General features: G+C 64.6%; 62 protein-coding genes (2 of these 62 only partly in view). 33 read left to right on the top strand and 29 right to left on the bottom strand.

Annotated features, from left to right (window positions below; all coding sequences use genetic code 11):
- The 5 genes in view from KK137_RS13515 to KK137_RS13495 are tightly spaced (at most 52 nt apart) and all read left to right on the top strand, a layout consistent with a single transcriptional unit that may run on beyond the window.
- Positions 1 to 980, top strand: partial view of an amidohydrolase family protein gene (locus KK137_RS13515; RefSeq protein WP_214537063.1) — the 3' portion only. Its footprint begins 76 nt before the window's first position; the window shows 980 of its 1,056 coding nt (coding positions 77-1,056); the start codon falls outside the window, past its left edge; its stop codon occupies positions 978 to 980.
- Positions 977 to 1,780 (top strand): acetoacetate decarboxylase family protein, encoded by an 804-nt coding sequence (locus KK137_RS13510; RefSeq protein ID WP_214537062.1) that lies wholly within the window; start codon positions 977 to 979, stop codon positions 1,778 to 1,780. The genes KK137_RS13515 and KK137_RS13510 overlap by 4 nt, the downstream gene beginning before the upstream one ends.
- Positions 1,777 to 2,280: a cupin domain-containing protein gene (locus KK137_RS16840; RefSeq protein ID WP_214537061.1), complete on the top strand. Its 504-nt coding sequence runs from the start codon at positions 1,777 to 1,779 to the stop codon at positions 2,278 to 2,280. The genes KK137_RS13510 and KK137_RS16840 overlap by 4 nt, the downstream gene beginning before the upstream one ends.
- On the top strand, positions 2,277 to 3,581 hold the full coding sequence (locus KK137_RS13500) for an MFS transporter (protein WP_214537060.1): 1,305 nt from the start codon (positions 2,277 to 2,279) through the stop codon (positions 3,579 to 3,581). Before KK137_RS16840 ends, KK137_RS13500 begins: the two co-directional genes overlap by 4 nt.
- Before the next feature lie 52 nt (positions 3,582 to 3,633).
- Positions 3,634 to 3,948: a hypothetical protein gene (locus KK137_RS13495; protein ID WP_214537059.1), complete on the top strand. Its 315-nt coding sequence runs from the start codon at positions 3,634 to 3,636 to the stop codon at positions 3,946 to 3,948.
- Between the two features lie 145 nt (positions 3,949 to 4,093).
- On the opposite strand, the gene KK137_RS13490 is transcribed toward KK137_RS13495, so the two are convergent.
- Positions 4,094 to 4,276, bottom strand: coding sequence for a Flp family type IVb pilin (locus KK137_RS13490; RefSeq protein WP_214537058.1), 183 nt, complete (start codon positions 4,274 to 4,276; stop codon positions 4,094 to 4,096).
- 432 nt (positions 4,277 to 4,708) lie between these two features.
- Between KK137_RS13490 and KK137_RS13485 the strand changes: the two genes are divergently transcribed.
- From KK137_RS13485 to KK137_RS13475, 3 genes are all read left to right on the top strand, one after another.
- Positions 4,709 to 6,856, top strand: a complete 2,148-nt coding sequence (locus KK137_RS13485; protein WP_214537057.1) for an RNA degradosome polyphosphate kinase — start codon at positions 4,709 to 4,711, stop codon at positions 6,854 to 6,856.
- The gene (locus KK137_RS13480; RefSeq protein ID WP_214537056.1) at positions 6,853 to 8,358 is read left to right on the top strand and encodes a Ppx/GppA family phosphatase; all 1,506 of its coding nucleotides are present in this window, start codon (positions 6,853 to 6,855) and stop codon (positions 8,356 to 8,358) included. Before KK137_RS13485 ends, KK137_RS13480 begins: the two co-directional genes overlap by 4 nt.
- Before the next feature lie 89 nt (positions 8,359 to 8,447).
- Complete coding sequence (locus KK137_RS13475; RefSeq protein WP_214537055.1) at positions 8,448 to 8,768, top strand: hypothetical protein; 321 nt, start codon at positions 8,448 to 8,450, stop codon at positions 8,766 to 8,768.
- A gap of 36 nt (positions 8,769 to 8,804) precedes the next feature.
- Here KK137_RS13475 and KK137_RS13470 read toward each other — a convergent pair whose 3' ends face one another.
- Entirely contained in the window at positions 8,805 to 9,188 is a 384-nt protein-coding gene (locus KK137_RS13470) for a DUF6152 family protein (RefSeq protein ID WP_214537054.1), read from the bottom strand.
- Positions 9,189 to 9,338: 150 nt separating this feature from the next.
- Here KK137_RS13470 and KK137_RS13465 point away from each other — a divergent pair, with 150 nt between their 5' ends.
- Together KK137_RS13465 and KK137_RS13460 are read left to right on the top strand one after the other, a co-directional pair.
- Positions 9,339 to 10,145, top strand: a complete 807-nt coding sequence (locus KK137_RS13465) for a hypothetical protein (protein ID WP_214537053.1) — start codon at positions 9,339 to 9,341, stop codon at positions 10,143 to 10,145.
- Positions 10,146 to 10,234: 89 nt separating this feature from the next.
- Positions 10,235 to 10,621, top strand: coding sequence for a hypothetical protein (locus KK137_RS13460; RefSeq protein WP_214537052.1), 387 nt, complete (start codon positions 10,235 to 10,237; stop codon positions 10,619 to 10,621).
- Here KK137_RS13460 and KK137_RS13455 read toward each other — a convergent pair.
- A complete protein-coding gene (locus KK137_RS13455) occupies positions 10,618 to 11,457 on the bottom strand; it encodes a diacylglycerol/lipid kinase family protein (protein ID WP_214537051.1) in 840 nt (279 codons plus the stop codon). The genes KK137_RS13460 and KK137_RS13455 overlap by 4 nt on opposite strands.
- Before the next feature lie 161 nt (positions 11,458 to 11,618).
- Here KK137_RS13455 and KK137_RS13450 point away from each other — a divergent pair, with 161 nt between their 5' ends.
- The 10 genes from KK137_RS13450 to KK137_RS13405 all read left to right on the top strand — a co-directional run bounded on the left by KK137_RS13450 (position 11,619) and on the right by KK137_RS13405 (position 21,099).
- Positions 11,619 to 12,122 carry an MmcB family DNA repair protein gene (locus KK137_RS13450; protein ID WP_214537050.1) on the top strand — a complete coding sequence of 168 codons (504 nt, stop codon included), beginning with the start codon at positions 11,619 to 11,621 and terminating at the stop codon, positions 12,120 to 12,122.
- A gap of 44 nt (positions 12,123 to 12,166) precedes the next feature.
- A complete protein-coding gene (locus KK137_RS13445; protein ID WP_214537049.1) occupies positions 12,167 to 12,883 on the top strand; it encodes a sterol desaturase family protein in 717 nt (238 codons plus the stop codon).
- A gap of 87 nt (positions 12,884 to 12,970) precedes the next feature.
- Positions 12,971 to 14,638, top strand: coding sequence for a PAS domain-containing protein (locus KK137_RS13440; RefSeq protein WP_214537048.1), 1,668 nt, complete (start codon positions 12,971 to 12,973; stop codon positions 14,636 to 14,638).
- Positions 14,639 to 14,717: 79 nt separating this feature from the next.
- A complete protein-coding gene (locus KK137_RS13435) occupies positions 14,718 to 16,085 on the top strand; it encodes a M48 family metalloprotease (RefSeq protein WP_214537047.1) in 1,368 nt (455 codons plus the stop codon).
- 45 nt (positions 16,086 to 16,130) lie between these two features.
- Entirely contained in the window at positions 16,131 to 16,823 is a 693-nt protein-coding gene (locus tag KK137_RS13430) for a DsbA family protein (RefSeq protein WP_214537046.1), read from the top strand.
- Between the two features lie 89 nt (positions 16,824 to 16,912).
- Positions 16,913 to 18,115, top strand: a complete 1,203-nt coding sequence (locus KK137_RS13425) for a sensor histidine kinase (protein ID WP_214537045.1) — start codon at positions 16,913 to 16,915, stop codon at positions 18,113 to 18,115.
- On the top strand, positions 18,112 to 18,906 hold the full coding sequence (locus KK137_RS13420) for a LytR/AlgR family response regulator transcription factor (protein ID WP_214537044.1): 795 nt from the start codon (positions 18,112 to 18,114) through the stop codon (positions 18,904 to 18,906). The genes KK137_RS13425 and KK137_RS13420 overlap by 4 nt, the downstream gene beginning before the upstream one ends.
- A 136-nt stretch (positions 18,907 to 19,042) precedes the next feature.
- Positions 19,043 to 19,906: a carboxylating nicotinate-nucleotide diphosphorylase gene (nadC, locus tag KK137_RS13415; protein ID WP_214537043.1), complete on the top strand. Its 864-nt coding sequence runs from the start codon at positions 19,043 to 19,045 to the stop codon at positions 19,904 to 19,906.
- Positions 19,907 to 19,963: 57 nt separating this feature from the next.
- Positions 19,964 to 20,392, top strand: coding sequence for a hypothetical protein (locus tag KK137_RS13410; RefSeq protein WP_214537042.1), 429 nt, complete (start codon positions 19,964 to 19,966; stop codon positions 20,390 to 20,392).
- Complete coding sequence (locus KK137_RS13405) at positions 20,389 to 21,099, top strand: ribonuclease T2 family protein (RefSeq protein ID WP_338028084.1); 711 nt, start codon at positions 20,389 to 20,391, stop codon at positions 21,097 to 21,099. The genes KK137_RS13410 and KK137_RS13405 overlap by 4 nt, the downstream gene beginning before the upstream one ends.
- On the opposite strand, the gene KK137_RS13400 is transcribed toward KK137_RS13405, so the two are convergent.
- Complete coding sequence (locus KK137_RS13400) at positions 21,096 to 21,551, bottom strand: nucleoside deaminase (protein ID WP_214537041.1); 456 nt, start codon at positions 21,549 to 21,551, stop codon at positions 21,096 to 21,098. The genes KK137_RS13405 and KK137_RS13400 overlap by 4 nt on opposite strands.
- Positions 21,552 to 21,655: 104 nt before the next feature.
- Between KK137_RS13400 and rpmB the strand changes: the two genes are divergently transcribed.
- The gene (gene rpmB / locus KK137_RS13395) at positions 21,656 to 21,943 is read left to right on the top strand and encodes a 50S ribosomal protein L28 (protein ID WP_214537040.1); all 288 of its coding nucleotides are present in this window, start codon (positions 21,656 to 21,658) and stop codon (positions 21,941 to 21,943) included.
- A 33-nt stretch (positions 21,944 to 21,976) separates the two neighbouring features.
- On the opposite strand, the gene KK137_RS13390 is transcribed toward rpmB, so the two are convergent.
- Genes KK137_RS13390 through xseA form a run of 4 tightly spaced genes read right to left on the bottom strand, consistent with a single transcriptional unit; the run spans position 21,977 to position 25,580 of the window.
- Complete coding sequence (locus tag KK137_RS13390; protein ID WP_214537039.1) at positions 21,977 to 22,990, bottom strand: esterase-like activity of phytase family protein; 1,014 nt, start codon at positions 22,988 to 22,990, stop codon at positions 21,977 to 21,979.
- A 23-nt stretch (positions 22,991 to 23,013) separates the two neighbouring features.
- Entirely contained in the window at positions 23,014 to 23,895 is an 882-nt protein-coding gene (locus tag KK137_RS13385; protein ID WP_214537038.1) for a M23 family metallopeptidase, read from the bottom strand.
- The gene (locus tag KK137_RS13380) at positions 23,892 to 24,095 is read right to left on the bottom strand and encodes a DUF2093 domain-containing protein (protein WP_055924347.1); all 204 of its coding nucleotides are present in this window, start codon (positions 24,093 to 24,095) and stop codon (positions 23,892 to 23,894) included. Before KK137_RS13380 ends, KK137_RS13385 begins: the two co-directional genes overlap by 4 nt.
- Before the next feature lie 27 nt (positions 24,096 to 24,122).
- Positions 24,123 to 25,580 (bottom strand): exodeoxyribonuclease VII large subunit, encoded by a 1,458-nt coding sequence (xseA, locus tag KK137_RS13375; RefSeq protein ID WP_214537037.1) that lies wholly within the window; start codon positions 25,578 to 25,580, stop codon positions 24,123 to 24,125.
- Here xseA and purD point away from each other — a divergent pair.
- Positions 25,579 to 26,877 carry a phosphoribosylamine--glycine ligase gene (gene purD, locus KK137_RS13370; protein WP_214537036.1) on the top strand — a complete coding sequence of 433 codons (1,299 nt, stop codon included), beginning with the start codon at positions 25,579 to 25,581 and terminating at the stop codon, positions 26,875 to 26,877. The genes xseA and purD overlap by 2 nt on opposite strands.
- A 33-nt stretch (positions 26,878 to 26,910) precedes the next feature.
- Here purD and KK137_RS13365 read toward each other — a convergent pair whose 3' ends face one another.
- From KK137_RS13365 to KK137_RS13355, 3 genes are all read right to left on the bottom strand, one after another.
- Positions 26,911 to 27,723, bottom strand: a complete 813-nt coding sequence (locus KK137_RS13365) for a proline dehydrogenase (RefSeq protein WP_214537035.1) — start codon at positions 27,721 to 27,723, stop codon at positions 26,911 to 26,913.
- Positions 27,720 to 28,802 carry a GNAT family N-acetyltransferase gene (locus tag KK137_RS13360; RefSeq protein ID WP_214537034.1) on the bottom strand — a complete coding sequence of 361 codons (1,083 nt, stop codon included), beginning with the start codon at positions 28,800 to 28,802 and terminating at the stop codon, positions 27,720 to 27,722. The genes KK137_RS13365 and KK137_RS13360 overlap by 4 nt, the downstream gene beginning before the upstream one ends.
- A gap of 107 nt (positions 28,803 to 28,909) precedes the next feature.
- On the bottom strand, positions 28,910 to 29,905 hold the full coding sequence (locus KK137_RS13355) for an adenosine kinase (protein ID WP_214537033.1): 996 nt from the start codon (positions 29,903 to 29,905) through the stop codon (positions 28,910 to 28,912).
- A gap of 91 nt (positions 29,906 to 29,996) precedes the next feature.
- Between KK137_RS13355 and KK137_RS13350 the strand changes: the two genes are divergently transcribed.
- The 3 genes from KK137_RS13350 (at position 29,997) to KK137_RS13340 (ending at position 32,130) form a co-directional block, all read left to right on the top strand.
- Entirely contained in the window at positions 29,997 to 30,692 is a 696-nt protein-coding gene (locus KK137_RS13350; RefSeq protein ID WP_214537032.1) for an EI24 domain-containing protein, read from the top strand.
- 2 nt (positions 30,693 to 30,694) lie between these two features.
- Positions 30,695 to 31,123 (top strand): hypothetical protein, encoded by a 429-nt coding sequence (locus tag KK137_RS13345; protein WP_214537031.1) that lies wholly within the window; start codon positions 30,695 to 30,697, stop codon positions 31,121 to 31,123.
- A gap of 77 nt (positions 31,124 to 31,200) precedes the next feature.
- Complete coding sequence (locus KK137_RS13340) at positions 31,201 to 32,130, top strand: hypothetical protein (protein WP_214537030.1); 930 nt, start codon at positions 31,201 to 31,203, stop codon at positions 32,128 to 32,130.
- Positions 32,131 to 32,171: 41 nt separating this feature from the next.
- Here the strand turns inward: KK137_RS13340 and KK137_RS13335 are convergent, their stop codons facing one another.
- From KK137_RS13335 to KK137_RS13300, 8 genes are read right to left on the bottom strand one after another with little or no spacing between them, the layout of a single operon-like run.
- Positions 32,172 to 32,528 carry a HesB/IscA family protein gene (locus KK137_RS13335; protein ID WP_214537029.1) on the bottom strand — a complete coding sequence of 119 codons (357 nt, stop codon included), beginning with the start codon at positions 32,526 to 32,528 and terminating at the stop codon, positions 32,172 to 32,174.
- Positions 32,528 to 33,007: an SUF system Fe-S cluster assembly protein gene (locus tag KK137_RS13330; protein WP_214537028.1), complete on the bottom strand. Its 480-nt coding sequence runs from the start codon at positions 33,005 to 33,007 to the stop codon at positions 32,528 to 32,530. The genes KK137_RS13335 and KK137_RS13330 overlap by 1 nt, the downstream gene beginning before the upstream one ends.
- On the bottom strand, positions 33,004 to 34,203 hold the full coding sequence (locus KK137_RS13325; RefSeq protein ID WP_214537027.1) for an aminotransferase class V-fold PLP-dependent enzyme: 1,200 nt from the start codon (positions 34,201 to 34,203) through the stop codon (positions 33,004 to 33,006). The genes KK137_RS13330 and KK137_RS13325 overlap by 4 nt, the downstream gene beginning before the upstream one ends.
- Positions 34,200 to 34,955, bottom strand: coding sequence for a SufD family Fe-S cluster assembly protein (locus tag KK137_RS13320; RefSeq protein ID WP_214537026.1), 756 nt, complete (start codon positions 34,953 to 34,955; stop codon positions 34,200 to 34,202). Before KK137_RS13320 ends, KK137_RS13325 begins: the two co-directional genes overlap by 4 nt.
- Positions 34,952 to 35,692, bottom strand: coding sequence for a Fe-S cluster assembly ATPase SufC (sufC, locus tag KK137_RS13315; RefSeq protein WP_214537025.1), 741 nt, complete (start codon positions 35,690 to 35,692; stop codon positions 34,952 to 34,954). Before sufC ends, KK137_RS13320 begins: the two co-directional genes overlap by 4 nt.
- Entirely contained in the window at positions 35,676 to 36,155 is a 480-nt protein-coding gene (locus KK137_RS13310; protein WP_214537024.1) for a DUF559 domain-containing protein, read from the bottom strand. Before KK137_RS13310 ends, sufC begins: the two co-directional genes overlap by 17 nt.
- Entirely contained in the window at positions 36,152 to 37,633 is a 1,482-nt protein-coding gene (sufB, locus tag KK137_RS13305; protein WP_214537023.1) for a Fe-S cluster assembly protein SufB, read from the bottom strand. The genes KK137_RS13310 and sufB overlap by 4 nt, the downstream gene beginning before the upstream one ends.
- Positions 37,630 to 38,046: an SUF system Fe-S cluster assembly regulator gene (locus tag KK137_RS13300; RefSeq protein WP_214537022.1), complete on the bottom strand. Its 417-nt coding sequence runs from the start codon at positions 38,044 to 38,046 to the stop codon at positions 37,630 to 37,632. The genes sufB and KK137_RS13300 overlap by 4 nt, the downstream gene beginning before the upstream one ends.
- Positions 38,047 to 38,363: 317 nt before the next feature.
- Here KK137_RS13300 and KK137_RS13295 point away from each other — a divergent pair, with 317 nt between their 5' ends.
- The 3 genes from KK137_RS13295 (at position 38,364) to KK137_RS13285 (ending at position 42,997) form a co-directional block, all read left to right on the top strand.
- Positions 38,364 to 39,392, top strand: coding sequence for a quinone-dependent dihydroorotate dehydrogenase (locus KK137_RS13295; protein WP_214537021.1), 1,029 nt, complete (start codon positions 38,364 to 38,366; stop codon positions 39,390 to 39,392).
- Positions 39,393 to 39,402: 10 nt separating this feature from the next.
- Positions 39,403 to 41,109 (top strand): gamma-glutamyltransferase, encoded by a 1,707-nt coding sequence (ggt, locus tag KK137_RS13290; RefSeq protein ID WP_214537017.1) that lies wholly within the window; start codon positions 39,403 to 39,405, stop codon positions 41,107 to 41,109.
- 88 nt (positions 41,110 to 41,197) lie between these two features.
- Complete coding sequence (locus tag KK137_RS13285; protein ID WP_214537016.1) at positions 41,198 to 42,997, top strand: AMP-dependent synthetase/ligase; 1,800 nt, start codon at positions 41,198 to 41,200, stop codon at positions 42,995 to 42,997.
- Here KK137_RS13285 and KK137_RS13280 read toward each other — a convergent pair.
- The 3 genes from KK137_RS13280 to KK137_RS13270 form a co-directional block, all read right to left on the bottom strand.
- Positions 42,994 to 43,521, bottom strand: coding sequence for a hypothetical protein (locus KK137_RS13280; protein ID WP_214537015.1), 528 nt, complete (start codon positions 43,519 to 43,521; stop codon positions 42,994 to 42,996). The two genes, KK137_RS13285 and KK137_RS13280, sit on opposite strands and share 4 nt — an antisense overlap.
- 93 nt (positions 43,522 to 43,614) lie before the next feature.
- Complete coding sequence (gene thiS, locus KK137_RS13275; RefSeq protein WP_214537013.1) at positions 43,615 to 44,595, bottom strand: sulfur carrier protein ThiS; 981 nt, start codon at positions 44,593 to 44,595, stop codon at positions 43,615 to 43,617.
- A gap of 18 nt (positions 44,596 to 44,613) precedes the next feature.
- Positions 44,614 to 44,985 carry a MerC domain-containing protein gene (locus KK137_RS13270; RefSeq protein ID WP_214537011.1) on the bottom strand — a complete coding sequence of 124 codons (372 nt, stop codon included), beginning with the start codon at positions 44,983 to 44,985 and terminating at the stop codon, positions 44,614 to 44,616.
- A gap of 116 nt (positions 44,986 to 45,101) precedes the next feature.
- On the opposite strand from KK137_RS13270, the gene KK137_RS13265 reads away from it, so the two are divergent.
- The 4 genes from KK137_RS13265 (at position 45,102) to rpsI (ending at position 47,637) form a co-directional block, all read left to right on the top strand.
- A complete protein-coding gene (locus KK137_RS13265) occupies positions 45,102 to 46,166 on the top strand; it encodes a COX15/CtaA family protein (protein ID WP_214537009.1) in 1,065 nt (354 codons plus the stop codon).
- Complete coding sequence (cutA, locus tag KK137_RS13260) at positions 46,163 to 46,480, top strand: divalent-cation tolerance protein CutA (protein ID WP_214537007.1); 318 nt, start codon at positions 46,163 to 46,165, stop codon at positions 46,478 to 46,480. Before KK137_RS13265 ends, cutA begins: the two co-directional genes overlap by 4 nt.
- Positions 46,481 to 46,636: 156 nt before the next feature.
- Complete coding sequence (rplM, locus tag KK137_RS13255; protein WP_214537005.1) at positions 46,637 to 47,116, top strand: 50S ribosomal protein L13; 480 nt, start codon at positions 46,637 to 46,639, stop codon at positions 47,114 to 47,116.
- A complete protein-coding gene (gene rpsI / locus KK137_RS13250) occupies positions 47,116 to 47,637 on the top strand; it encodes a 30S ribosomal protein S9 (protein WP_214537004.1) in 522 nt (173 codons plus the stop codon). The genes rplM and rpsI overlap by 1 nt, the downstream gene beginning before the upstream one ends.
- A gap of 63 nt (positions 47,638 to 47,700) precedes the next feature.
- Here the strand turns inward: rpsI and KK137_RS13245 are convergent, their stop codons facing one another.
- From KK137_RS13245 to KK137_RS13225, 5 genes are all read right to left on the bottom strand, one after another.
- Positions 47,701 to 48,783, bottom strand: coding sequence for a winged helix-turn-helix domain-containing protein (locus KK137_RS13245; RefSeq protein ID WP_214537002.1), 1,083 nt, complete (start codon positions 48,781 to 48,783; stop codon positions 47,701 to 47,703).
- Between the two features lie 30 nt (positions 48,784 to 48,813).
- The gene (locus KK137_RS13240; protein ID WP_214537000.1) at positions 48,814 to 49,614 is read right to left on the bottom strand and encodes a bestrophin-like domain; all 801 of its coding nucleotides are present in this window, start codon (positions 49,612 to 49,614) and stop codon (positions 48,814 to 48,816) included.
- Positions 49,615 to 49,726: 112 nt separating this feature from the next.
- Positions 49,727 to 50,596 (bottom strand): metallophosphoesterase family protein, encoded by an 870-nt coding sequence (locus KK137_RS13235; protein ID WP_214536999.1) that lies wholly within the window; start codon positions 50,594 to 50,596, stop codon positions 49,727 to 49,729.
- Positions 50,586 to 51,482: a diacylglycerol kinase family protein gene (locus tag KK137_RS13230; protein WP_250893857.1), complete on the bottom strand. Its 897-nt coding sequence runs from the start codon at positions 51,480 to 51,482 to the stop codon at positions 50,586 to 50,588. The genes KK137_RS13235 and KK137_RS13230 overlap by 11 nt, the downstream gene beginning before the upstream one ends.
- Positions 51,479 to 51,745, bottom strand: coding sequence for a hypothetical protein (locus KK137_RS13225; RefSeq protein WP_214536997.1), 267 nt, complete (start codon positions 51,743 to 51,745; stop codon positions 51,479 to 51,481). Before KK137_RS13225 ends, KK137_RS13230 begins: the two co-directional genes overlap by 4 nt.
- 212 nt (positions 51,746 to 51,957) lie before the next feature.
- On the opposite strand from KK137_RS13225, the gene KK137_RS13220 reads away from it, so the two are divergent.
- Positions 51,958 to 52,269 (top strand): UrcA family protein, encoded by a 312-nt coding sequence (locus KK137_RS13220; RefSeq protein ID WP_214536996.1) that lies wholly within the window; start codon positions 51,958 to 51,960, stop codon positions 52,267 to 52,269.
- Positions 52,270 to 52,304: 35 nt separating this feature from the next.
- On the opposite strand, the gene KK137_RS13215 is transcribed toward KK137_RS13220, so the two are convergent.
- Positions 52,305 to 53,045 (bottom strand): LytR/AlgR family response regulator transcription factor, encoded by a 741-nt coding sequence (locus KK137_RS13215; RefSeq protein WP_214537529.1) that lies wholly within the window; start codon positions 53,043 to 53,045, stop codon positions 52,305 to 52,307.
- An 8-nt stretch (positions 53,046 to 53,053) separates the two neighbouring features.
- On the bottom strand, positions 53,054 to 54,050 hold the 3' portion of the coding sequence (locus tag KK137_RS13210; RefSeq protein ID WP_214536994.1) for a sensor histidine kinase. It continues 197 nt past the right edge of the window; 997 of the gene's 1,194 nt are visible here — the last part of the coding sequence; its start codon lies beyond the right edge, outside the window; the stop codon is at positions 53,054 to 53,056.

Here is a 54,050-nt window from a genome sequence, read left to right as displayed (position 1 = left end):
ACATCCACTGCCACCTCGGCATCCCGGCCGCCGATGCTATCGTGCAGGCCAAGTATCCGGGCCCACCGCCCGGCATCAACGATTTCACCAGCGCCAAGACCTCGGAAGTGAACCGCGCGCAGTTTGCCCAGATGGGCCGCACGCTCAACACGCTCGACACGCGCGTCGCCGACATGGACCGGCTAGGGATCGACGTGCAGGCGATCTCACCCAGCCCGGGGCAGTATTTCTACTTCACCGATCCCGAGACCGGACGCGACGCGGCTCGCGTCGTGAACGACGGGATGGCCGCCGCGGTCGCCCAGCACCCCGACCGCCTGATCGGCATGGGTTCGGTGCCGTTACAGAATGCCGAAATGGCTGTGGCCGAGATGCGCCGGTGCGTGAAGGATCTCGACTTGAGGGGGATCGAGATCAGCTCCAACGTGAACGGCAAGGATTTCCACGCCGAGGACCTGCGCCCCTTCTGGGCGGCCGCAGAGGAGCTGGGCGTACTGATCTTCATCCATCCGCTGGGGTTCACCCACGCGGCGCGGATGAGCGAGTATTACTTTAACAACCTCATCGGCAATCCGCTCGAATCGACGCTCGCGATCGGCCACCTGATCTTTGGCGGCGTGCTCGACGCTTACCCCGGACTGAAAATCTGCGTCGCTCACGGCGGAGGTTACATGCCAGGATATTGGGGCCGGATGGACCACGGCTGGCGCGCCCGTGCCGATTGTTCCGAACACTGCCGGCACGAACCTTCGAGTTATCTGCGCAAGCTGTGGCTCGATACGCTGGTGTTCGACAAGGACCAGCTCGACAGCCTGGTACGCACGCATGGCGCCGACAAGCTGTGCCTCGGCACGGACTATCCCTTCGACATGTCCGAGCCAGACCCGGTTGGATTTCACGACCGGCTATCGGAAGAGGACAAGGCGGGTATCTTGGGTCTGAATGCGGCGGGACTGCTCGGTCTGGAACGCGTGGATTGAGCGATCCGCTCGGCCAGATGTTTCGAATGCCGGTCGGGTTTGGCCCAGCCCCCGGGCCGCGCAACCTGCCGGCTTCGCAACGACACCGACGCTTCGACAAGAAAGCGACTTCACTCACGCTTTCGGCTGTCACCGATGCCGAGCCCTTGGCCGCACTCCTTCCTGACAGGATGACGCTGGTCGGCGAACCGAGGCTGGAAGTCGTGGTAACCCTGTTGAGCGACGTCGGCTGGCTGGCCGGGCGTGGTTACAATATCGTCATGGTCCGCATTCCAGCGCGCTGGAATGGTGAGCAGTCAATCACGGGCCACTTCGTGCCGGTTGTTTGGGAGAACATGGCCGATCCGATCCTCACGGGACGCGAGGAGCTCGGATGGCCGAAGATTTTTGCGGAAATCCCGGAGCCTGATGACACCGGTTCACGCCTGACAGGTTCGGCGCGATGGGACGGCTTCGAATTTCTGCAGTTCATGGCCGAGGACCTGGAACCGATCGCATCGCCAATGTCGGCCGCGGCTCCGATGATCTTTCGCAAGTACATCCCGCGGACCGGCGAATGGGGCAGGGCGGAGATCGACCACATGACCATCGTTGAGCCCGGCCCACCAGTGCCAGAGATCCGGTCCTGCCAGGCGGGCTCAGGCCGCTTTTCCTTCACCGGCGCGAGGTGGGAAGACATGCCGACACAATATCCGATCGTGAATGCGCTGGCCGCATTGCCGTTGCACGCTTTCGGCCCGGCCGTGCTCCTCGACACGTCCGGCGGATCCGACGTCAGTGAGCAGAGGACTCTGCGGTGAAGCGCACGCGCCGCATTGTCACCGGTCACGCGCCCGACGGGCGTTCGATCATTGTGTCGGATGCGCCGGTGCCGCTCGTGAGGGACCTTCCCGGCGCCCGCTTCGACGAAATATGGTCGACGGCCCGGGCATGCGAACCGCTCGAACTCATCCCCGACGGCGAACCTGTCTCCAGCTCCAGCTCGATTGGGCCCGCCGGACGCGGGGGCAGCATCATTCGCGTGATCGATTTCCACCCCGCTGGAGCAGGCGGCGCGCGCAGTCCGATGCACCGGACCCGCACGATCGACTACGGCATAGTGATCGAGGGCGAGATTGCGCTGATCCTCAGCGACAGCGAAACGACCCTGCGCAAGGGTGACGTGGTCGTCCAGCGAGGAACCGATCATGCCTGGGAAAACCGGTCCGGCGAGGTGGCGAGGGTGGTCTTCGTGCTGATCGACGCCGAGTTTGCCGAGCCGCTGGCGCAAATCCTAAATAAAGCGGAGATCATCCCATGAACGAGGACGCCCCCTCGGTATCCCGGCGCACCGCCGTGTGGGTGCTCTTCCTGTTGTTCCTCGCCAACGTACTAAATGCCGGCGACCGCGGGTTGCTCGGCTTGGTGACGGAGCAGGTTCGCGGCGAACTCTCGTTGTCGGACACCCAAATGTCGCTTGCGAACGGGTTGTTCTTCACCGTGTTCAACTTGGTGGGCGGCCTCTTCCTTTCGCGCATGATCGATCGGGGTAACCGCACGCGGATCCTGGCTTTCGGCATTGCAGGGTGGTCGATCGCCACCGCCGCGACGGGGTTGGCGACCGACTTCGCGACCCTCGCCATCGCCCGGATCGGGGTCGGCATCGGCGAGGCGACTGCCTTTCCCGCCGCGATGTCCCTGATCCCCGACCTTTTTCGCGCGCAGGCGCGAGGGCGCGCCGTGGCGGTATTCCAGTCGAGCGCGTTCATCGGCATCGTCGGCGGCGCGATAGCAGCCGGCGTACTGGCGGCCGCGATCGGCTGGCGGGCGATGTTCTTCTGGGCAGGCGGCGTCGGCGTCGTGCTCGCGCTCGTGATGCTCGCCACCGCCACTGAGCCCGCGCGTGGCGAGGACGCTCGACCGGCCGCTCCAGCCGGTACCTTCGCGGACTTGTCTCAAGGCCTGCTGCGACTGTGGCACTCCCCAGGGCTCGCCCGCCTTGTCGTCGGTTACGGCACCGCCAGCATGCTGACCTCAGTTCTCGCGGCCTGGGGACCCGCGTTCCTGCAGCGCTCCCACGACGTTCCGCTGTCTCAAGTCGGTGTTGCGATCGGGCCCGCGGTCGGGATCGGAGGAATCACCGGAACGCTGTTTGCCGGGTTCCTCGCCGACGCGGTCCGCCGGCGTACGGGTTCGGCCGCTGCCACGCTGTGGCTCCCCATCGTAACACTGCCGCTCTCAGTGCCCTGCGTGCTCGGCTTCGCCTTCTTGCCTTCCCTGTCCCTGGCGATGGCCAGCGCAGCGCTGATGAATTTTCTGCTCGCCTGTGCGATCATTCCGAGCATCAACTTCGCTGTCGAATCCGCAGCTCCCGGCGATCGCGGGCTGACCGCTACCGTGATGCTCGCTGCTGCTGGGCTCATCGGTAGCACCCTCGGTCCATTCATCGTCGGAGTCCTCAGCGACTATCTCAACCCTACCCTGGGAGAGGAAAGCCTGCGCTATGGGATCGCCGCCATGGCGGCGGCGCCTCTCGTGGGAACGGCCTTCATCGTCGCAGCAAGGATTTCGACCGGGCGCGCGCAAGCTGAATCGCTTGCGCGTTCTGCGATTAATTCCTAGGAGAAGGAATAACTGCGGAGTCGTCCGCGATCTGAACTTGGGGAGAGACGAAATGCGTGACCTTTTCTACGGATTGTCACTCGCCGCCGCGGGTCTCGCCGCATCCGTTGTCGCACCAACCGCCATGGCCCAAGATGCCGCGGCCGCCCATTATTCGGTGACCGAAACAAAAGTCGGAAAGCTGCTCGATGACCCTGCTGCGGCAGAAATTCTCAAGCGCCTTATCCCCAAAACCTTCGCCAACGAGATGTTCCAGACCCTTGGGCGCGACCTCACGCTTAAGGGGGTCCAGCAGTACGAGGCCGAACTGAGCGACGATAATCTGGCGAAAATTCAAGCCGAGTTCGATAAGATCCCGGCCAAATAGGTGGAAGTCCGATCAGGGCGCCCATTCAACGTAAACGACTGTAGCGCGTGAACGGACAGACGCGCGCGCCTCAGATCAACAAAAAGAGGCGACAGGTTGCCCTGCCGCCTCCTTCTCCGAGCCGAGGCTCGACAATGTTTGGCGACTACTTCGCAGCCTCGTTCGCATCTTCAAGCTTTGTACCAACCGAGGTGAAGGTGGAGTTCAGCTGAGTGCCGATCTGACCCATGGCGGCCATAGCGGCGACTGCGATCAGAGCGGCAATGAGGCCGTATTCGATCGCGGTGGCGCCCTGTTCGTCGCGGAGCAGCTTGTTGAAGAACTTCATAATCAATCTCCTGGTTAGGTCTTCGGTTCCCTTAGGTCCCGTGCCGAACCGATAAGTCGGAGGCGGGAGATTGAAATACGTAATAATACTAGTTCAATAGTGTGACGTCATCAAAATAGAGTTATTAGCACGAGCTCATTTAGAGGCTGATTTATAGAGTTATTGTTAGTCCCTTGGTAATGACGCAACAACCGTTTCGAATTGTTCACTAACACTTGGTTAAAGTGCGGCAACGTCTTTTATATGGAAATATAATGGGCGGGTTCAATGTTGCATCGGACGTCTCGCCGCACAGCAGATCGACTTGCGAGTCCCGTCATCTGCGATTTTGCGCTAAGTTAAGCCACTGGCCTTGATGACGCGAAGATGTCACAAAAGTGCAATGGACGTCTCACACAGGGGTGCTTCGCATAGCCCCCGCCAAGGACGACGATGATTAGCGCCGTTTCGAGTTTCGACCCGGTGGAGCGCCCGGACATAAACGATCGCTTCTTCAATCGGGAACTGAGCTGGCTCTCGTTCAACGAGCGCGTACTCGCGGAAGCGACCAGGCCGAGCTATCCCCTGCTCGAACGGCTGCGATTCCTGGCCATTTCCGGCAGCAATCTCGACGAGTTCATGATGATCCGCGTCGCGGGCCTGAGCGGGCAAGTGCGGAGCGGGGTCGACGAGGTTTCGATCGACGGCAAGACCCCGCAACAGCAAGTCGCCGCGATCCGCGCGAAGATCGGCGAGCTGGTCGACATGCAGCAGCGGGCGCTCGCGGAACTGCGCGCGCTGCTCGACAATCAGGGCATCCATATCGTCGACGAGCGGCACATGGACAGCCAGGCGACCGCCTGGCTGCGCCAGTACTTCATCGATTACGTCGTGCCCGTGGTCACGCCTCAGGCGATCGATCCAGCTCATCCGTTCCCGTTCGTGGCCAACCAGGGCATCGGGGTCCTGTTCAGCCTCAGGCGCGTCCGGGACGACGCGCGGCTGGTCGAGATGGTCCTGATCCCGAGCGCCATCCCGCGGTTCGTCCGTATCCCGGGCGAGGAGGCGACTTACGTCTCGATCGAAAGCGTGATCTGCCGCTTCGCCGACTTGCTGTTCCCCGGCTTCCAGGTCGAAGGCGACGGGGTATTTCGGGTCCTGCGCGACAGCGACATCGAGTTGGAGGAAGAGGCCGAAGACCTGGTCCGTTACTTCCGCACCGCGATTCAGCGTCGGCGGCGCGGGCGGGTGATCCTGATGGAGATCGACCGGGATTGCGCGCCCGAGGCCGAGGCGATCCTGCGCGAACAGCTCGCCCTGCCCGATACGCTGGTCAACAAGACTGACGGCATGCTGGGAATTGGCGGCCTGGCCGGGGTGGTCGAGGAGGACAGGCCGGACCTCAAGTTCGAGCCGTTCAACCCGCGCTATCCGGAACGCATTCTCGAGCATGACGGTGATTGCTTCGCCGCCATCCGCGAGAAGGACATGATCATCCACCACCCCTACGAAAGTTTCGAGGCGGTGGTCGATTTCATCCGCCAGGCGGCCAAGGATCCCTCCGTCGTCTCGATCAAGCAGACGCTCTATCGCGCGGGTAACCAGTCCTCGATCATCGCGGCGCTGATCGCCGCGGCCGAATCGGGCAAGTCGGTCACTGCGGTGGTCGAGCTCAAGGCCCGCTTCGACGAGGAGCAGAACCTGCACTGGGCGGCCGAGCTCGAACGCGCCGGAGTGCAGGTGATCTATGGCTTCATCGACTGGAAGACCCACGCCAAGGTCTCGATGATCGTGCGCCGGGAGGAACAGGCGTACCGCACGTACTGCCACTTCGGCACCGGCAACTATCATCCGCTGACGGCGCGCATCTACACCGATTTCAGCTTCTTCACCGCGGACGAGAGCCTCGCGCGCGACGCGGTCAAGCTGTTCAACTTCATCACCGGGTATGTCGAACCCCAACGGACCGAGCAGCTGTCGATCTCGCCCATCAACTTGCGCGAAACGCTCTATGGGCTGATCGACAAGGAGATCGCGAACGCCGAGGCCGGGAAGCCGGCGGCAATCTGGGCGAAGCTCAATTCGCTGACCGATTCGGACATGATCGACCGGCTCTACGAAGCGAGCCGGGCCGGCGTGGAGATTCGCCTGGTGGTGCGCGGCATCTGCTGCCTCAGGCCCGCCGTGCCGGGTCTGTCGGAAACGATTTCCGTGAAGTCGATCGTCGGGCGCTTCCTCGAGCATGCGCGGATCTGGGCCTTCGCCAACGGCCACGCCCTGCCGAGTCGCCGGGCCAAGGTCTACATTTCCTCGGCCGATGCCATGTCGCGCAATCTGGACCGCCGGGTCGAGACTCTGGTCCCGATCCGCAACCCAACGGTACACGACCAGATTCTCGATCAGGTCATGGTTGCGAACCTGCTCGACACCGAGCAGAGCTGGGTGCTGGATTCGAGCGGACACTACCACCGGATCGAAAGCAGCGACCATCCATTTAACTGCCACCGGTACTTCATGACCAACCCCTCTCTCTCCGGCCGCGGCGCCGCACTCAGCCGAGGCGGCGTGCCGAGGCTCGACTTGCGGCGGGGGAGGGAATGAAGGAGCTGCTCCGCTCCGACGCTTTCAGGCTGGATCGCGGAGCCCCGGACAGGGCTGTCGTCGATATCGGTTCGAATACCGTGCGTCTGGTCGTTTATTCGGGCTCACAGCGGGTACCCGACGTCTGGTTCAACGAAAAGGTCGGCGCCCGCCTCGGCCGCGAGCTGAACGATACCGGGCGCATTCCCGATAGAGCGGCGCAACTCGCGCTGGCGGGACTGCGCCGCTTTGCCGCGATCCTGCACGATCTCGATGTGAAGTGGGTCGAGGTTGTGGGCACCGCCGCAGTCCGCGAAGCCGTGAACGCCGAACCCTTCCTGGCCGAGGTGCGGGAAATCGGACTCGAACCCCGAGTTCTCACCGGCGAGGAGGAAGCGCAGGCATCTGCCTGGGGCGTGATCGGCGCGTTTCCCGACGCTCACGGCGTTGTCGCTGATCTGGGCGGTGGAAGCCTTGAGCTCGTGTCGGTCGAAAACGGCCGCTCACACCATGGCGAAAGCCTGCCGCTTGGAACCTTGCGCCTCTCGGGATTACGGGAGAAAGGTCCACTTGCGTTCAAGCGCGCCGTGCACAAGGCCTTCGAGAAGGCGGGATGGGCCGCCGCGCATCCGGGGCCGCTCTACATGGTCGGCGGAACCTGGCGCGCCTTCGCGACCTATACGATGCGCAGCACCCTTCACCCACTGTCGGACCCGCACACTTTCGAACTCGACGTCGCGGAAGCCGACAGGATCGCGAAGAAGCTCGTCCGCAGCGATCCGCGTATCCTGATGGAGACAGCGCGCCTGTCGTCCATGCGCGCCAACGCCCTGCCCGATGCGGCGGCTATCATGCGTGCCATGCTCGCCGAGCTGCAGCCCACTCACCTGGTGTTCTCCTCGTGGGGCCTACGCGAAGGGTTGCTCCATCAGCGACTCAGTCCGGAGATTCGGCGGAAAGATCCCCTGCTGGAAGGCATCAGCTACTTCGGCGCGCCGCGCGCCAGTTCGGCCCCACTCGCCGCGGCGATCGCCGCCTGGACGGCGGGTGCCGTCCGCCAGGACGGAAAACCGGAAGCCGAACGACTTCGCCTGGCCGCGACCATGCTCTCGCTCTCGGCGGTGCGGCTCGAACCCAACTTGCGCGTTCGACATTCACTCGACTGGGCCCTCCATAAGCGCTGGATCGGAGTGGACATGGCGGGCCGGGCGCAGATCGCCGCCGCCTTGCTCGGCGCTTGCGGCAAGCAGATCATCACACCGGATCTTCTGCGGCTGGCTCCGGAGGAGACGTTGAGGCGCGCGATCGGCTGGGGTCTCGCCACCCGGCTGTGCCTGAGGCTCGGTGGCGGCGTACCTCCCTCGCCCACGGCCAGCTCGCTCACTCTTTCGGATGGCACTCTCACTCTCCGGCTGGCGAATTCTCTCTGCGACCTCACTTCGCCGGCAATCGAACAGGACCTCAGGGTTTTAGCCGAGTGGATCGGCGCAGATCCCGCTCTAAAGTTGATGACTGCCGCGTGACGGTGGTGTGACGAACACGGCAAAAGCCTTGCCCGGACGTGATTCGGCGTAAGACTCAGCTTTGAGGTCGAGTTTCGGAGGGACATCCATTGGCAAGGTCAGCAACTGCGGCAAACGGGAAGCGCGGCAACGGGACGACGCCCGTCGCACCCGTCCAGCCGCCGGTGCCCAAGAAACCCGCCGTCGACACATCCGCGTTTTCGCTCGAACAGCTCGCCCAAGCCATCCTGGCGGGCGAGGTGAAGCCACGGGTGGCGGACATCCGCCGCCTGGCCACGGCCGTTCTCGAACCGAAAACGGGCGAAAAGCCAAAGAAGGTCAAGGGTTCCAAAGCGAAAAAGGACAAGGGGAAGCACAAGCTCCCCAAGATCCCGGGTCAGAATAAGAAGAAAGCGAAGGCGAAGGCCTGACCGGCGCCTAGGTGTGGGCAGGGCGCCGGCCAGGACCTACATGCGCACTGGCAGCTGTTGCAGAGTCTCGCCGCTGGCGCGCTTGACGGTGACGTTGAACCCCCCGTGGCGGCCGTCACGCAACTTGTAATACGTAAGGTCGATCTTCTCGCCCGGCGTCAGCGAACGCTTCGACCAGCCCGATCGCGACAGGTGATTCGGGCTCATGCCTTCGAATGCCCAGCGATTGCCGGCGGCATCCTTCACGTAGAGAAATGTGTGCGGATTGGTCCACACCCAGCGCTCTACGGTGACGCCTTTCATCTCGGTCGGGACGCCCCAGTCGAACATCGCGGTCGAATGGTGGGCGACCGCGGGCACGGCCAGAAGCGAGCCGAGCCCTGCGACGGCGGCAATCGCCATGCGGGTTGTCTTTTTCATTGGTCCTCTCTCCTGCGCATCTCCCACCCCATCTGGAAGAGCACTTGCACTACTTCTCCCGCAAAGATCGGACATAATCAACCCGCCGCTTGACTTAGCCTCACCTACCACCGCAATCTTTCCCAAAGAGAGAGAATGCGGGAGGGACAAATGAAAGGTTGGGCATGGACGGCGCGCGCGCTCGCAAGCGGTGCGGCGTTGGCGATGGCAGCGGCGGCGCCAGCGCAGGATAACGCGGCTCCGCGGGGACAAGGTTACGCCGCGCTTGAGCAATTGCCCGATTTCAGCGGGGTCTGGGCACCCGACTGGTCGCTGCTGTTCGGCGGCGGCGCGGGCGGCCCTCCGGCTCAGCCCAAGCTCACCCCGGCCGCCCAGCAACGGCTCGACGCTTTCCGCGCAAAGCAGGCCGCCGAGGGTGTCGACCAGTCGGCCCAGGTCAGTTGCCTGCCGCCCGGCATGCCCGGGATCATGCGCCAGCCCTATCCGATCGAGTTCCTGTTTACGCCCGGTCGGGTGACAATCTTCGCTGAAACCTACACTCAAGCGCGACGGATCTACACTGACGGGCGTCCGTTGCCCGACGACCCGGATTTCCTGTTCAATGGCTATTCGGTCGGACGTTGGGACGGTGACACGCTTTTGGTCGACACGGTGGGGTTCAGCCCGGTGACCGACATTTCCGGCGGCATTCCGCACAGCGACAAGATGCGCATCCACGAGCGGATCTGGCTCGACAAGCCTGATGTGCTGCGAATCGAGACGACGATCACCGACCCCGAAGTGCTGACCGAACCGTATGTCCAGCAGCTCGCCTTCCGTCGCGAGAAAACCTGGGAAATTCGCGAATACGTCTGCGAGGAAAACAACCGCCTGGTGAAAGACGGTGGCGGCGCCAACGTTGACCTCGGCCTGGATGACGAAGGCGACCCGTTCGGCCCGCCCCCAGAAGGTCAGTAAGTGATATCCTTCCTGTGCCTGCGCAACAGGCACAGGAAGGGTCGAGCGCTAACCAATTCGCAAGCAGGCAGGCGCTAACCCGGCGGACGATGAACGCCATGCCGCCCTCCTTCTATGCCGCGACCGACAGCTTTGTGCCGGGACAAAACGATACGCTCGAGGCCTCGCTGCGGTGGACGGCGCTGGCGGAAGCCGCCCGCGTGGTCGCAACTCTTGCCCGAGTCGAAACCGCACCCACGTTCGCGGATGGCTGCGAGATTGGCGAATTGTTGCAAGCCGCCGATCCGTGGCGTCGCGACCGGGCCGAGCACGGTATCACCGACATCTCCGCCTTCATGCAGCCGGGTATCGTGGCCCTGCTTTCAGTGAGCGCCCGAGGGGTCGATCCCAAGCCGGCCGCTATGGCCCTCTGGGAGGAATTCGTCGACGCCCGCGCAGCGGTGATCGCGCTGCTCAAACCCGGCGTCGCGGCTTAGCAAAAGGTTAGCGGCACCTCGCCGACATTCATCGTTACGGGCAACCTGCCAACGATATCTCCGTCGGCCTGGATTGGAAGCCCTGCTTCGCTGGTCGCGCTCAGCGCACGACAGGTGAATGTTTCGACCCCAGCTTGGCGCGAAGCGTCACGTCCGCAGATCAGACCGAACACGAAGCGGGCGTAGTCGCGTCTCCGGGCAGTGGGGAGAGCGATAACGTGAAACAGTGGGTCGTGCACGCGGGCGGACTGGGCCAGGCTCCACGCCCCGGCATAATAGCGTCCCTTGGCGACGTAGAAGGCCTCGCATTCAAGCACGCGTCCTTCGGACTCCAACCGAATCGTATGACGCGACCAGTGCCACAGAAGCTGGCAGAAGGCCGCCCCGTAAGCGAGTCGCCCGATCCAGCGCTTGAGAGGCAACGAAACCCGCTCAACGGCGCAGCTGTCTGGCCCGACCCCGGCACAGGAAAAGAAGAAGCCGTCCCCCAACGCGACGGGATAGTGCGGGCGCCCCGCCCGGCCCGCAAGGACGAGCCGGGCAAAGGCGCGCGGATCGGCGGGATACTCCGCTTCGCGTGCCAGGAGGTTGATGGTTCCCGAGGGATAGATGCTGAGAGGAACCGCGCGCTCCTGCCGCGCCATCGCCCCTGCCACGCGGCGCACCGTTCCGTCGCCCCCGACAACGCAAACGTGAGTTGCCGTAGCGGCGAACCTGGGTTCGCCCGCGCTTTCGCAATGGAGGACCGTCGCGCCTTCCGCCTCCAGTGATTGCGCCAACCTGGCGACACGCGCGCGAGAGTACGAACCCGAAGTCGGATTGGTGATCAGCTGCACTATCGGAGCAGCTTGCCGTTTCGCAACATTCCGCGTGGGCACGGCCATGCTTCAATCACCACCCTCACTGGCCCAAGTGTGCGACAATGCACCCATGCCTCCTAACGATTGGTGCATGGCTTCGACTTGACCGTGTTCCACATCTGTTCCATTTTGAGTGGATGGCCGATTCTCCCCTTGCCTCTGTTGGCTCCGAACTCTCCGAACGCCGTGCGGCGGCCGTGGCGCGCGGGATTTGTCGGTTGTTCGCGCGCAACGACATTTGGGCCCTCCCCGAGATGCCGCTACGCAATGGGCGGCGGGCGGACCTGATGGGGATCGACGCCAAGGGCCACATCGTGATCGTCGAGATCAAGACAGCCCGGTCGGACTTGCTCGGTGACGGCAAGTGGCCCGATTATCTCGACTTCTGCGACAAGTTTTTCTGGGGTCTGCCGCCGGAGCTGGACCGCGCCTGCCTGGAGGGCGCGGACTTCCGCCCGGATTGTTGCGGCGTGATCGTAGCCGACGAATACGACGCCGAAATCGTCCGTCCCGCGCCGAGTCATCCGCTGGCCGCCGCCCGCCGTAAGGTTGAGGTCGAGCGCCTCGCGCGCACGGCGCTGCGCCGCCACCTCGTCGGGCTCGACCCGCAGTGCGCCGCCTGGGGTCAGGGGCTGGGCTGAGCCGCGCCTTCCTGAAGGTGGCGAGTTGTGGCAGTTTGCACCGGATGACCGCCGTAGCCTTGTCCGCACTGGCGATGAGCCTGATTGTCGCCGCTCGCTATGCCCTTTCGAGCGGTGCCTTCGCCTACGCCACGCATCGCGTGCGCCCCCGCCTCTATGCCGGACTGGACGAGCAGATCCGGCGAGAGATCGGCTGGTCGCTGGCCTCGGCAGCGATCTATGGGATTCCCGCGGGCATCGTCGCCTGGGGCTGGCAGAATCGCGGGTGGACGCAGATCTATACGGACTTTGCCGACTATCCCCTCTGGTACCTGCCCGTCTCGCTCCTCGCCTTCCTCTTCGTCCACGACACCTGGTTCTACTGGACCCATCGGCTGTTCCACCGCCCAAGCTGGTTCCGGCTCGCCCACTCGGTCCATCATGCAAGCCGCCCGCCTACCGCTTGGGCCGCGATGAGCTTCCACCCGATCGAGGCGTTGAGCGGCGCTGTGGTGATTCCGGCCCTGGTATTCCTTGTGCCGATACAGGTCGCCATGCTCGGTTTGGTGTTGGCGATCATGACGGTCATGGGCGTGACCAATCACATGGGATGGGAGATGTTTCCCCGCGCCATCGTGCATTCGAGGCTCGGCGATTGGCTCATCACCGCGAGCCATCACCAGCGGCATCACGACGAGTACCGCTGCAACTATGGGCTCTACTTCCGCATGTGGGATCGCCTGTGCGGCACCGATCGCGGGATCGCCTCGCCGCCCGCCTAGCGCGCCCCCCAAGCCTGCCGAATTTTACGGGTAATTAACTATGCCGAGCCCATAGGCAGTCCCGAAGAGGTTTAGGGGACTAGCTGCATGGATACGGTGCGGGGCAACTTCGGGCCTACTGCCGATAGCGACGGCTATGACCCGGACGAGGATGAACCCGTTCGCCGGGTCCCGCCGCGTCCCGAGATCGGCCAGGACGAACGGCGCATGCAAGTGCGCGCCTACAATCACTGGGCCGGCCTGCTCGACGACCGCAACTATCCGGCGATCGACGACCTCGACCCGGAAAGCCTCCCTGACTTCGGACCCTATAGCGTCCTGCTCGATTTCAGCAGGGGCATCGAAAACCCCGGCATATCTTTCATCGGCGAAAAGCTGGCGGAAGAATGTGGCGCGGGCGACGCAGAGCTGACGACTCTGGCCGATGTGCCATCGCGTTCGCTGCTGACCCGCATCACCGACCACTACATGCAGATCCTCGCCAACCAGGCGCCGATCGGCTTCGAGGCCGAGTTCGTGAACCAGCGCGGGGCGACGCTCGCCTATCGTGGGATTCTGCTGCCTTATTCAAGCGACGATGACACGATCGATTTCATCTACGGTGTGATCAATTGGAAAGAGCTCGCCGATGCTCTCGATTCGGATGAGCTTTTGCTCGAAATCGATCAGGCCCTCGAAACCGGGGTCGACGCGGATTCCGAGGACGACATCGAAAATCTCCATCTGCCGAGCGGGCTTTCCATCAACGTCACTTATAGCGAACCGGCCGAAATGACCGAGGAAGCCCCCACCGCCCCAGGCTTCGATCCCCTGCCACTCCCTTCGTTCGGCATCGACGCCGATGATGAGCCTGATGAGCTCGAGGATGCCCGTGAACCCGCTGGGCTGGATGCCTTCAAGGCCCTCTACGAACTCGCCGACAGCGACGAAGAGGAAGACGAGGAGACCGGCTACGAGTCCGACGACTCGGACGGAGCGGAGGACGGCGATCATCGTCCTTCGTTCGGATCGCTCCTCAAGATGCCGATGTTGATGCCCGAGGGGTCGGGCAAGATGCCGATCGAGCTAGGCGATCCGATTGACGAGAGCGAATTCGATCTCTCCGACTATATCGAGACCGCAGTGGACATGCCTGTTGTCGATCCGGCGACCATGGGCCTCAGCGACTGGCTCGCGGCTGCGCGCGAAATGGCAGATGCCGCCAACAACAGCGAAGATCGCACCCGCACCGCTCTCTACGAAGCAATAGGCCGCGCATACGACTTCTCGATCGCCGCCATCGAAGCCCCCGCCGACTTCAATGAACTGCTCGCCGACGCGGGGCTGACGGTACAGGTCCGCGCGCCAATGACTCCGGTGGTCAAGCTGGTGTTCGGGCATGATTACGACAAGACGCGCCTTACCGAATACGCCTCGGCCCTGACCTATGCGCACCGGATCGAACTGCCGCGCGGTACGCTTGGTACCTACCTGCGCGATGTGGAAGGTGGCCTCAAGGGTGTGGTCCAGGCCGAACGCCGCCTGCGTCGCGAGGAAGCCGGCAAGTCCGTCGACGCGCCGAACGGGCTTCGGGAAGTCCTGGCAGGCAAGCTGCGGGGAATGCCGCCGCTATCCTTCAATTCGCTGGCCGCCGAAGGTGCCGAGTTCTCGCTCGTCATGATCCGGCGCACCGAAAGCGGCGAGATCATGTTGGTCGGCGAAGTTCCCGAAGACATGTCGCTCCTCGAACGGGCGGCAAAGCGTCTGATCGGCTAAGGGGTTTGGCGAGCGGCGCCCGGCGTGCCGCCAAGCTTCAGTTTCCGTTCATGCCCCGATGGGCTAGGCTTGGCTCGAAATGCGACCCGCCACTAGTCTGCTCGCTCGCCTGCTTGCCTTCGCGGCCCTGCTCGTCATCGGCGCTCAACCCGTCGCCGCGCAGTCGATCTTGCGCGACGCCGAAACCGAAGCGCTGTTGCAGGATCTGGTCGAACCCATCACGGAAGCGGCCGGCTTGCCCAAGGGCGCTGTCGACGTAGTTCTGCTGGACGATCCGTCGATCAACGCCTTCGTCGCCGGTGGGCAAAGGATCTATGTCCATTCCGGTCTGATCAACGCGGCCGACAACGCAAATATGATCCAGGGTGTACTGGCCCACGAAATGGGACACATCACCGGCGGCCACATGATCAGCGGTTACGAGAACATGGGCAAGGCGATGAAAATCCAGCTCCTCTCGATGCTGGCCGGCATCGCCGCGGCCGTCGCCGGAGCCGGTGACGCGGCCATGGCGGCGATGGCTCTCGGGCAGCAGGCTGCGATGGGGACCTATCTCTCGTTTTCGCGAACTCAGGAATCGAGCGCTGACGCCGCGGGGGTGCAATACCTTTCGAAGGCGGGCATTACCGGCAAGGGTTCGCTCGCGTTCTTCGAGAAGCTGCAAAACCAGGAATTCCGTTATGGCTATAGCCAGAGCGACGAAGCCGGATTTGCCCGTACCCACCCGCTCTCGGGCGACCGCCTTGCGCGCCTGGAGGCTGACTATCGCGCCGATCCCGCGTGGGACACCCCGCCGGACCCGGAACAGCAGGAACGGTTCCTGCGCATCAAGGCGAAGCTGTTCGGCTATCTCGCGACACCGCAGCAGACCCTCAATTCCTATCCGACTTACATGACATCGGTGCCGGCACGCTATGCGCGAGCTTATGCCTACCACAAGGAGTCACGGATGGAGGACGCCTTGGCCGAAACCGATGCTCTGATCGCCACCGATCCGAACGACCCCTACTTTCTCGAGCTCAAGGGCCAGGTCCTGCTCGAATCCGGTGAGCCCAAAGAGGCGATCGAGCCCCTGCGCCGTTCTGTCGAAATGACCAAAAACGATCCGTTGATCGCCACCACGTTCGCCCACGCCCTGCTTGCCACCGAAGACCAGAGCCATCTGGAGGAAGCTGAGAAAGTGCTCCGCGCGGCTGTCGGGCGCGACAGAGAAAACCCGTCGGCCTGGTACCAGCTTGGGGTGGTCTACGGGGCGCGGGGCGATATCCCGCGCGCCCGCTTGGCGAGCGCCGAGCAACAGATCATGAGCGGGCGTCCGCGCGAGGCGCTGCAGAACGCGGAATCGGCCGAGCACACCTTGCCGCAGGGCTCGTCGGACTGGATCCGCGCGCAGGACGTGGCCATGCAGGCGCGCGCTGAACTCGAGAACGAACGGAGCCGCCGATGACGGCTTCCATTGCCAGCAGGCCGGGTAGTCCTTAGGTCAGGGCCAATGCGCTGGTTTCTTACCCTGGTGATTTCGCTTTCTGCCGGTTTCGCCGGTGCCGCCCTGTGGGACCTGACCGGCCTCGGAGGGCGCACCACGCGCGAATATCTGATGGCCAATCCCGAAGTCCTTCCTGAAGCGATGAAAGTCCTGCAGGAACGCGAACAGCTGGCCCGGATCGAGCCGATGCGCGGCCAGCTCGAAACGCCCTTCCCCGGCGCCGTGCTCGGCAATCCGCAGGGCTCCGTTACGCTGGTCGAATTCAGCGACTATGCCTGCACCTACTGCCGCCAGAGCATCGCCGACGTGGAAGCCTTGATCGCCGCCAATCCTGATCTCAGGGTGGTGATGCACGAATATCCGATCCTCTCGGCTGAGAGCGTCGATGCCGCGCGGATGGCGCTCGCGGCGGCTCAGCAGGGCCGCTATGCCCAGTTCCACTCCGCCATGTTCCGTCTCGGCCTCACCGGCCCTGAAACGATCCAGGCAGCGGCCAAGGAAGCCGGTGTGGATCTCGCCAAGGCCAACGCGGCCATTGCCTCGGGCATGTTCGACGCCCAGTTGCACGCCAATGCCTCGCTCGCGAGCGCGCTGGGCATCTCGGGCACGCCGGGCTGGGTCATCGGCAACCGGACGTTGAACGGCGCAGTCGGCCGTGACGCGATCGGGGAGGCCATCGAAGAGGCGCGCAAGACCTGAGCTGGCTCCCCACCTTCGGCAGCCCGGCTTCCCGCAAGCTCGCGACGCAGGCCTCCGGGCAGGCTTCCGCATCGGGAGAGGTTGGCTCGATGTCGAACCTTCCTTTCCGCCCCGCGCCCTTCTTCGAGAACAAGGATCGCGCTTTCTGGCGCCTGCAGTTCGTCGGCTGGGGCGCCGCGGCCTTCCAGCGCGGAATGTCGGCACTCGCCAACGGGCAGGACCTGTCGTTCCTCGTATTGGTGCTGATAGAAGCCATAACCGGCTTCTCGATCAGCCTCGTGCTCTCAGTGATCTACGGCAAGCTGATAAATCGCCGGCCGATCATCACCTGGAGTGTGACCGCTGTCGTCCTCGTCACAGCGGTGTTCGTGGCGGCGTTCATCAACGGCTGGGCAGTCAGCCTCCAGCGAGGGGGAACCACCGGTTTCCTCCAGCTGGTGCTGGGCCTGTCGTACATTCACATGACACTGCTCGGGGCGTGGTCGGCTCTCTACTACGCCATCAACTACTACCTGCAGGTCGAAGAACAGGCGGACAGACTGGAGCGGCTGGAGGCGCAAGCGACCAGCGCCCAGCTCGCCATGCTGCGTTACCAGCTTAACCCTCACTTCCTGTTCAACACGCTGAATTCGATTAGCACGCTGGTCCTGCTGAAGCAGACCGAACCGGCGAATGCGATGCTTACGCGGCTTTCGGGCTTTTTGCGGCATACCTTGGTGACCCAGCCGGGCGGCAAGGTTTCGGTGGCGCAGGAGGTAGAGACCCTGAAGCTCTACCTCGACATCGAGCGCATGCGCTTCGAGGAACGCCTGCGCACCGTGTTCAAGGTCGAACCGGCCGCCGCGGACGCGAGCATCCCCTCATTGCTGCTCCAACCCTTGGTCGAGAATGCGATCAAGTACGCCGTTTCGCCCCAGGAGGAAGGCGCACGCATCAGCCTGACTGCGCAAGTCATCGGCAACCGACTGCGCGTCACCGTGGCCGACACCGGGCCAGGCGCGCAGGCCACCGCAACGACCGCACGCGTCAGCGATGCACTGTCGGCATCTCACAACACGGTGTCGACTGGCGTCGGCTTGGCGAATATCCGCGACAGGCTGGCGCAAGCCTATGGCGAGGAGCACCGTTTCGAGATTGAAACGCCACCGGAGGGTGGTTTCACCGTGATTATCGAAATTCCGTACGAACCCTTCCAGGACTCTGCGGCGGAAATTGGCTCCGCCGTGAAACCGGCAACGGCTCCATCCGTTGCCACCGTACCCGGACAACGGGCGATGGGAACTAGTGCATGACAATTCGAACGCTAATCGTCGATGACGAGAAACTTGCGATCCAGGGCCTTCAGCTTCGGTTGGAGCCTTATTCCGATGTCGAGATAATCGGCACCTGCGCCAACGGGCGCGAGGCGATCCGCGCCATCAAGACCGAAAAGCCCGACCTGGTCTTCCTCGACATCCAGATGCCCGGCTTCGACGGCTTTTCCGTGGTCAAGGGCGTTATGGAGATCGAACCACCGTTGTTCGTCTTCGTCACGGCGTACGAAGAACACGCGATCCGTGCCTTCGAGGCCAATGCCGTCAATTACCTGATGAAGCCGGTCGACGAAGACAAGCTGGCCGACACGCTCGACCGTGTCCGTACGCGCCTGGCTGAAAAGCGCTCCGCCGACGAGGCCAAGAAACTGCAGGACGTCCTGGCCGAAATCGCGCCCGATGCGATCGAGAACATGCCCGTCGAAGATGAGAACGCCGGCCGTTACGAGAAGATGATCAACATCAAGGACCGCGGCCAGATTTTCCGCGTCGATGTGGACTCCATCGAACACATCGAAGCCGCGGGTGACTACATGTGCATCTACACCGGCGACAACTCGCTGATCCTGCGCGAGACAATGAAGGATCTCGAGCGCCGCCTCGACCCGCGCGTGTTCCAGCGGGTCCACCGCTCGACCATAGTCAACCTCGATCAGGTGCGTCAGGTAAAGCCGCACACCAATGGCGAATGCTTCCTGGTGCTCGGTTCGGGTGCCGAGGTGAAGGTCAGCCGGTCCTACAGGGACGTGGTGGCTCGCTTCGTCCACTAGTCGGACTTCGCCTCACATCGTCGGCGGGTCCAACGGGGCCTTTTCGGTCTTGTCGTTTGATGCGGCGCCCATTGGCGCTCACAGCCATGGCCCGTCGGCGCTTGAGGCACAGTCAAAAAAGCTCCAGACGGCGAGGATGACCGTCTTTTCACTTCCGGGCTTCGACCTGCACGCGTTCGTACGCTCCACTCTGAATGAAGACCTGGGCCTGGGTCTCCCGGGCGGCGGGCACGACGTGACCGCCGAGAGTGTCATCCCCCCCGAGGCGCGCTTTTCGGGAGTGATGGACAGCCGCGACCCGATTGTCGTCGCGGGCCTTCCGCTGGCGGCCGCCTTCTTCCAGGCGCTCGATCCGGACATGGAAATCGAATTGCTCGCCGAAGAGGGCAGCCTGGTTGCTGCCGGGACCGACATCATGCGCCTGACAGGCAATGCCCGGGCCATGCTGACCGCCGAGCGCAGCGCGCTCAACACCGTCCAGCACCTCTCGGGCATCGCCACCATGACTCGCCAATACGTCGAGGCCATGGGCCCGACCGATTGCGTCCTGCTCGACACGCGCAAGACCATCCCAGGCCTGCGGATGCTGGAGAAGTACGCGACGCGCATGGGGGGCGCCCAGAACCACCGCATGGGACTGTGGGACGCGGCCATGATCAAGGATAATCACATCCTCGTCGCAGGCGATGTGGCCGAAGCCGTTCGCCGGGCGCGTGAGGCCGGGGTCGAACGGATTATTTGCGAAGTCGACCGGATCGACCAGATCGAGCCCGCCCTGATGGCCGGGGCCAGCCATCTCCTGCTCGACAACATGGACCCGCCGACCCTGCGCGAAGCTGTCGCTGCAGTCGGCGGGAGAGTGCCCACGGAGGCCTCGGGCGGCGTGCGCCTCGACACGATCGGCGCCATCGCGGCCACTGGCGTGAACTTCGCCTCCGTCGGCCGCCTCACCCAAAGTGCCCCAGCGGCCGACATCGGGCTGGACTTCACTCCGCTGTGACATTGCGCGAACGATCCTACTGAGGCAGGTAGTCCGGGCAATCAGGGGGACAATGCCATGCGACCGCAATCCATTCTTATGTTCGAACGTCTGTTTCTGGCCTCGCTCGCGCTGAGCCTGGTCGGCTTCGCCATCAGCTACCAGGCAGCGGTGGACGCCCTGACGAGCGATCCCGCCATTCAACAGTTGGGACTGGGTGGTGGATTCGTTCTGGGCGCGGCCGCAGTCGGTTACGCGATGTACCTCGGCCTCTGGTACCTGATTGCCCACAAGGCCGCGAACTGGGCAAAATGGGTTCTCGTCGTTTTCGTGGCGCTCGGGCTAACGTCGCTTCGTGCCGCGTTTTCGGGTTCCTGGGGTCTTACGAGCGTCCTGAACCTGGTGGTCTACGGGCTTGAGCTGGCGGCTATTGTCTACCTTTTCCGGGCGGACGCAAAAGCCTGGTTGAGCGGCGAGGAAACGGGCGACTCGGCCACTTTCGAGTGATCTGGCGGGCGCTTGCGGCGAGCATCGCGACTCTCGCCCTGGCGCCCGGCATGGCCCAGGCCCAAGCCTATCAGTGCCAGATCCCACGAGGATCGTTTAGCGTACCGGCGGTCCAGCGTGACGGGCCTGCAAGGCAGGTGCCGATCACCGGTTACACACTCTCGCTGAGCTGGTCGCCTGAGTACTGCAGGGGGCGCGAGAGGCGGGCGGGCGATAGCCGGCAATGCTCAGGCCGATCGGGACGTTTCGGTTTCGTCGTGCACGGTCTCTGGCCCGAAGGTCGCGGCACTTGGCCGCAATGGTGCCCTGCGTCGCGCCAGCCCTCCTCGGCAGAGCTCGCCCGCAATCTCTGCATGACGCCCTCGGTGGGGCTGCTGGCGCGCGAATGGGCCAAGCATGGCAGTTGCATGACGCAGCGCCCCGAGAGCTACTTCAAAGTGACCCGCATTCTCTGGAGCAGCCTGCGCTGGCCCGACTTCGATCGGATCGCCCGCTCGGACGCCCTGACCGCCGGGGACATTCGCGAGGCGTTCGCGCAAGCGAATCGCTACTGGAAGCCCGAGCATATCGGCCTTGCGGTCAACGACCGCGGTTGGGTGGAAGAGATGCGGCTTTGCTACGGCAAGGACTTCATGCCCGCCAAGTGCGGCAAGCAGCGTTACGGGCCGGCCGATTCGGAACCCGTGAAGGTCTGGCGCGGTCTTTAGCGTCGGGCCGCGAAGAATTCCCGCAATTGCGCGGCCGCCGGCTCCTCGCCAATGCCGGGATAGACTTCGGGCCGATGAAGACACTGCGGATGCTCGAACACCCGCGCGCCATGCTCGACTGCTCCGCCCTTGGGGTCGGGAGCCCCGTAGTAGACGCGGGCGATTCGGGCGTGGACGATAGCCCCGGCGCACATCGCGCAGGGCTCCAGCGTCACCCACAGGTCACATCCTTCAAGCCGCTCGCTGCCAAGCTTTTGCGCGGCACGACGCAAGGCCAGCACTTCGGCGTGGGCCGTGGGGTCCGTCAGCTCTCGCGGAGCGTTGTGCGCCTCGCCCACGACGACGCCGTCCTTGACCACGACGGCACCAATCGGCACTTCGCCCGCCGCGGCGGCTTCGCGAGCCAATTCCAGCGCACGCGCCATCGGTTCGGGAAGCGGCCAACGGGTCATGCAACGGGGGCTAAGGCGCATGATTGGTTGACGCAAGCGGGACCCACCGCTATGCGCGCCGCTTTCCGGGATACCCCCAAGCTTAGATTTTCGAGAGACGAACGATGTCGCGTATTTGCGAACTGACCGGCAAGGGTCGCCAGACTGGCCACAACGTGAGCCACGCCAACAACAAGACCAAGCGTGTGTTCCTGCCGAACCTGCAGAACGTGACGCTGCTCAGCGAGAAGCTGGACCGGAGCTTCAAGTTCCGCGTCTCGACTCACGGCCTGCGCTCGGTCGAACACAACGGTGGCCTCGACAACTGGCTGCTCAAGACCTCGGACGAAAAGCTCAGCGCGCAGGCTCGCAAGATCAAGCGCGAGCTGAAGAAGGCCGCTGTAGCCGCCTGAGGCTGCGGCGCTTCCGGCGCCCGAAAATCCGAATCAGCGAGGCGTGCGGTCCGTGCCGTGCGCCTTTTGCTGTGCCTCGGCCTCAGGACGCCATTCCAGCTTCAGCAACAGCGTGCGCTGAAACGAAGCGGAGTTGTCGTCTGAGATCAGCCAGGCAACGACGGCACCGTCACGGGCCTGCGTCACGGCAAGACCTTCGTAGTTGTCGGTCGCTAGAGGTTCGTCGAGATCGGCGACGACCTCTCCCTTCCACACGGATCCCCGGCGAATCTGCGCCGGATCCGCCACCATCAGCTTTCCGGCGAAGCGCGGCGGCAAGCGCCATTTCACTTCCCGCAGCAAGATCAGCACTCTCCCGTCGGGCAACTGCACCATATCCACGGGGCGGAAGCTTTCGGGCGCGGCAAATCTGAAGGCCTGCGGAAGGCTGCCCTCGACCGGATCGTAGGGGAACAACAGGCCGGGAAAGTCGTCGGCGAACCAGCCCGGATCCGCTTCCGCGAGCACCACAAAGCGTCCGTCCGTCAGGCGTGCCAAGGCCTCGGGACCGGTATTGCCGCCCCAGTTGCGCATCGCCAGCGGACGCGCACGACCTTCGGGCCGACGGTTACGGTCGAGCCGGGCGATGCTGTTGCTTTGCTCGTAACCGACCCACAGTCGTCCGCTAGTGCGATCGCGGGTAGCCGACTCGGCGTCGAAGTGGGTTTTGTCGCTGACGCTCTGGCCGATGAGCGAAGCGAGAAACGGCCGCGGCGGCCCATCACCGGGCGGCGTGAACTCCAGCTGGTTACCGCTATCGCTAACCGCAAGCAGCCGGCCCGAATCGAGAGCCACCAGTCCGGAGTAACTTCCGAATCGGCTGTTGCGGCTGTCGAGCTCCCACACGCCAGCGACATCGAACACGCCCAGTTTCCTGACGGTCACGGGCAGCGGCTTGATCGAAAGCGCCTGTCGATTGTCCTCCACGCTCGCGCCGGGCGTGGAGCGGATCCAGGTCCCAGGCGCCAGGACGAGCGCCACGACGAGCAGAAGGAACAGCCGCAACATCCCGCCGGATGCCTCTCAGGGGCTCAGGGCATCGGGCCGGTGAAGAGCAGCGGATCGAGGCGAGCACCCCGCCAGACGAGCCCCCAATGGAGATGCGGGCCCGTCGCCCGGCCTGTCGCGCCAATTCGCCCGATCGGCTGGCCCTGCTTCACTGCCTCTCCCTCGTGCACGAGGAGTTCGGAGCTATGGAGGAAGGCGCTGCTTAGCCCCATGCCGTGGTCGATGATCAACAGGTTGCCCTCGAGAGTATAGGGAGACTGGGCCGCGAGTACGACGATCCCATCGGCAGGAGCCACGTAAGTCGTTCCCGTGCCGCCCGCGACATCGATCCCGGAATGGTAGCTACCCGGTTCACCGCGATAGACGCGCTGCGATCCAAACCGCCCGGAGATGCGCCCGGTTGCAGGCCAGATAAAAGTTTGCAGCCAGCCCTCGCTGCCCGTCTCGATCTGCCGGGCGGCAGCGATGCGTTCCAGTTCGGGCTTGCGGCGCGCCAGGAATTCCTCGCTCGGGACATTGGCCGTAGGCGAAGCGTTGATGTTTTCGATATTCCAGGCGCGGGGCGAAACCGAAAGCGGGATCTCCAGCGTGCGGCCATCCGCCATTGTCGCGACAAGCGTGGCCTCGGGCCCGGCGTCGCGGTCGAAAGCGGCGAAGAATCGTCGGCTGCCATCAAAGGTTATCGCCGTTTCGCCGAGGCGGGCAGAGACCGTGCCCGGAGGCACTTCCCCGCGAATCCAGCCACCTTGGGTCAGCTCACCGCCAAACACAAAGGTCGCGGATGCCGGTTGCACTTGAGGCGGGCTTGATGGCGCCTGCTGTTCGGCACGGGCTTCGACTTCGGCATGGGGCGCGACGCAAGCGACGGCGAGACAGCCCAGGGCCAGAGCCAGGAAGCGCCTCACGCCTGGCCGAGCAACCGGCGCGTCGAGATTTCGGGGCTCGCGTAAGGCTCCTGCCGGTCAACGCTCCAGTAGCGCAGCTCTTCCAGCGCAATCGGTTCGCCGGTTACCGCGCAAGTGACAAAGCGTCCGGGTTTGATGACCCGGAAACCGTTGGGGCCGTAGAGCAGGGTGGCGGCTTGTTCGCCTGAAGACATCAGCATGGCCATCGCCTTACCAAGCCCCCCGTCTCAAAGCAATTTCGGTTGCTCGCTCGACGACGAGACCGGCTTGGTTCGCGACGGACGAGGCGTGCTCGCAGGAACCACGTCGACCATCCCGTCGCGGAACTTCAAGGACAGGCTCGCCTCCTTGCGCGCATGGGCGGCATCGGTGACGGCCACTCCTTGAGCGTCCATCACCATGACGTAGCCGCGCTGCAGGGGGCGCTCCGGATGGAGATGCTCGGCCAGGCGGAAGATCGACGCGAGACGTTGGCGCCCGTCAGCCAGCGGTCGGGTCAGCAACGCCGGCTGCAGGCGAACGGCCCCCAGGCGGTCGCGCGACCGGTCGATCCTAGACATGAGCAGGGGAGCAGAGAGTCGCGCGGAATCGCCTTGCAGTCGGTCCTTGGCTTGCGCCGCCCGATCCGCGAGCCCGCGCCGCAGGCGTTCGCCGAGGTCGTCGAGCCGCTGGGCGGGCTGCGTCGCCAGGGCTTCGGGTCTGGGCATGCGAGCGAGCCGCGCCTCGAGCCGCTCGCGCCCGAGCTGAACCGGGCGGAGCGCGCATTTCCGCTGGCGCAAGCCGAACTCATCGAGCGTCGTGGCGAGGTCACGCAACACCGGTACCGCCATCTCGGCGGCCGCAGTGGGCGTCGGGGCGCGGCGATCGGCGGCATAGTCGGCCAGCGTCGTATCGGTCTCGTGTCCTACGGCGCTGATCACCGGAATCGGCGATGCGGCGATGGCGCGGACCACGATCTCCTCGTTGAAGGACCACAAGTCTTCGATCGAGCCTCCACCGCGGGCGACTATCAACAAATCGGGCCGCGGGATCGGGCCGTTCTCGGGCAAAGCGCCGAAGCCGACGACGGCATTGGCCACTTGTTCGGCCGCACCCTGTCCCTGAACGAGCACCGGCCAGACGAGAACCTGGCTCGGGAAGCGATCCGCCAAGCGATGCAGAATGTCGCGGATTACCGCCCCGGTGGGTGAGGTGATCACGCCGATCGTCCGCGGCAGGAACGGCAGACGGCGCTTGCGCTCCGCGGCGAAAAGGCCTTCCGCCTCAAGCCGCCGGCGGGTTTTCTCGAGCAGCGCGAGCAACGCGCCTTCGCCGGCAACTTCCATCGCTTCGATGACGATTTGGTACTTCGACCGGCCCGGGTAAGTGGTCAGCTTGCCCGTGGCGACGACTTCGATGCCGTCCTCGGGCACAAACCCCAGCCGCTGCGCTCCGCCACGCCACATGACACCGTCGATCACTGCACCTTCATCCTTGAGGCTGCAGTAAAGGTGGCCGGAGGCGGCGCGCTTGACACCAGAGAGTTCCCCGCGCAGCCGCACGAAACCGAAGCGATCCTCGACCGTACGCTTCAAAATATTCGAAATCTCGGTGATCGAGAGCGGCGCAGCGTTGTCCCCGGGCTGCCCCTTGGCTACCAGCCCGCCGGCGGGGGCATCATCGTCATTGAAGGAAGGGCCGGGCATGAACATCCTGCTGATTGGATCGGGCGGACGCGAACATGCGCTGGCATGGAAGCTCGCGCAATCCCGGCTGATCGCGGAAAACGGCGGCACGCTCTATGCATCCCCCGGAAATCCGGGCGTTGCCCAACACGCCACGCTGGTTCCGCTCGACCTCTCCAACCACGCCCAGGTAGTCGCCTTCTGTACCGAGCAGGGCATCGGCCTGGTGGTGATCGGGCCCGAATTGCCCTTGGTGGACGGGTTGTCCGATTCGCTGCGGGCGGCAGGCTTCGCGGTGTTCGGGCCCTCGCAGGCGGCAGCCCAGCTCGAAGGCAGCAAGGGTTTCACCAAGGACCTGTGCGAGCGCGCCGGCATTCCCACCGCGGGCTATGTCCGCACCACCTCGCTGGAACAGGCGGTGGAGGCGCTCGATCGCTTTGCCGCCCCCTACGTGCTCAAGGCCGACGGCCTCGCGGCGGGCAAGGGCGTAGTGATCGCGCAGGATCGGGCGGAGGCGGAAGCCGCGCTCGACGACATGTTCGGCGGTTCGTTCGGCCAGGCTGGCGCGGAAGTCGTGATCGAGGAATTCATGGAGGGCGAGGAAGTGAGCTTCTTCGCCCTTACCGACGGCGCCGTCATCGTCCCGTTCGGGAGTGCACAGGATCATAAGCGCGTCGGCGATGGCGACACGGGCCCCAATACCGGCGGCATGGGCGCTTACAGCCCCGCGCGGGTGCTGACGTCCGACATGCGTGGAGAAGTCCTGAGCAAGATCGTGGCTCCGACCGTCAAGACCCTGGCCGACGAAGGCACGCCCTACGCTGGCGTACTCTACGCAGGGCTCATGTTGACGAGCGAGGGTCCCAAGCTGGTCGAATACAACTGCCGCTTCGGCGATCCCGAATGCCAGGTCCTGATGATGCGACTGCAAAGCGATCTTGGCGAATACCTGCTCGCCTGTGCCAACTACAGCCTCGGAGCGCTGCCGGCTCCGCAGTTCTCGACCAAGAAGGCGCTGACCGTGGTGATGGCGGCGGACGGCTATCCGGGAACGCCGGCGAAAGGCGGACGAATCGCGAATATCGAGGTTGCCGAGGCGGCAGGGGCGAAAGTCTTCCATGCGGGGACCGCGCTCGATGCGGAGGGACGGCTGGTGGCCAATGGCGGGCGCGTGCTCAACGTGACCGCGCAGGGTGACAGCGTCGCTGAGGCCCAAGATGCCGCCTATCGCGCCGTCGATGCGCTCGATTTCCCGACGGGTTTCTGCCGTCGTGATATCGGTTGGCGCGAGATCGAACGCGAAACTGCAGCGGTATAATCCACCCCGCTTTTCCCGGGCAGGATCTGCCGCCTAGAACCCGAGCCTGTCGCGCAGCGCCCAGACCGGCAGGTATGGGCGGGCTAGCGCCTTGTCGATTGCGTAAGGCCACCAGCCCGGGCCGAAAGGATAGTAGAGCCGCACCGGCACGCCCATCCGGCGAGCGACGTCCAGCGTCCGGCGACGCGGCAGGCCGCGGATGAGTTCGAGTTCGCAGGGAGTGCCGGCATCGAGCAGCAGCCCAAGCGCGGTTTCCGCGAGGCGCGGATCGTGCGTCGCGACACCGACCATGGTCCAGCGTCCTGCGAGAATCGACGCGAGTTCCAGATAGGCGGCGGCCACGTCGGGAACGTCCCCGCCCGGATCGGCCCACTCGCCCTTGACCAAGCGGATGCGGCACGGCTCGTCGCGCAGGCGCTCCGCATCGGCGGCACTACGCCGCCAGCGTGCCGGAAGCGCGATTCCTGCACACAACTCCTGGGCCAGGGCGACCGTCTTTTCCGCGTGCGGCTCGGTCAGGGCGTCGAATACGAGAGGCACGCCCGAAGCAGCAATCCCGCGCAAGGCCGTCGGATCGAACCCCAGGGCAGGGGCCTTCACCGCCAGCAGGGTACTGCCGCGAGCCCTTGCGAGCTCTTCCGCCACCTGCCGGTTCGCGGCGATGACGGTTTCACGGCTGGTCTCCCCGGCGCCGAAGAAGCCCGCCGTCGTCTTGAAACCCCGCGCGGCGAACTCGGCGCATTGCGCAGCGGCATCGGCCGCCCCCTCACCTGGCACGATGCGTTCAACGAGGTTGGGCAAGGCGTAGCGGAAATCGCGCAATCGGGCCCTGATCACTCCGCTCATGCCGAACTCGGCCGCAGCCGCCCCCGAATTTGGGCCCGAATCTGCCCTTGAATCCAGGCAGTGCCGTCGGCCAGCAGGGCCGTGAGTCCGGAAAGGCTCAGGGGATATGTCCGCACGCGGCGGCATTCGTGCTGCTCGCGCGTCCAGAAGTCTGCGATCCAAGCTTCGGCGTCCCCCAGCAGTTCGAAGCTCTCAAGCCCGCGCCGTGCGGCATGGCCGAGACAGTGCAGCATCAGCAACGTGCCTGGAGAGCACCGGCCATAGGCCTCGTCGTATCCGATCTTGTAGAGCCAGTAGCGGCCCGACCATTCGACCGCGAGCTGCATGGCGACCGCCTTGCCGTCGATGCGTAGGAACGCGGCACGGAATTCCCCCCGCTTGCAGGCAGCCAGGAAGTAAGAACGGAAGAACTGCTCCTTCGCCTGGTCGCAGGCGATCGCGGTGCCGGCGGGCGTCTTCCAGCTGCGCGCCTCGACCGCCACGGCCTCGTCGAACAGGGGATCAAAGTCGGCCGGAAGCGGTGTCAGGACTTCGCAGGTAACCTGGCCGAACTCAGCGGCCCGGCGCTCGGCGCGGCGGAAGTCTGACCTGCGGCGCGAAGAGAAACGACTCTCGGCGTCGGTCCAGGAAACATCGAGCGGGATGAAGGGACACGCCGTCGCCGGTCGAACGGACATCCAGCCGCGCCCCCTCATACTTGACCTGAGGGCCGGGATCAGCGCGGAATCGGCCGGGACACGATGCAATTCGACCGGACGAGTCTGTCGGGCCAGAAACCGGGCAAGAGTGGCGGCAGAACCGCTGTCGCGGCACAGGGCATCGCCGGGCTCGAATACTTCGGCCGCCCCGGGCAGCCGCCAACGCGCGAAGGGACCGCGGCCATGGCACAAGGGGAGGACGGCCACGGTCTCGTCATCGTCCTTCGCTTCGACCAGCTTGATCGGCGTATCGGCCAGCAGGGTACGGCCGAGCGCGGCAATGAAATCAGCGCCTTGCGTCGGCAGTGTGGCCTGAGGCTGGAGCAGCTCCCACCCGCGCACGAGCGCCTCCATCCCGCCAGGAAGGCTGAGATCGATCATGAGGACGTGAATCGCATCGTTGGATGGCGCTCCGGTTCTCCCGCGCGGATAGCGCGGAAGTCCTAAGATTCACCCAATCATCGCTGTTCGTTGCCCGGGCTGGCGAGTCAGCCGAGCCTTTCATCCATCAGGGCCGCGAGGTTGGCTTCGGGCCGTGCACCGTAATGGCTGATGACCTCGGCGGCCGCGATCGCTCCCATGCGCAAGCAGGTCGCAAGCGGTAAATCGCGCACATGCCCGGCCAGGAAGCCAGCCGCGAACAAGTCGCCCGCGCCCGTCGTGTCAACGACCTTCTCGACCGGCTCTGCCGCCACTTCGGCACGCTCATCCCCGGCGACCGCAATGGCCCCCTTGGCGCTGCGGGTGACCACCAGGATCGGCACACGGGGGGCCAGGCTGGCCACACCGGCCTCGAAGTCCCGCTCACCGGTCATCGTGTGCAGTTCGTCCTCGTTGCAGAACAGGATGTCGATCTGGCCTTCTTCCAGCAAGGCCCTGAAATCGTTGGCGTGGCGCGCGATGACGAAGGAATCCGACAGGGTCAGGGCCACCTTGCGCCCAGCGTTGCGCGAAGCCGCGATGGCACGCCGCATCGCCGCCCGCGGCTCTTCCGGGTCCCACAGATAGCCCTCGAGGTAGAGCACGCGGGCGCTGGCGATCACGGCATCATTGAGTGCGCTCGCCGGAAGGAATTGAGAGGCGCCGAGGAAGGTGTTCATTGTGCGCTGGCCATCGGGAGTGACGTAGATCAGACAGCGTGCCGTAGCCGGTTCGCCAGCGCGGGCCGGCGTGTCGAAAGCGATGCCGCCGGCGCGAATGTCGTGCGCGAAGACTTCTCCTAGCTGGTCTTCCGCAACCTGGCCGATAAACGCACAGCTCGCCCCGAGCGCGGCGAGACCGGCCAGTGTATTGGCGGCCGATCCGCCCGAAATTTCCTTTGCCGGGCCCATCATGCCGTAGAGCCGCTCGGCTTCTGCCTCGTCGATCAACAACATCCCGCCCCGGACCATTCCGAGGAGAGTGATGAGCTCGTCGTCGCAGGGAGCCATCACGTCGACGATGGCGTTGCCGATGGCGATGACGTCGTATTTAGGTTCGGACATGCGGTTTTCCGAGCATTCGAGTGGAGGACACGCGGCCCAGGGAGCCGCGCGGGCGTTGACTTGGCCCGCCGCGCGCGCAATCGCAAGAGATATGCCTGGGGTCGCCGCTTCCTTGCTGCTCGCGCTTGGCCAATTTGCCGATCCGCGAGTGCTCCGCATCCTGCTGAAAAGCCTCGCGGTTACCGTGGTGCTGTTCGTGCTTGTGGCCGTTGGCGGCTGGTACCTGCTCGACTGGGGCTTCACCGCCCTTGGCCTGGACGGGCGGTTGTTTGCGGGTGCGGACGAGGTCCGCGGACTCGCTTCGCTGTTCCTCACCCTGCTCGGCCTGTGGCTCGCCTGGCGGATCGTGGCGATGGCCGTGATCCAGTTCTTTGCCGACGACGTGGTCCAGGCGGTCGAGCAACGCTATTATCCGCAGGCGGCCGCCCGCGCGCGCGACTTGCCTGTCCGGGCGCAGCTCTCGACCAGCTTCAGGGCCGGTTTTCGCGCCCTCTTCGTCAATCTCGCCGCCGCTCCCTTCGCGCTGGCCTTGCTGGTAACCGGGATAGGTCCCGCGCTGTTGTATCTAGCGGTGAACGCGGTGCTCGTGGGGTGGGAACTGCAGGACATGGTCTGGCTTCGCCACCGTCGCGACGCCGCGGACCCGGCGCCCGTCAGCCGGGGCGAACGGCTGCTCCTGGGTGGCGCTATTGCCATGCTGCTGGCAGTACCATTCGTGAACTTGCTCGCGCCGATGCTGGGCGCCGCTGCCTCCACTCATCTGATCCATCGAAAGGGCCGCACCTGAGCATGCGTTTCAAACTCTTGCTGCCGATTCTGCCGCTGCTGGCCGGTTGCGCCTCCGCCCCACAAACAAGCCGGCCTCCGCACCCGCCGCCAGCGCGCTCGCCCATTACCCAGGCGGTCCCGCCAACCCAGCCCAACGCTCCGCCCGTGCCCGGCTTCCGTAAGCCCCAGGTCATGCGCGCGCCGGGGCTTGAATCGGTGATCGAACGGGATTCAGGCGCCCTCGTGCGCCAGTTCGGCAATCCGCGCCTCGACGTGCGCGAAGGCGACATGCGCAAGCTTCAGTTCTCTGGCGAGGCCTGCGTGCTCGACGTGTTCCTCTACCCGCTCCGCGAAGGCGCCGAGCCCGTCGCGACCTGGATCGAAGCCCGCCGCGCGAGCGACGGCCAGGATGTCGACCGGGCGGCCTGCGTCGCCGCCCTGCATCGATAACCCAAAACGGGGGAGTAACCCCAATTTAAGCTTGTTGAGCGATATCCCGCTCCCAACCGAAGGGAGCTGGACCGAGCATGACTATGCAGTTCGCCGATATCGCGCGCCAGGCCGCCGCCGATGGTGCGATCTCCGCCGACGAAATTCTCAGCCTGCGCCGGATGGGCTGGGGCGATGGCTCGATCCGGGCGGAAGAAGCCGCCGCGATCTTCGACGTCAACGACGCGCTGGTGCAACCGACTGCCGAATGGAGCGACTTCTTCGTCGAGGCGATTGGAGATTACGTGCTCAGCGGCGCCGAACCCCGCGGATACGTGTCCCAGGATGCCGCGAACTGGCTGATCGAACGCCTCGACCGCAACGGCCAGCTCAAGGGCATGACCGAACTGGAACTGCTCGTGCGCGTGCTCGAACGCGGTTTCAATGTGCCGCAACAGCTCAAGAGCTACATCCTTCAGCAGCTCGAGCAAGCGGTGCTTACCGGTAGCGGCCCGACGCGGAGTGGCGAGTTGGTGGCCGGATCGATCAACACCACCGAGGCGGCCTTACTGCGCCGGGTGCTGTTTGCCCCGGCAGGGGATGGTCCGGCCGCGGTTTCCTGCATAGAGGCCGAGTTGCTGTTCCGGCTCAAAGACGCCTCGCTCGGGGCCGCCAACGCGCCCGAATGGAAGCGCATGTTCGTGCAAGGCGTGGCGAACTACCTGCAAGGCGTCGCCTCCCGTACCGCACAAATCTCGCGCGAGCAGGCCGCCGAACTCGAAGCTTTCGTTGCCGATGACAGCACCCACGTCGCCCGTTTCCTGGGTCGCATGGTCCAGAGCTCACCCGACGCCTTCGGCGTGGCGTTCGGCAAGAAGCAGCCCACGCGTGACCCGCTTGCCGAACTGTCAGACGCAGAAAACGTCGACGCTGCCGAAAAGCAATGGCTCGACGCCCACGTCAAGGCTGACGGGACTATCGACGAGTACGAAACGGCGCTGATCGCCTTTTTGGCCGAAGACGCCTAGTCGAGGCGGCCGCGGGTTTGACGCGAGGGCGTAACTTCCGGCTAGACCGTAAAGCTCTCGCCACAGCCGCAGGCGCCCTTGGCGTTGGGGTTCTGGAATACGAACCCGGCGGTGAAATCGTCTTCCTGCCAATCCATCGTGCTGCCGATCAGGTAAAGCACGCTCGCTCCGTCGATGTAGAACACGCCGCCGGGCGTTTCGATCTTCTCATCGAACGCTTGCTCCTGCGTGACGTAATCGACCGAGTAGGCCAACCCCGAACAGCCGCGCCGCGGGGTCGAGAGACGCACGCCGATCGCCCCTTCCGGAGCCTGCGCCATCAGGTCGGCAACTCGTTGCTCGGCGGTGGGCGTCAGGGTGACGGCAGCGGGCCGCTGACGGATCTTGGTCTCGCTCATCACAACATCCCCAGCTCGAGCCGCGCTTCATCGCTCATCTTGGCCGGGTCCCATGGCGGATCCCACACCAAATTGACCTCGGCATCACGAACGCCGGGAACCGACGAGACGCGCAACTCGACTTCACCCGGCATCGACTCCGCGACCGGACAGTGCGGCGTCGTCAGCGTCATCGTCACCGCGACGTCCGCGTCGGGCGAAACGTCGACGCCATAGATCAGGCCGAGGTCATAGATATTGACCGGAATTTCCGGATCGAAAATCTCGCGCAAGGCATCGATCACCCGCTCGTAAAGGTCGCCGCCGGGATCGCCCGGAGCGGTCGCTTGCGGCTTCTGCGCCAGGAACCCTTCCAGGTAGTCCTTCTTGCGCCCGAGCTTTTCCGCGGGCGTTTCCGCGTTTTCTACGCGCGCGCGGACCGGCGGTTCGACGCCGTCCACTTCCTCGACGCGGAAAGACTTCTCCGCTCCCTCGCTCATCCGAAAATCCTCTTGGTCCGTTCGATCCCGCGCAAGAGCGCGGCGAGATCGCTTTCATCACTGTAAAGCCCGAAGCTCGCCCGTGCCGTCGCGGGTACGCCGAGCCGCTCCATCAGCGGCTGGGCACAGTGGTGCCCGGCACGGATGGCGACGTTCTCTTCGTCCAATATGGTGCCGAGATCGTGCGGATGAATACCCTCGAGCTCAAAGCTGACAATCCCGGCGCTGTCCTCGGGCCCAAACAGGCGCACGTCGTTCATACCGCGAAGAGCTTCGCGCAGTTGCTTGACGAGGCGCGCCTCGTGTTCGTGGATCGTTTGGAGCCCGAGGGTCGCCACATAATCGCAGGCAACGCCCAGCCCGATGGCCTCGACGATCGCCGGGGTGCCCGCCTCGAACCGCTGCGGCGGCGGGGCAAAGGTGGTCTTCTCGAAGGTCACCTTCTCGATCATTGCGCCCCCGCCCTGCCACGGAGGCATCCGGTCGAGCCATTCGGCCCGCGCCCACAGCGCGCCGATACCGGTGGGTCCGTAGAGCTTATGGCCGGAGAAGGCATAGAAATCGCAACCCAGCGCCGCGACGTCGACCGCCATCCGGGGCACGGCCTGGCATCCGTCGAGCAGCAGCTTCGCACCGACAGAGTGCGCCAATTCCACGGCCCGTTCGACATCGAGCACGGAGCCCAACACGTTCGAAACGTGGGCGAAGGCGACCATCTTGTGCTCAGAAGTCAGCAGTTGCTCCGCTGCGTCGAGGTCGATCCGCCCGTCAGTCGTGATCGGGCAGACATCGACCTGCCAACCGGCCAATTGCCAGGGGACGATATTGGAGTGGTGCTCCAATTCGGAGAGCAACACCCTGCCCTTGTCGGGGTAGCTGTAGGCGACGAGGTTGATCGCCTCGGTCGCGCCACGCGTGAAGATCACCTCGTCCTCGCGTCCGCCTATGAACGCGGCGACGCGGCGCCTCGCGGCTTCGTAGCCCAGCGTCATCTCCGCCGAACGGGTATAAACCCCGCGATGTACCGTTGCGTAATCAGCGCCGATGGCCTTGCTGACAGCGTCGATCACCGCCTGCGGCTTCTGCGCGGTGGCGCCGGAATCGAGGTAGTGCCAGCGGGAACCGTCGGCGTTCAGCAGGCCAGGGAAATCGGCCTTGAAGTCAACAGCAGCCTTGAGGGCAGGGGCGGTGCTCATGCCACGTCACCCAGGACCGCCAGTGCGGCATCCAGGAGCCGCTCCTGCTCGGTCTCGTCCTCCAGCGCTGCGAAGGCATCGGCGATGAAGGCGCGCACCAGGAGCGTCTTTGCCACTTCGGGCGGGATACCTCGCGCGGCCATATAGAACCGCGCGGTCTCGTCCATCTCGCCAATCGCGGCGCCGTGGGCGCACTTCACGTCGTCGGCGAAAATCTCCAGCTCAGGTTTGGCATTGGCCGACGCGCCGCGTTCCAGCAGGAGCCCCTTGAAGTCCTGCGCGGCATCCGTCTTTTGCGCATCCCGCGCGACATCGATGCGGCCCAGGAAGTTGCCAATGCCCTGTCCCCAATGAACCGAGCGCACGACCTGCTCCGAAGTCGCTTCAGGCTCCGCATGGATAGTGCGGGTGACGAACTCGAGCGTCGCGTCGCCGCCGCCAATGGTCACGCCGCCGAACTGAAAGTGTGCGCCCTTGGCCAACCGCACTTCGACTTCGACGCGGGTGTAGTCGTTGCCGATATTGGCCACGAACAACTCCGCCCGCGCGCCTTCGCCCACGGTCAGGCGGATGCGGTGCAATTCCGGCGACTCTCCACCTAGCACCATCGACTTGCGCCGGGTCTCGCCGGGGGCCAGCTCGATCTCCTTCCACTCGTCGAACCGCTCAGGCGCAAGCGTCTCCAGCGCCGCGAAGTCGGCGTAGCGCCACTCCTCGTCGCGCTGGGTGGGGAGGGCAGCGAGCTGCGTCACGCCACCGCCTCGTAGCCTTCACGCTCAAGTTCGAGCGCCAGTTCGGGCCCGCCGCTCTTCACGATGCGGCCCTTGGCCAGGACATGCACCACGTCCGGCTTCACGTAGTCCAGCAGCCGCTGGTAGTGAGTGATCAGCAACACGCCCTTGTCGGGCCGGCGCATGATAGAGTTGATACCCTCGCCGACGATCTTGAGCGCGTCGATGTCGAGGCCGGAGTCGGTCTCGTCGAGCACCGCGAAGATCGGGTCGAGAATACCCATCTGCACCATCTCGGCGCGCTTCTTTTCACCGCCCGAGAAGCCGACGTTCACCGGCCGCTTGAGCATTTCCATGTCCATCCGCAGCAGTGCCGCTTGTTCCTTGGCGAGCTTGAGGAACTCGCCGCCGGAAAGGGGCTCGCCCCCGCGCGCCTTGCGCTGGGCGTTCAGCGCTTCGCGCAGGAACTGGACGTTGGAAACGCCGGGAATCTCGACCGGGTACTGAAAGCCGAGGAACAGCCCAAGAGCTGCCCGCTCGTGCGGATCGAGCGCAAGCAGGTCCTGCCCGTTGAAAGTGACCGAGCCGCCGGTCACCTCGTACCCCGGCCGCCCGCCAAGCACATAAGCCAGGGTCGACTTGCCTGCGCCGTTCGGCCCCATGATCGCATGGATCTCCCCCGCGTTCACGGAGAGCGAGAGCCCATTAAGGATCGGCGTACCGCCGACGGTGGCGTGGAGATTAGTGATTTCGAGCATGTTTTCTCTCGTTGGACCCAGGGCGATCGAACGGCTTCTGCAGTTCATCCTTGATCGCCTTCACGACCTTTTCGGTGTCTTCGATGATATCGGTTTCGGCAAATCGCATGACGCGCACCCCGACGTCGGTCAGCTTGCGGTCGCTCAACACGGCGAGCGTGGCTTCGGCGTCCTCTCCGGTGCCGCCGGTCTCGACCACGATCCAGCGCGTCTTGCAGGCGAAATCGACGATCGCGCTACCCATCACCACTTCGCGATTGAAGGTGAAGCCGCACTGCTTGTCCTTGAGCCGCTCCCACAGCAGCTTTTGCGCCTCGGTCGGGTTGCGCCGCATGTCACGCGCGCGGAGCTTGAGCTGCTCGGCCCGGGCCGGCGAGACCTTCCACGCTTTCTCCGCGTCGCCGGTCGCCCGTTCGCGGTCGGACACGTTGCCGAGCGAAAGTTTCTTGCGCTCGGCGGTCATCCAACGCTTCCTTCCAGACTGATACCCAAGAGTTTCTGCGCCTCCACGGCGAATTCCATCGGCAACTGCTGCAGCACTTCCTTGGCGAAGCCGTTGACGATCAGCGCCACCGCCTCTTCCTGCCCGAGGCCCCGCTGCATGGCGTAGAACAGCTGATCGTCGCTGATCTTGCTGGTGGTCGCCTCGTGCTCGATTTGCGCGGTCGGGTTTTTCACCTCGATATAGGGCACGGTGTGCGCCCCGCACTCGCTGCCAAGCAGCAAGCTGTCGCACTGGGTGAAATTGCGCACCCCGTCGGCATTGGCGGCGACGCGCACCAGGCCGCGATAGGTATTGTTGCTCTTCCCGGCGCTAATGCCCTTGGAGACGATCGTCGAGCGGCTGCCCTTGCCGTTGTGGATCATCTTGGTGCCGGTGTCCGCCTGCTGGTAGTTGTTGGTCACGGCGACCGAGTAGAACTCGCCGACCGAATCCTCGCCGTTGAGCACGCACGACGGATACTTCCAGGTCACCGCGCTGCCGGTTTCGACCTGGGTCCAGCTGATCTTGCTCCGCGCGCCCTGGCACAGCCCGCGCTTGGTGACGAAGTTGTAAATCCCGCCCCTGCCCTCGGCGTCGCCAGGGTACCAGTTCTGCACGGTCGAGTACTTGATCTCGGCGTCCTCGAGCGCGACCAGCTCGACCACGGCGGCGTGGAGCTGGTTCTCGTCGCGCATCGGAGCGGTGCAGCCTTCAAGGTACGAAACGTAGCTACCCTTGTCGGCGATAATCAGCGTCCGTTCGAACTGGCCGGTGTTCTCGGCGTTGATGCGGAAATAGGTGCTGAGCTCCATCGGGCAGCGCACCCCTTCGGGGATGTAGACGAAGGTGCCGTCCGAAAAGACCGCGCTGTTGAGCGTGGCGAAGAAGTTGTCGCGCTGCGGTACCACACGGCCGAGCCACTTTTTCACAAGGTCCGGATATTCGCGGATCGCCTCGCTGATCGAGAGGAAGATTACTCCCGCCTTCTTCAGCTCCTCGCGGAAGGTCGTGGCGACCGAGACGCTGTCGAACACCGCATCCACCGCGACCTTGCGCGCGCCTTCGACGCCGGCGAGGACCTTCTGCTCTTCGATCGGAATGCCGAGCTTCTCATAGACTTCGCGAATCTCGGGGTCGAGCTCGTCGAGGCTCTTGAGCTCCGGCTTCTTCTTCGGAGCGGCGTAATAATAGGCGTCCTGGTAATCGATCTTCGGATAGCCGAGCTTGGCCCAGTTCGGCTCCTCCATCTCAAGCCACATGCGAAAGGCCTTGAGGCGCCAGTCGAGCATCCATTCGGGCTCGCCCTTCTTGGCGCTGATGAAGCGCACGGTGCTTTCGTCCAGGCCCTTGGGGGCGAACTCCTGCTCGATGTCGGCGGACCAGCCGTGCTCGTACTCGGCCGCCTTGGCAGCAGCCTCGTGCGCGGCGCGATCTTGGATTTCTAGTTCTTCGCTCATGCGGGTACTTCCGGTTGCGCGAGCTGGGTCAGCGGTACGCCCGCCAAAGCCCCGCGCAGGGTTTCATTCACCAGCCCCCAGTGCGGGCGGACGTTGCAACAAGATTCGAGAGCGCAATCGTGTTTTCCCTGCTCGACGCAGGCGGTCAGCGCGATCGGGCCTTCCACCGCCTCGACGATATCGGCCAGCGAAATGGCCGCTGCGGGACGAGCGAGCTTCAACCCCCCGCCCGCGCCCCTGACCGAACGCAACAGGCCAGCGCGGGAGAGCAGGCTGACGAGCTTCTGTACGGTAGGCAAAGGCACGCCAGTCTCTTCCGACAGTTCGGTGGCCGAAACGCGCGCAGATCCGCAGTGGCGCGCGGCGGCGCACATCGTGACGACGGCATAGTCGGCCATGCTGGACAGGCGCATATTGCGATCCGTTCTCAAATCGGAGTGATTCGCTCCGATTTCACTTAAGTCGCCGGTGCGCGGATTTCAAACAAGCGTGGCTTTGTGGGACACAAAAAAAGGGGCGGCCCCGAAAGGCCGCCCTTGGAAAGTCGAGAACTCGTCGCATCGCTGCTTCGAGCCCTTCGGGTCGCAAGGGTCTAATAGGCACCGTCCGAGGGCGAATCTTGTAGGAATGCGACACGGTGTTCAAAAATTGCGCTGTGTCTGGATCGCGCCACAACTCTGCGTAAGCCACGCATCGACAGGCAACCGCGTCGCTGCCATAGGCTCAGGCCGTGTTTTTTCGCCTTGCCCGCCCCGCCATCTACGCCCTCGACCCAGAACGCGCACATCGCCTGGCGATTGCCGGCGTCCGGTTTCTGCCAGGCAAGCCGGCCGCGCCCGGCGGACCGCTGGAGACCCGAGTCGCGGGGCTGACCTTCCCCAATCCGCTGGGAATGGCAGCCGGCTTCGACAAGGACGGCGAAGTGCCCGATGCCTTGCTCGGTCAGGGATTCGGCTTCGTCGAGGTCGGCTCGATTACGCCCCGGCCCCAAGCGGGGAATCCGAAGCCTCGCCTTTTCCGGCTGACCGAGGACCGCGCGGTGATCAACCGCATGGGGTTCAACAACGGCGGTGGGCCGGCGGCGGCGGCGCGCCTGCTCGTGCGCCAGGGTCGCCCCGGCGTGGTGGGCATCAACATCGGTGCCAACAAGGATTCGTCCGATCGCGTCGCCGACTATGCGCAGATGACACAGCTCATGGCGCCGCTGGCCTCCTACCTCGCGGTCAATATCTCCAGTCCAAATACCCCGGGTCTACGAGCGCTGCAGGACGAGGGCGCGCTGACGGCCTTGCTCGACGCCGTGCTGGACTCGCGCGGGGACGCCGGGCCGCCGGTATTCCTCAAGGTCGCGCCCGATCTGGAGCCCGCCGACATCGAGGCCATTGCCCGCATCGCGCTCGACAAGAAACTCGGCGCGCTGATCGTGTCCAACACCACGATCTCTCGCCCGCCGCTGCGTTCGAGCCAGGCCGGCGAAACCGGTGGACTTTCGGGAGCGCCGCTGAAGCAGCTGGCGCTGCAGCGCGTGCGTGATTTCCGCAAGGCCACCGGCGGCGCGCTGCCGTTGATCGGCGTCGGCGGTATCGCCACGGCCGAAGACGCCTGGCAGCGCATCCGAGCGGGGGCGAGCCTCGTGCAGCTCTATAGCGCCATGGTCTACGAAGGGCCGGGCCTTGCGCGCCGAGTGGTCAGCGGCCTCGAAACCCTTTTGCGGCGCGATGGCTTCGGCTCCATTGCCGAGGCAGTGGGAAGCGAATAGCAGTCAGGTGATGCCCAATCGTCTCCTGATCCCGCTCGCCGCGCTGTTGCTCGGCGCCTGCGCCACCGTTCCCGCCCCTGCCAAAGAGCCTGAAACCGCAACTGCCGGTGTGGTCAGCGCTGCCGACCCGCGTGCCGCTGAGGCCGGCGTCGCCATGCTTCGCCAGGGCGGAAGCGCCACGGACGCCGCCATAGCGACGATGCTGGCCTTGACCGTAGTCGAACCACAAAGCTCCGGGATCGGCGGCGGCGGCTTCATGATGCACAGCTCGTCAAACGGCGAGATCGAGACACTCGATGGCCGCGAATCAGCTCCGTCAGGCGCCGACCCGCAGTGGTTCCTCGACGCCGAGGGCAAGCCGTTGTCCTTTATGACAGCCGTCATCTCCGGCCTCAGCGTCGGCGTGCCGGGCAACGTCAGCCTCGCCGCCCAAGCGCATGAGCGTTACGGCAAGCTCCCCTGGGCCACTCTCTTTCAGCCGGCCATCAAGCTGGCGCGCGACGGTTGGGTGTTGAGCGAGCGGGGTCGGCAGTTCCTGGTCCAGTCGAAGAACCGTGCGGCTCACCAGCCCGAAGGGCTGACCATCTTCTACGATGCCTCGGGCGAAGCGTTGCCTGTGGGTACGGTGCTGCACAATCCTGCCTTGGCCGAAACGCTTCAGCGGCTCGCCGAACAGGGTCCGGAGTGGTTTTACAGCGGGGCCAACGCCGCCCAGATTGCCGCCGAAGTTGCCGCCGAAACCCCACGCCCCGGAGCGATGACCGTCGCCGATGTGGCCGCCTATCAGGCCAAGGACCGCCCGGAACTCTGCGGCCCCTATCGCGGCTATCGCATTTGCGGGATGGGCCCGCCTTCGTCCGGCGCGACGACCGTCTACGCCATCCTCAAGCAACTCGAACGGTTCGATCTCGGAGCGCTGGGCAAGGACTCGCCGGTCTTCTGGCATCTCTTCGCCGAATCGCAGCGTCTCGCCTTCGCCGACAGAGAGCGATACCTCGCAGATCCCGACTTCGTATCGGTTCCGGCGGAAGGTTTGATGGAGCCCGACTATCTCGCCGGGCGCGGCGCGCTGATCGATCCGAACAGCACCCTGGCCCAGGTCACCGCCGGAACCCCGCGTGGTCTCGCTCTCGCTCCGCCCGACGGCGCCGAGCCGGAAGAGCACGGAACCTCGCACTTCGTCGCCGTGGACCGTGAAGGCAGCGCCGTCAGCTACACCTCGACCGTCGAAGGCTCGTTCGGTTCGGGCATCATGGTCGGCGGTTACTACCTCAACAACGAACTGACCGATTTCAGCTTCGTCCCAACGGTCGACGGCCGCCCAGTCGCCAACCGCGTCGAGGGGGGCAAGCGGCCCCGAAGCTCGATGGCGCCGACGCTGGTGTACGATGCCCAAGACAAACTGGTATTGGTCGTCGGCGCGGCCGGTGGAGCGACGATCCCGGTGCAAGTCGCCCGCGCACTGATCGGCGTGATCGACTTCGGCCTCCCGCTCGACCAGGCGATTGCCCTGCCCGTGCTGTTTGCACCGGGCGACCAGTTAAGCGCTGAAGAAGGCAGCGCGCTGGTTCCGATGATCCCGCAACTTCAGGCGCTCGGCCACGTGCAGATCGCGACGCGCAGCCTGCCGCTCAAGACGAACGGCGCGCAACGCACCGCCACCGGATGGGCGGGGGCGGCCGATCCGCGCAGCGAGGGAACGGCGATCGGCGAGTAAGACGCTCTCTTGCCGCTTTGTCCTGGGCACCGTAACCAACGGGTCATCGACAAGCCGGAAAAACCGGTAAAGGGGATAGGAGACGCGAATGCAGCTTACCGATTTCGCGTCCGCGCCGAATCTCGTCCGGCTATTTTTCACCCGTGCTGACGAGTTGGGCCAACGCCCGTTCCTGACCGCGAAGATCGAAGGTGCCTGGACCTCGATCAGCTGGACCGAAGCGGCGCGCCAGGTGTGCCTGCTGGCGGAATCACTGCGATCGATGGGGCTCAAGGACGGGGACCGGGTGGTACTGGTGGCCGAAAACCGGCCCGAATGGGCGATAGCGGATCTGGCGATCATGGCCGCCGGCTGCATCACCACCCCGGCCTACACTACCAATACCGAGCGCGATCACCTGCACATCCTCGATAACTCGGGGGCCAAGGCAGTGATCGTCTCCAGCCGCAAGCTGGCCGAACCGCTGCTGCCCGCGATCGTCCGCTCAGGCATCGCCCGCCAGGTGATTGCCATGGAACCGTTGCGCGCAGGGCAAGCCGACTTCGAGGTCCACCAATGGGGGGACCTCATCGAAGGGGACGGTGCCGCGGCCCGAGCGGCGGTGGAGGCGCGTATCGCCGGGATCGGGCGGCGCGATCCCGCGTGCATCATCTACACCAGTGGCACCAGCGGTGCGCCTCGCGGCGTCCTGCTCCATCACGGCGCGATCCTGTGCAACGTCGAAGGTGCGGCCGAAGTGCTCGCGGGAGACTTCGGCTGGGGCGAAGAACGCTTTCTTTCCTTCCTGCCGCTGAGTCATGCGCTCGAACACACGGCGGGCCTGTTCCTGCCGATCGGCCTTGGCGCCGACATCTGGTTTGCCGAAGGGCTCGACAAACTTGGCAGCAATATCGAGGAAGCCAAGCCGACCTTCATGGTCGTGGTGCCCCGCCTGTTCGAGATGCTGCGTGGCCGCATCGTCAAGCAAGTGGAGAAGCAGGGCCGGTTCGCGCAGTTCCTGCTGGACCAGGCGCTCAACCTGGCCGAGCGGCGGGCGGCCGGAATGCGCCGGTTGAGTGACTGGCCGGTCGAACGCCTGCTCGACGCGACGTTGCGACCCAAGATCAGGCAGCGTTTCGGCGGGCGGATCAAGGCGCTGGTTTCGGGCGGAGCGCCGCTCAATCCAGAGGTCGGAGCGTTCTTCGAATCGATGGGCCTGGTCATGCTCCAGGGCTATGGCCAGACCGAAAGCGCCCCGGTGGTGAGCTGCAACTACCCTTCGGCCGGCATTCGCCTGGCTACCGTGGGACCGCCCTTGCGCGGTGTCGAGGTCAGGATAGCGGAGGATGGCGAGATCCTCGTCCGTGGCGAGCTGGTCATGCTCGGCTATTGGCACAATCCCGCCGAGACCGCGAAGACGATCATCGACGGCTGGCTGCACACCGGCGACATCGGCCACCTCGACGACGGCGGACGGATCGTCATCACCGACCGCAAGAAAGACATCATCGTCAACGACAAGGGCGACAATATCGCCCCCCAGAAGCTCGAAGGCATGCTGACGCTACAGCCGGAGATCTCCCAGGCAATGGTGAACGGCGACAAGCGCCCCTACGTCGTGGGGCTGGTCGTGCCCGATTGCGACTGGTCGTTCCGCTGGGCGAAGGAGAACGGCGAAAAGCTAGACATCGACCGGCTTCAGCAACTCCCCGCCTTCCGCAGCGCTGTGCGCACGGCGATCGACCGCGTGAACCACGATCTCTCGGTGACGGAGAAAGTTCGCCAGTTCACCTTCGCCGACGAGCCGTTCACGATCGAGAACGGGGAAATGACCCCGAGCCTCAAGATCCGCCGCCACAAGATCCGGGAGCGGTATGGGGACCGGATCGACGGGTTGTATAAGGGTTAAGCGGCCTCGGCTTCGACCTTCTCGGGATAGAAGCAAGGCTCGCGGTCGGACCAGCCGGGCGCAGTGGCGGCGGCTTCGCTGAGCGATTGGAGCAGCATCTTGCGGCGGGCCGGGCGAATCTGCGGCAGGGCAGCTGCTCCACAGAAAGCGGACGGAAGCCATGGGCGAGCCCTGGCGCCCAGCAGCCGTTCGTAGAGAAAGCGGTAGGAGGAGAAGCTGGACAGCTGCTCCTGCGCCAGGTCGAGTGCGGTGACTCGGGTCAGCGGACCCATGAAGTCCTGCACGCCTTCCATCGAGGTTCCACAGGGGATCGCGTCGCGAAGGGCCCGCAATTCACGATAGGCGAGGTATTGCGCCCGGATCGAGCCCATGTCTCCGGACTTGCGTGACCAGAGTTTGAAGGCGTCGCCCCGGCCGAGGCCGATATCGAGCGAACGCTCGATGAAGAGCTGTTCCTCTTCGGTAAAGCTGGCGAACTCGCGCAGCTCGGCAATGGTCAGTGATGCGGTCCCGGTCTTGGCCATGACAGCCCCCTTTCGACGGGAGTGTCACCGATGTTGGTTAACGATCCGCAAAGGGCGGTGCGGAAATCCTCCGCTGGCTGGCTCGGGGCTTTTTTAGATCAAGCCCGCAAGGGGGCTGCTCGGGTCGGCGTACTTGCGCGTTGCCATGCGCCCGGCGAGGTACGCGTCGCGGCCAGCCTGGACGGCGAGCTTCATCGCGCGGGCCATCCTGATGGGATCCTTGGCCTCGGCGATCGCAGTGTTCATCAGGACACCATCGCAGCCGAGCTCCATAGCCACCGCGGCGTCGCTCGCCGTGCCGACACCTGCGTCGACCAGGACCGGCACCTTGGCGCCTTCGACGATAAGACGGATCGTCACCCGGTTCTGAATGCCGAGGCCCGAACCGATCGGCGCACCGAGCGGCATGATCGCTACTGCGCCTGCTTCTTCAAGCTGCTTGGCGGCAATCGGATCGTCGGTGCTGTAGACCATCGGCTTGAAACCCTCATTCGCGAGAATCTCCGTCGCCCGCAGGGTCTCACGCATGTCGGGATAGAGCGTGCGCGCTTCACCCAGCACTTCGAGCTTCACCAGGTCCCAGCCGCCAGCCTCACGTGCCAGGCGGAGGGTGCGGATCGCGTCTTCGGCGGTGAAGCAACCGGCGGTGTTGGGCAGGTAGGTGATCTTCTTGGGGTCGATGAAGTCGGTCAGCATCGGTGCCGAGGGATCGGACACGTTGACCCGGCGCACCGCGACGGTGACAATCTCCGCCCCGCTCGCTTCCAAGGCCGCGGCGTTCTCCGCGAAGTCCTTGTACTTTCCGGTGCCGACGATCAGGCGTGAGCGGAAAGTGCGGCCGGCGACCGTCCAGGTGTCATTATCCGAACCGCCGCCGACGAAGTGCACGATCTCCAGCACGTCGCCATCGGCCAGGGCCACTCCTCCCAGAGTCGAGCGCGGCGCGATGACGCCGTTGTGCTCGACCGCGACTTTCTCCGGCTTAAGGCCGAGCTCGGTGACGAGCTCCGCGATGGTGGAGGCGGCGGAACGGCGCGGCTCGCCGTTGATGGTGAGGTTGAGAGGCGCGGTCATGCCCCGCGCAGATAACGCCTAAGCGTGCTTGCGCAAGTTGAGCGTGTGCCCGGCGGCGACGAGAATCACGCCAATGATCGTCAGCACAGCCTCTTCAATGCCGTGATCGACCGCGAGCGCACCGCCCATGAAGGTCAGTCCCACCATTGCCACCACGAAGGGCGCGGCTCGGCGATGTTGGATGGCGCCGATGCCAATCGCAACGCCGGCAATGACCGTCGCCAGGAGCAGGCCAATGCGATGCACCATCGGATCGAGGAACATCCCACCGCCGAGGCCCAGGCCCGCAACGATGACGATGCCGAGCACGCAATGCACAGCGCACAGCCCCGAAAGGACCATGCCGACGCGGTCGAGCCGTCCGCGAATCCAAGGAATAGTGTGACCCATCGCGGCCCCATCTATGTAACTATATAACGTTGCGCAACCCCCAAGGCGCGTCGCCGCGCCGCCGTTCGTCGCGCGAGGCTTGCGCTTTGCCTTACGCGGGAGCAGGGGGCCTGCTCATGGTCGTTCAGGTAGAGAATCCGGCTGGGGACATCGCCCCCCGCGTCCGGTCCGTTCGCGTGCTGGCCCTGGCTCGCTGGCTGCTGGCTGTAGCTGTGCTCGTGGTCCTCATGATCGCGGTGGGCGGCATCACCCGCCTGACCGAGAGCGGTCTCTCGATCACCGAATGGAAGCCCGTGACCGGCGCCCTGCCTCCGCTGAGCGAGGCACAGTGGCAAGCGGAGTTCGAAGGCTACAAGCGCATCGGCGAATACCGCCAGATCAACGGCCCGGCCGGGATGACCCTGAGCGACTACAAGTTCATCTACTTCTGGGAGTGGTCCCATCGGCTGCTCGGTCGCCTGATAGGCCTCGCTTTCGCGCTGCCGCTGGCGTGGTACTGGATCAGGGGTGCGATCCCCAAGGGCTATAAGCCACGCCTGCTGGCGCTGCTGGCGCTTGGCGGGCTGCAGGGTGTGTTCGGCTGGTACATGGTCCGCTCGGGCCTGTCGGAGAAGGTGACCGACGTCAGCCACTTCTGGCTCTCGATCCATCTGATCACCGCCTTGTTCACACTGGCCGGCCTCGTATGGACCGCGCTCGACCTGATCCAGCTAGACCGCAATCCGGCAGCGCGACCCGCGCGCCTGACGGGCTTCGCGGCTCTCACCGGACTCATCGTGTTTGTGCAACTCTTGCTCGGCGCCTGGGTGGCGGGACTCAATGCCGGGCTTGCGTCCGACACCTGGCCGCTCATGCAAGGGCGCCTGTTCCCCGAGGTCGACTGGTCCAAGGGCTTTGGCTGGGCGCTGACGCATGATCCTTATCTGCTCCATTTCCTCCATCGCTGGTGGGCCTGGGTGGCGGTGGCCGCGCTGCTCGTCCTGTCCCGCAAGGTCCGTGCCCTGGGCGTGCGCCAGGCCTCCGTGGCGATCCATTCGGCTTTCGGCACGCAGATCCTGCTAGGCATTGCGACGGTCATGACCGGCGTCGCGTTGTGGCTGGCGGTGCTGCACCAACTAGTGGGCGCCTTGCTCGTGGCCGCCACGGCCTGGGGAGCGCACGCGGTAGGCCGCCGACCTTGAGCGCGCTGATCTGGTCTCCCTTCGCGGACGAAGCCAGCGCCGAGGCCGCGGCGCGCCAGCTACTCGAAGAGAAGCTTATCGCTTGCGCCAACATTCTGCCTCCGATGCGGTCGATCTATTCGTGGCGGGGAGATACCGCGGAAAGCGTCGAGGTTGGTGTCCTGTTCAAGACCGATGCCGCCTTGCTCGACCAGGCGACGGCACGGCTGGCGGAAATCCATCCCTACGAAGTCCCGGCGGTCCTCGGCTGGCGTACTGACACCGCTGCGAAACCGACTGCGGAGTGGCTGCGGGCCCTGGTTCGTGGGGACTGAATCGCCCCCACCTTTGTGAGGCGGTATTATTTTACCTCTCAGCAAAGGCGCGGATTGCTTGACTTACAGGGGCTCAAACGACAAATGGCCCGCTCTTCGCGAGGGCCGGAGCGAATCCGGCTGAGCGAAACCTATTCGTAATAAGGACACACCGCCATGAAGGCGCTCACCAAGATCACCCGGTCGATCAAGCCGGCCGAGGTCGAAAAGAAGTGGCACCTGATCGATGCAGAGGGACTGGTCGTCGGCCGTCTCGCCGTGATCGTCGCCAACCACCTGCGCGGCAAGCACAAGCCGAGCTTCACGCCGCACGTCGATTGCGGTGACCATGTCGTGGTCATCAACGTCGAGAAGGTCCGTTTCACGGGCAACAAGCGCGACGAAAAGACCTACTACAAGCACACCGGCTATGCCGGCGGCATCAAGGCCGTGACGGCGGACAAGGTCCTCGACGGCCGCTTCCCCGAGCGCGTGCTGGAAAAGGCAGTCGAACGCATGATCCCGCGCGGTCCGCTGGGCCGTCAGCAGATGAAGGCGCTGCACCTCTACGCCGGCACCGAGCATCCGCATGGTGGCACCCAGCCCCAGCCGCTCGACGTCGCTTCGCTGAACCGCAAGAACAAGGCTGCCGCATAATGGCTACCGAAAACAACGATACCCAGACCGTCTCCGATCTGGCCGAGCTCAACACGCTCGCCGTCGCCGACGCCGCTCCGGTCGCTGCCGCTCCTTCGACCCCGGCCATCCTGCGCGAGCAGGAGCTGGACAAGCAGGGCCGTGCTTACGCGACCGGCCGACGCAAGGATGCCGTGGCGCGCGTGTGGCTCAAGCCCGGCAGCGGCAAGGTCGTGGTCAATGGCCGCGAACAGGAAGTCTACTTCGCCCGTCCGACGCTGCGCCTGGTGATCAACCAGCCGTTCGCCATCGCGGGCCGTGAAGGCCAGTACGATGTCATCGCGACCGTCAAGGGCGGCGGCCTCTCCGGCCAGGCCGGCGCGGTCAAGCATGGCATCAGCCAGGCTCTCGCCAAGTACGAGCCGGCCCTGCGCTCCACGGTCAAGGCCGCCGGCTTCCTGACCCGCGACAGCCGCACGGTCGAGCGTAAGAAGTACGGCCGCGCCAAGGCCCGCCGCAGCTTCCAGTTCTCGAAGCGCTAAGCGGTTCGATACCGAACAAGCGAAAAGGGCGGTCCTGCGGGGCCGCCCTTTTTGTTTGGCCGCTCAGGATTCTGCCAAGGCCCGATGGGCCAGGATCATCGCCCCAACCACGCAGCCGCCGAACAGGGCGCCTTCCAAACCACCGGTCACGGCGTGGCTCACCGGCCCAAAGCCGTGTTCGCCAAACAGCGACCCGATCGGATCGAGCGTCAGGCGCGAATCCGGCAAGCTTCGGGCCAGCAGATCGAGGCTGCCGCCCATCATATGCCCGCCAAGCAAGGTGATGAGGACGCCGGCCAGTCCGCCGGTCAGCGCGGCGATGCCAGCGCCCTGGCGCAGGCCCGGTTGGCGCGATCGCCCGGCGAGCCAGGCGCCAACCCCGACGGCACCGCCCAGCAACAAGCCCTCGGGCGCGCCCGTAATGTTGCCCGGCGATTGCCCGAACAGCAGGTTGAACGCGTCGAGCCCGAGCAACTTGACGATGGCGCCGACGAGCAGCCCGCCAAGGGCGCCTCCGGCAGGGGCCCAGCGCCAGGGGCTTCCCGAAGCGTAGCCGGCTGCCGCCATGCCGAAGCTCACCCCCGCCGCCCCGAGAACCGCGATCACCACCGTGAGTGTGGTCAGCACGAGCAATACCGAAGTGGCTCCCATTCCCGGTTGCAGTGGCGTGGACGTTCCACTGAGCCCATAGAACAAGCCGCCGATGAGCCCTGCGAACGCACCCCCCAGCGTGCCCGCGGCGCCGAACGGCAGCCACTCCAGCCACGCGTTGACCGAAGGGGACGCAGAGAATCCGCTGGCAGCCCCATCGGTCCATTCGACCGCCGCAATGAAGCGGTAGCCATGCTTGGGGACCGTCTCTACGAACCGAGGTGCCGCCGCATCGTCGCCCAGGTGGCGCCGCAGAGTCTTGATGCACTGGGTAAGCGCTTCGTCGGTCACCGGTATCCCGCGCCATACCTCGTCGAGGAAGCGGTCCTTGGAAACGAGCTGGCCATGCTCGCGAACCAGAAGGGCGAGGGCATCGAGATAGCGGGCGTTGATCTCAACCGGCACGCCCTTGCGCGCGAGCCGCCGGTTACGCGGTTCGAGCTGGAACTCGTCGAACAAGTAAGTGCCGGCCACCCGGTCGTCTGCCTCGCCCATGCGCGAACGCTAGGCCAAGGCGAGAGAAACTCAAGATGGCTGTGGCGCCGGCTCTGGATCATACGAGCCCGCCGGCTGCGCGTGCAACGACTGTTGAAGGTCTTCCATGGGCCGTTGCGATTCCCTGATCGACCCCGTCGTGGGGCTGTCGAGGTCGATGATCAGGATCACCGATAGGGCAAACAGGAACAGCAGGAAGGCCGACACCTTGCGTCCATTTCGGCCCGTCATGACATAGCCGATCACGCCGGCGGTAATGATCTGATAGATGAAAAGCAGGGCGAAGACCTGCGGCGGAACGTGGGTCCGACGGGCGGCTTTTCGCGCCGCGTCCATGTCGATCATTTCGTTCATCGTATTGACGAACGTTATCGCCAAGGGCGTCTCCTCGATCGAGGGATAAGCAGACACCGTGGCCTTCCACAAGTCGACGAGGAGGGCGTCGCTCCTGGCCGCCAATTCTAACCCCTCAGGGCCGGGTCTGGCCTTTCCTAGCATGACCCGATTGTCGACATAGGCCATGAGCAGATTGCTGATTTCGGTCCTATGAGGTTCCTCAAGCAGTTGCGCACGCAGGTAGGTCGTGCCGATCGCATTCGCCTCTTCCAGCACCTGAGTCCGGCGGTTGTCGAAGCGATCGATGGCCAGCGAAAAGGTGAAGCCAACCAGGAGAGCCAGCAGCCCCATCACGGCGGAGAAGATATAGCCTTCCTGGTCGGACTTCTCGTCTTTGTCCGGCGAAACCCAGCGCCTCAGGACGTAGCCGAGCAGGGCGCTCAAGACGAGGCAGACGAGAAGTCCAGCGAAGACAAGCCAGAGTGGCTCGCTCAAGATCCAGTTCCCGACCAAGGTCATCGGCGGTTTCCCCGAGCGGCGAGCATTCTGGCCGCTTGTGAGGTAGCGGCACCGTCATCGCCATCGGGGTTTTTCGGGAGAGGGCGCGCTAGTGCACCGGCGGATCCGTCTCGGGAACCTGGTTTACCGGCGCCACGGGCTCGCCAGGCCCGCGAGGGGGCAGGGCGTTTTCGGGCACGTCGTCGATCTGCATCGCCCGGGTGGGCACTTCATCGAGGTTGCGCGCCCGGACCGTGAGAGTTTCACCATCCCAGGTCAGTTCATTGAAGCTGGGCGGGGTCGAGCGAATGCGTTGCGACAACGTCCCCGCTCCGATCATCCTGACCGGCCCTGCCGGCGTCTGTTCGATAATGTCGAACGGATCGTGCACGTGCCCACTGAGCACTGCCAGCACCGGGCGCCGGGCCAATTCGCCGAGAGCCTTCGCGCCATTGATTGTCAGCGCCGTCCCTTTTGTTCCGACCTCGCGCAGCGGATGATGGGCGGTGACCAGAGCCTTCACGCCTTTGGGCAAGGCATCGATCGCGGCGAGGCACTTGGCCAGCGACGGCTGGCTCACCCAGCCCTTCGACCAGTTGAACCGCGGCTGCCCTCTAACCGCAGTCTTGAGCGGAACGATCGCCAGGCCCGGCAGGTCGATCTCTCGCTCGATCAATCCCTCGATGGCGCGGAAGCGGCGATAGGGATCGAAGAAGCGCTCGATCAAATTGAAGTAGGGCATGTCGTGATTGCCTACCTCGACGGTAACAGGAACATCCAACGACCGAATCCAGCGTGTGGCCGCATCGAATTCTCGATGCCGTGCGCGCATGGTCAAATCGCCGGTGATGGCGACGGCGTGCGGCCGCCGATTAGCAATTTCCTCTTCGACCCAGGCAAGTGCGCGCCGGTCCTCCAGGCCGAAATGGATGTCGCTCAAATGGAAGAGCAGGGTGGAGGGTAGTGGACTATCGGGCATCGGCCTCGGTGGCTAGCAGGTCGACCCCGCAGGCCGCCAGCTTGAACTCCACCGAAGCGGGAGCGTCGGCCTGCTCGCCGTCGACCAGGACACCGAACGGATTGCCCTGAGTGCTCGCCAGTCGAAGTGACCGCACGACGCCTAGCGTATCGTGCGGTCCTTCGCGGAAATTGCGTTTGAGCAAGGCCCAGGTCTGTTCAAGATATTCACCGGTCGACTCCGCATAGTAGCCGTCGACCTCGATCCCGGAGTCATGGGGCGTGAGCATGACCAGAGGATAGCCTTCGCGGCGGCCAAGCCCGGGTTCGATGCAGGCGATCATTTCGCCGCCGAGGGTCTCGTTGATGGCCTCGACTGTCCCGGCGGCGAGTTCGGCGACATTGGCATCACGCATGGCTTCACGCACGCGACCCCAGCTCGCCCCAGGCCCGGCCAATAAGCCCGCATACGCATCGCCAAGCTCGCTGCGGATCACACCGGGCCGACGTCTTTGGGCGGCGCCCCCAGCGACAAGCGAGACGACGTCCTCCAGCGAACGGTCGCCATGGAGCCTCTGGTAGAGCAGGTTCATCGTCCCGCCGGCCAAGACCAGAACGGCCCCACCCCACCCCTCAAGCCGGGCGATCAATGAGTTGATCGTGCCGTCCCCGGCAAAGACCGCCACGCATCCGACACCGGCGGCATCGAGGACGGCTGGCGTCGGCAGTTCCTCGTCCGGAAACACGCTGCGTCCGCACAGGCGCAGGCCATGCTCGTTGAAGCATTCCTCGAGCGCCGCGAGCGCCGTGTCGTCATTGCTTCCGCTCGAAGCGTTGTTGACCAGCCAGATGTCGTTGTTTCTCGTCATGGCGCCAAAGCGAACACCCCGGCTCGCGGTTCCCGTCATGTGCGACGCGAGATGATCAGCCAGCCGGATATCCCGTTGATCACGCTGTACCCGAGATAGGCCCACCCCCAGCCCGGATGGCCATAGGCCGCAAGCAAGAGAACGCCGAGCAAGAGCACGAACTCGACCCCGAGGCTGGCCCTCCCGCCAAACCCGCGCAGGATCGCCGGAAGCTGCTCAAGCAAGGGATGACGGCTTTCAAGGACCGCCTTGTGGACAGCAAAATTGCCGATGCCGAGCAAAAAAGTGAGGAAAATTGCCATTGTTCACAATGTGACGATACATTCGTCGGTTGCCAATTGCCGTTCGTGGATCGGACTGGACTCTTCATCGGCAGCGTCGAAATCCGTCGAACGACGCACGTCCTATATCGAGCGCTCCAATACCGGCGAGGTTCCCCGCGGTATCTATCTGCTTGCGCCGCAGCCGCCACTCAGTCCCGGTAGTTGCGGCGCAGCCTGAAGGGGAACCGCAAATGACCATTCGTACAATTTCACTGGCGCTGGCCGCGGCCTCCGCTCTCATCACTCCGGCCATCGCCTTCGCGGGCGAGACCCAGACCCAAAAGGTGACAATCGCCTACAAGGACCTCGATCTCTCGACCGAAGCCGGACAGAAGGAACTCGATCGCCGGATGGACAAGGCCGCTCGCGATGCCTGCGGTATGGACGAGAAGGTGACGGGCTCGCGGCTTTCCACCTCGGAGTCACGGGAATGCTACGGCGCCGCCCGCACGCAGATTGGCCAGAGCCTGAGCCACCTTACCGGCGATCGCACCAGCGGCTGATTACAGAACCCCCCGGGCCGGGCGCTCCTCTCCAATCAGCGCCCGGCCATAGCCTTGACCTTGCGCAGGTAGGTTCGCCCTATGCGCAAGGTCTCGCCGTTTTCGAGCTCGGCGCACCAGACACCCAGGCCTTCGTGCCTGAGGCCGCGAATGCGATCCCGCCGCAGGATGGTGGAACGGTGGATCCGGATGAACCGCGAAGGATCGAGCCGCCCCTCGAGTCCGGCGATCGTCTGTAACAAAAGATAGCTGCGATCCTGCACATGTAGCCGGACATAGTCGCGCTCGGCGTCGATCCGCTCGACCTGGTCAGCTTCGATCCGCAGCAGCTCGGACCGGTGCGGCACCCAGAACTCCGTAAGCCAGTCACCGGCGCTCCCGTTTTCGGACACGACGCGATCGCGCCGCCCGATTGCCCGATCGATCGCGCGTTCGAGCCTTTCCGCTCCAACGGGTTTCAGGACATAGTCGACCGCTTCGATATCGAACGCTTCGACCGCGAAGTCCTCGTGCGCCGTGACGAAGATGACCGCCGGGGGATTGGTTCTTTTCGCGAGCTGACGGGCGAGCGTGAGGCCGTCCATCCCGGGCATGGTCATGTCGAGCAGGAGCAGGTCGGGTTTTAGCTTGTCCGCCAGGCGCAGGGCGGCCTCGCCATCGTTGGCGGTGCCGATGACAGCCAGTTGATCCATCTCGGCGCACAGGACCTGCATCCGCTCGATCGCCAGCGGCTCGTCATCGACGATCATCGTCCGAAGCACGCCGTCATCCCCCATCATCGAACTCAGCCCTCCAGATTGCGCAGAAGCGGTAGCCGCAGCTGCGTAGTATACCCTTCCGGTGTCGGGCCGGTGGCGACCGTCGCCTCGGTCCCGAAGCGAGCTTCCAACCGGTCCCGGACGTTCGCCAGGCCTATACTATGGTTCGCGCCCGGCTTGCAGTCGATTGAGGCGCCCGGCCCATTATCCGAGACCGTGATCACCAGCCGCCCATACTCCTCGCGCGCCGCTAGCGTGATCGTCACCTGGCCCGAAGTCGGCGCAACGGCATGCTTTACTGAATTCTCGACCAGCGGCTGGAGGATCATGCCGGGCACTCGCGTGTCCTCCAGCTCCGGTGGGAGCTGATAGACTGCCCGTAGCCGATGCGGGAATCGCACCGCCTCGATCTCGAGATAGAGTTTCTGCAGCGCGAATTCCTCCTTCAACGGCACATCGGAGGTCGGATCGTCAGCGAGGCTGCGGCGATAGAACGTCGAAATGGTCTGGATCATGCGCTCGGCTGCCTGAGTCTTGCCGGTAAGGACCAGGGCCGACAGCGAATTGAGCGTGTTGAACAGGAAATGCGGGTTGACCTGGTAGCGCAGGCTGCGCAGCTCTGCCGCCTTGGCCGCGCGCCGATATTCGCCCTCGCGTCGCTCAGCCGTCGTCGCCCGCTCACCCGTTAGCAGCGCGAGATAGAGCGCACACCAGGCCAGCATCATGAAGTACCTGCCGAAGGCGACTTCGGTGATGTCCTGCCACGCCGTCGCGAGGGTAATCGAGGTCGATTCTTCGGTGGGCGCCTCGTCTGCACCCAGGTCCGGCAGTTCCGCGAAGATATTGCCGCCGACCGACGCCGCCTTTTGGGCCTTCATCCGCTCGTAAACGCGCTTTTCCAGGTCGGCCATGATGAGCTGGTTGGTCTGCGCAATGGCCACCGCCACCGGCAGCGAGACCAGCAGCGCCGCGGCGATCTTGGCCCACAAGGGCCGCTCGTCGAAGATGCGCAACACGAGCCAC

The sequence above is a fragment of the Croceibacterium selenioxidans genome, from assembly GCF_018599195.1.
Lineage (GTDB): Bacteria > Pseudomonadota > Alphaproteobacteria > Sphingomonadales > Sphingomonadaceae > Croceibacterium_A > Croceibacterium_A selenioxidans.
This window is presented reverse-complemented; position numbering and strand designations above follow the sequence as displayed.

Bases quoted from the DNA above. Each gene is read 5' to 3' on its own strand.
- KK137_RS13355 (WP_214537033.1), bottom strand. From the start codon at position 29,905: ATGTCCGAACCTAAATACGACGTCATCGCCATCGGCAACGCCATCGTC.
- KK137_RS13450 (WP_214537050.1), top strand. From the start codon at position 11,619: ATGGCCGATTCTCCCCTTGCCTCTGTTGGCTCCGAACTCTCCGAACGC.
- KK137_RS13325 (WP_214537027.1), bottom strand. From the start codon at position 34,203: ATGAGCACCGCCCCTGCCCTCAAGGCTGCTGTTGACTTCAAGGCCGAT.
- KK137_RS13280 (WP_214537015.1), bottom strand. From the start codon at position 43,521: ATGGCCAAGACCGGGACCGCATCACTGACCATTGCCGAGCTGCGCGAG.
- KK137_RS13365 (WP_214537035.1), bottom strand. From the start codon at position 27,723: ATGAGCGGAGTGATCAGGGCCCGATTGCGCGATTTCCGCTACGCCTTG.
- KK137_RS13380 (WP_055924347.1), bottom strand. From the start codon at position 24,095: ATGCTGATGTCTTCAGGCGAACAAGCCGCCACCCTGCTCTACGGCCCC.
- KK137_RS13340 (WP_214537030.1), top strand. From the start codon at position 31,201: ATGACTATGCAGTTCGCCGATATCGCGCGCCAGGCCGCCGCCGATGGT.
- KK137_RS13420 (WP_214537044.1), top strand. From the start codon at position 18,112: ATGACAATTCGAACGCTAATCGTCGATGACGAGAAACTTGCGATCCAG.
- KK137_RS13350 (WP_214537032.1), top strand. From the start codon at position 29,997: ATGCCTGGGGTCGCCGCTTCCTTGCTGCTCGCGCTTGGCCAATTTGCC.
- sufB (WP_214537023.1), bottom strand. From the start codon at position 37,633: ATGAGCGAAGAACTAGAAATCCAAGATCGCGCCGCGCACGAGGCTGCT.
- KK137_RS13390 (WP_214537039.1), bottom strand. From the start codon at position 22,990: ATGTTGCGGCTGTTCCTTCTGCTCGTCGTGGCGCTCGTCCTGGCGCCT.
- KK137_RS13310 (WP_214537024.1), bottom strand. From the start codon at position 36,155: ATGACCGCCGAGCGCAAGAAACTTTCGCTCGGCAACGTGTCCGACCGC.
- KK137_RS13235 (WP_214536999.1), bottom strand. From the start codon at position 50,596: ATGCCCGATAGTCCACTACCCTCCACCCTGCTCTTCCATTTGAGCGAC.
- KK137_RS13335 (WP_214537029.1), bottom strand. From the start codon at position 32,528: ATGAGCGAGACCAAGATCCGTCAGCGGCCCGCTGCCGTCACCCTGACG.
- KK137_RS13490 (WP_214537058.1), bottom strand. From the start codon at position 4,276: ATGAAGTTCTTCAACAAGCTGCTCCGCGACGAACAGGGCGCCACCGCG.
- KK137_RS13285 (WP_214537016.1), top strand. From the start codon at position 41,198: ATGCAGCTTACCGATTTCGCGTCCGCGCCGAATCTCGTCCGGCTATTT.
- KK137_RS13410 (WP_214537042.1), top strand. From the start codon at position 19,964: ATGCGACCGCAATCCATTCTTATGTTCGAACGTCTGTTTCTGGCCTCG.
- KK137_RS13360 (WP_214537034.1), bottom strand. From the start codon at position 28,802: ATGATCGATCTCAGCCTTCCTGGCGGGATGGAGGCGCTCGTGCGCGGG.
- KK137_RS13330 (WP_214537028.1), bottom strand. From the start codon at position 33,007: ATGAGCGAGGGAGCGGAGAAGTCTTTCCGCGTCGAGGAAGTGGACGGC.
- ggt (WP_214537017.1), top strand. From the start codon at position 39,403: ATGCCCAATCGTCTCCTGATCCCGCTCGCCGCGCTGTTGCTCGGCGCC.
- KK137_RS13460 (WP_214537052.1), top strand. From the start codon at position 10,235: ATGAACGCCATGCCGCCCTCCTTCTATGCCGCGACCGACAGCTTTGTG.
- KK137_RS13470 (WP_214537054.1), bottom strand. From the start codon at position 9,188: ATGAAAAAGACAACCCGCATGGCGATTGCCGCCGTCGCAGGGCTCGGC.
- sufC (WP_214537025.1), bottom strand. From the start codon at position 35,692: ATGCTCGAAATCACTAATCTCCACGCCACCGTCGGCGGTACGCCGATC.
- KK137_RS13215 (WP_214537529.1), bottom strand. From the start codon at position 53,045: ATGGGGGATGACGGCGTGCTTCGGACGATGATCGTCGATGACGAGCCG.
- KK137_RS13300 (WP_214537022.1), bottom strand. From the start codon at position 38,046: ATGCGCCTGTCCAGCATGGCCGACTATGCCGTCGTCACGATGTGCGCC.
- KK137_RS13495 (WP_214537059.1), top strand. From the start codon at position 3,634: ATGCGTGACCTTTTCTACGGATTGTCACTCGCCGCCGCGGGTCTCGCC.
- KK137_RS13400 (WP_214537041.1), bottom strand. From the start codon at position 21,551: ATGACCCGTTGGCCGCTTCCCGAACCGATGGCGCGTGCGCTGGAATTG.
- KK137_RS13265 (WP_214537009.1), top strand. From the start codon at position 45,102: ATGGTCGTTCAGGTAGAGAATCCGGCTGGGGACATCGCCCCCCGCGTC.
- xseA (WP_214537037.1), bottom strand. From the start codon at position 25,580: ATGCCCGGCCCTTCCTTCAATGACGATGATGCCCCCGCCGGCGGGCTG.
- KK137_RS13500 (WP_214537060.1), top strand. From the start codon at position 2,277: ATGAACGAGGACGCCCCCTCGGTATCCCGGCGCACCGCCGTGTGGGTG.
- KK137_RS13230 (WP_250893857.1), bottom strand. From the start codon at position 51,482: ATGACGGGAACCGCGAGCCGGGGTGTTCGCTTTGGCGCCATGACGAGA.
- purD (WP_214537036.1), top strand. From the start codon at position 25,579: ATGAACATCCTGCTGATTGGATCGGGCGGACGCGAACATGCGCTGGCA.
- rplM (WP_214537005.1), top strand. From the start codon at position 46,637: ATGAAGGCGCTCACCAAGATCACCCGGTCGATCAAGCCGGCCGAGGTC.
- KK137_RS13425 (WP_214537045.1), top strand. From the start codon at position 16,913: ATGTCGAACCTTCCTTTCCGCCCCGCGCCCTTCTTCGAGAACAAGGAT.
- KK137_RS13440 (WP_214537048.1), top strand. From the start codon at position 12,971: ATGGATACGGTGCGGGGCAACTTCGGGCCTACTGCCGATAGCGACGGC.
- KK137_RS13430 (WP_214537046.1), top strand. From the start codon at position 16,131: ATGCGCTGGTTTCTTACCCTGGTGATTTCGCTTTCTGCCGGTTTCGCC.
- KK137_RS13225 (WP_214536997.1), bottom strand. From the start codon at position 51,745: ATGGCAATTTTCCTCACTTTTTTGCTCGGCATCGGCAATTTTGCTGTC.
- thiS (WP_214537013.1), bottom strand. From the start codon at position 44,595: ATGACCGCGCCTCTCAACCTCACCATCAACGGCGAGCCGCGCCGTTCC.
- KK137_RS13220 (WP_214536996.1), top strand. From the start codon at position 51,958: ATGACCATTCGTACAATTTCACTGGCGCTGGCCGCGGCCTCCGCTCTC.
- rpmB (WP_214537040.1), top strand. From the start codon at position 21,656: ATGTCGCGTATTTGCGAACTGACCGGCAAGGGTCGCCAGACTGGCCAC.
- KK137_RS13345 (WP_214537031.1), top strand. From the start codon at position 30,695: ATGCGTTTCAAACTCTTGCTGCCGATTCTGCCGCTGCTGGCCGGTTGC.
- nadC (WP_214537043.1), top strand. From the start codon at position 19,043: ATGACCGTCTTTTCACTTCCGGGCTTCGACCTGCACGCGTTCGTACGC.
- KK137_RS13485 (WP_214537057.1), top strand. From the start codon at position 4,709: ATGATTAGCGCCGTTTCGAGTTTCGACCCGGTGGAGCGCCCGGACATA.
- KK137_RS13245 (WP_214537002.1), bottom strand. From the start codon at position 48,783: ATGGGCGAGGCAGACGACCGGGTGGCCGGCACTTACTTGTTCGACGAG.
- KK137_RS13435 (WP_214537047.1), top strand. From the start codon at position 14,718: ATGCGACCCGCCACTAGTCTGCTCGCTCGCCTGCTTGCCTTCGCGGCC.
- KK137_RS13445 (WP_214537049.1), top strand. From the start codon at position 12,167: ATGACCGCCGTAGCCTTGTCCGCACTGGCGATGAGCCTGATTGTCGCC.
- rpsI (WP_214537004.1), top strand. From the start codon at position 47,116: ATGGCTACCGAAAACAACGATACCCAGACCGTCTCCGATCTGGCCGAG.
- KK137_RS13270 (WP_214537011.1), bottom strand. From the start codon at position 44,985: ATGGGTCACACTATTCCTTGGATTCGCGGACGGCTCGACCGCGTCGGC.
- KK137_RS13465 (WP_214537053.1), top strand. From the start codon at position 9,339: ATGAAAGGTTGGGCATGGACGGCGCGCGCGCTCGCAAGCGGTGCGGCG.
- KK137_RS13480 (WP_214537056.1), top strand. From the start codon at position 6,853: ATGAAGGAGCTGCTCCGCTCCGACGCTTTCAGGCTGGATCGCGGAGCC.